Below are 42,829 nucleotides of genomic sequence, written 5' to 3'. Positions count from 1 at the left end.
TCCCTAGCCACCGCATCATTCAATATCCCGCGCTTGGCTTCAATCAATGTAAGCCAATCCCGGGCACGTGTAATCCCGGTGTAAACCAACTCGCGGGTGAGAATCGGGTTGGGCGTTTGCGGTAGCAGTAGGGCGGTGTGTTTGAACTCCGAGCCTTGAGATTTATGTACTGTCATCGCGAATACGGTTTCTACCGCGTGTAGGCGAGAGGGCAGTACCCAGTTGATGGGTTTGTCTGTATCGCTGGTGGGAAAGGCGACTCTTAATAGTGTTCTTCCAGGCGCTCCTGATGAAGAGCGGGGATCCGGCACCGCCAGGGTGATGCCGATATCGCCGTTCATTAGGCCCAGGGTGTAGTCGTTTTGGGTGATCAATACCGGGCGGCCTTCGTACCAGCCTTTTTCCAGTTCAATATCGCTTGCGCTGAGCAGCTTTTCGCTGCGCAGTACCTTGGCGATGCGCAGGTTTAAGCCTTCTACGCCCCAGGGGCCTTTGCGCAGCGCGCAGAGCAGTTGAAAGTGGCCGTAGGCGTGAAGTACTTGGCTGGCCCACTGGTGGTAGGGCTCGCGGTGTTCTTCAAAGCTTAGCGCGTTGTCCGGGCGCTGTGTGTCCAGCATCGTTAAGTAGTGCTGGTAGCCGGTGGGCGGCGCCATCGGTTGGCCTGCGTGGTCGCGGCGACCTTCGCCCTTGTTGGGAAAACGCGCCGGACTGCCGTTAACTACTAGGCGCTCCAGAGCGCTGTCTTCTTCGCTTTTGCCTTCTGTTCCCAGTATCAGGTGGTGTACGTCCGGGTAGCCGTGGCGCAGTACCTTATGTACGGCGTTCTGTTTGTCTTTTGGGGTTAGCCCATCGCTTAGTGGTTGGTTAATCGCCTGGGCTAGCTGGCCAATGCCGCTATGGGCATCAAAGCGGTGGCTGACCCGCAGCATGGTAATGGCTTGATCCAGCGGCTGGCCGTCGGGGTCGATAAGCGCCTCCGGCAGCGGCTGGCCGGTGATCTCTGCAATCCATTGGGCGGTGGTGGGCGTGTAGTGGGCGGCCTCGGCGCGGCGGCATAAATCGCCCAGTACGGCCCCGGCTTCCACGGAGGCGAGCTGGTCTTTATCCCCCAGCAGCACTAGCTTGGCGGTGGCGGGCAGGGCGCGCAGCACGGCGGTCATCATTTCGATATCCACCATTGAGGCTTCGTCGATCACCAGCACATCTAGTGCTAGGGGGTTGGCGGGGTGGTGGCGGAAGTGGCGGGTGTCGGGTCTGGCGCCTAGAAGTCTGTGAAGTGTGGTGACTTCTGTGGGAATAGTGGCTGGAAGCAGCTCTGTGGCCTGATCTTCGCGAGCTGAAGCTCCCTCCCACAATGACATTAACCCTTTGAAAGGTAACTGGCTCACCTGGCCGGCGATGGATTCATTTAGCCGTGCGGCGGCTTTGCCGGTGGGGGCGGCTAGGCGGATGCGTAGTGGGTGGGCGTTGGGTTCTGCTAGTTGCAGGGTTTGTAGCAGGGCTAGCAGGCGCACCACGGTGGTGGTTTTGCCGGTGCCGGGGCCGCCGGTGATGATGGAGAAGTGGCTGCGGGCGGCTAGGGCGCAGGCGGTTTTTTGCCAATCCAGGGTGGTGGTGGGTCGGAAGAGGGTGTGTAGGGCATCTTTGAGTATTTGGGGGTGACTATCGTCACCCTTCGCGAGCTGAAGCTCCCTCCCACAAACATCCGCATGTTCTGGAGTGGCTTCATTACTGCCGCGTTTAAGCGGCCTCCCACCAGTTTTATCAAGTTCTGTGGTAGCTAATCGGGCGGCGATTTCCTGGTGTAGGGTTTGCTCGTATTGCCAGTAGCGGCGTAGGTAGAGCCGGGTGGTAAGCGAGGAATCACTTTTCACCAGCGGCGTATTGCCGGGGCCGTCGCTGATTAGCGTGGGGTGGTGGAGCGCGGCTTGCCACTCACTTAGCGTTAGCGTTGCCAGCACCTCGCTGGGGAGTGGCGGCGGGTCGTTGAGGTCGTCGCCTTCCGGGGGTAGCGAGAGGGCAAAATCGGGGGCGGCGAGGGTGGCGGCTAAATCCAGGCAGACATGGCCTCGGCCGAGCTGGTGGCTGGCCAGCGCCGCGCCGAGCAGTAGCAGCGGCGGGGCTTCGTTTGCCTCGTTGGCGAAAAAGCGCACCAGGGCACGGTCTAAATCTCGCAGCCAGCCCCGCGCGACCCAGCGTTCACAAAGCGCCAGCAGCGCATCAATGCTGTAAAGGGCGGCGTGGGGTTCCGCTTTTTGAGCGGTGGCAGCCACCGCTGCGGTAGGTTCGGCGGGCGTGGGGGTGTCGTCGGCAAACAGGTCGTAATTAACGGGATCGTTGGTCGATCCTTTGTCGCGCTTGCTCATACCGCCGCCTCCTGGCCGGTTGCTGAATGGGCTGCCGTGCCGGTAAAGAGGGCATCCAGGGCTTCAATCAGTGCTACCGGGGCGGGCACCGCGTGAACACCCCGCGCGGCGGTGCGGCTGCCGCGTAGAAATACCGTCATCGAGCCGCCCAGGTGTTGGTGCGGGTCGTAGTCGGGCAGGCGCGCTTTTAGCAGCCGGTGCAGCGCGAGCAGGTAAAGTGCCGCCTGCAGGTCGTAGCGTTTTTCCAGCATGGCGTTGCGCAGGGCATCCGCGGTGTAGGCGCTGTCGTCGCTGCCCAGGTAGTTGGATTTCCAGTCCAGCACGTAGAAGCGGCCATCATGTTCAAAAGCCAAATCGATAAAGCCTTTGAGCATGCCGTTAAGGGTGTCGGCATCCAGCGCGGGGCGCGAGACACCGGGAAGTAAGTGATCACTTACTAGCTCGTCAAGTTTGCGCGTTCCCACCTGATGGGCGGCAAACCAGAACTCCAGTTCTACCTGGTAGCTTTCAAGTTCACATAGCGCCACTTGGCTGCCTTCGTTGGGTATCTGCGGTGACAGGGGCAGGGGCGTGGCGAGCAGCTCTTCAAACCAGCCCGCCAGGGTGTCGTGCCACGCCTGCCAGCCGCGCAGTTGCACCCGCCGCCGCAGCATATCTTCCCGGGCGGCGGGGTCTTGCAGGGCATTGTTAAAGCCAAGCTGGCCTGCCCACTCCAGCAAGCCGTGCAGAAAGGTGCCGGGGCCGGGGCCGCGTGGAAAGCGGTGTAGATGAAACGCGCCGGTGTGGGTGGCGTCATCGCGCGGCTCGTCCAGCACTTCCAGGGTGGTGGCTTCCTGGGGGGTAGTGGGTTCAGCCTGGGGCGTCGGGGGGGAGATGGCCCCGGAGGTGCGCAGCGCCGAGTAGCTGGCGATCCACCACTGCTCCCGAGCGGGGCGCAGCGGGATGCGGGCGTTGCCCAGGGCACGCTGCTCCGGCGCTGGGGTAAAGCGTAGCGCGGTGGGTTCCGGGGCATCCGTTAGCGCAATGGCGCTGCCTTCGGTGAGTGCTTCAAGGGCGGCCCGCAGCCCGCTGGGGCCAAGGGGTTTGCCGCCGTTAAGCAGGTGGCCGATGGCGCTATTTTCACTGCCTTTTAGCGTTGCCAGCCCCAGCCAGGTGGCGTGGCGGGCGCGGGTGAGCGCCACGTAGAGCTTGCGCAGGTCTTCGCCTAGGCGCTCGCGGTCGGCGGTGGCCAGCGTCGCTTCATCGGCGCTTAGGCTCAGGGTGAGGGTGCCGTCGGCGGTGTGCCAGCGCAGCGGGACATCCTCCGCTTTCACTGGCCGGTGGTTGGCGATAAAAGGCAGGAACACCAGCGGGTACTCCAGCCCCTTGGATTTGTGGATGGTCACCACCTTGACCAGGTCGGCGTCGCTCTCCAGGCGCAGTTTGTGGCTGTCGCCGTGGCTATCCGGGTCGGCAATCGCCTCGGCGAGAAAGCGAATTAGCGCGTGTTCGCCGTCCAGCTCTTGGCTGGCCTGCTGGAGCAGTTCGCCCAAATGGAGCAGGTCGGTTAGCAAGCGCTCACCGTCGGCGAAGTCTCCCAGTAGCCGTTCGGGCAGCTTGAAATCCACCATCAGGCGGCGCACCAGCGGCAGCACGCCTTGGCGCTGCCACAGGCGGTGGTAGCCGCTGAACTGCTCGACCCGTGCTTCCCAGGCCAGCTCGCTTTGGTTGAGGTGGTCGAGCTCTTCTAGGCTAAGCCCGATCACCGGGGTTGCCAGGGCGGCGCGCAGTTTGGCTTCCGCTTGGCGGGAGTTGGCCTGGGGCTCGGCGCAGGCGCGCAGCCAGGTTTCCAGCTGGGGGGCGATGGGCGAGTTGAAGACCTTGTCGTGGTCGGAAAGGTAGACACTCTTAATGCCCCGGCTGGCCAGCGCCAGGCGAATCGCCCGGGCTTCCTGCAGGCCGTTGACCAGCACGGCCATATCCGAGGGGGCCAGCGGAGTGAGTGTTTGCTCTCCACTTCTCACACTGCTATCGCCTGTCGCACTGTTATCGCCCGCTTTCGCAAAGCCCTTCGAAAACCCCGCCTGCTGTTGGCGGCCTGCTTCCAGCAGCTCGGCCATATGCGAGGCGCAGCGCTCGGCCATCTCGGTTTGGTAGGCGGTTTTGGAGAGCGGTTCGTCGCTTTCCAGGGGCCACAGGGTCATCGCGGGTAGCGGTTTGTCGTTGTGTACCAGCGTATCTTTGGTGCCTTTGGCATTGACGGGGTTGAACGGTAGCGGGTTATCGCCGTCATCGGCACGGAACAGAAAGGCACCGGCGTCATGCTGGTCGGCGTAGTGAAAGCAGTGGTTAACCGCGGCCACCATGGCGTGGCTGGAGCGAAAGTTGGTGCCCAGGGTCACGTGGCGGCCAGCGGTGTCTTGGCGGGCCTGCAGGTAGGTGAAGATATCCGCGCCGCGAAAGGCGTAGATCGCCTGCTTGGGGTCGCCAATTAGCAAAATGGCGATGTTCCGCCGGGGCTGGGCAATGGCGTACACCGCATTGAAGATGCGGTACTGGATGGGGTCGGTATCCTGAAACTCGTCGATCAGCGCCACGGGGAACTGGCGCAGGATCTGCGCGGCCAGGGCCTCTCTGTTGGGGCCTTGCAGGGCGCGGTCCAGGTGGGTGAGCAGGTCGTTGGGCCCCATTTCGGCACGGCGTTCCTGCTCCCGTTCCAGGCGGGCGCGGCACCACTGCACGGCGTGAATCAGCAGGTCGTTGCGGGGCTCGGGCAGGGCGTTAAGTTCCGCCGGTAGCTGCGTCAGTGCTTGCCACGCTGGCGGGCAGGGGGGCGCGCCCTCTTTCCAGATATCCGCCATGCCGTCCGGCGTCATGCGTTTCCAGGCGGCGTCGGTGAGCGCGGGGCGGTCGGCATCGGTTTCGCACCACTCGCGCAGTGCGCCTAGCCAATTGGCGCGACTTTTGGCATTGAAGCTTTGGCCCTTGAAGGCTTTGCGTTTGGCGGCCTCTTCCAGGGCGGGCACCAGTTCGTCGAGCCAGGCGGGCCAGGGGGCTTTGAGCGCGCGGAGCTGGGCGCTGCGTTCGGCCTGGGTGGCGGCCAGGGTCTCGTTGGGCTCGGGTTTTTCGTCGCCCAGTGCTTCACTTTCCGGCAGCAGGCGCTGGAGGATGGCGTGCAGCTCATCCGGCGATTTCCAGTGGCGGGTGACAATGCCGAGGGCGTCGCTATCCAGCGGGTAGTAGAAGCTGCGCCAGTAGTCCCGCACCACTTCCTGTTCAAGCTCCCGTTGGTCGTTCTCTAAGTTGAGGGAGAACAGGCTGCCGCTGTCGAAGGCATGTTCGCGCAGCATGCGGTAGCACCAGCTGTGGATGGTGGAGACAGCGGCTTCGTCCATCCACTCGGCGGCCAGGGCCAGGCGCCGGGCGCAGGCGGGCCAGGTGGCGTGGGCGTATTGGTCGCGGAGTTCTAACAGTAGCTCATCGCTTGCCTGCCCGTCATCGCGAAACACTTCTGCGGCCTCTACCAACCGGTTGCGGATACGTTCGCGTAGCTCTTGGGTGGCGGCGTTAGTGAAAGTAACGACTAGAATTTCCGGCGGCGTGAGCGGGCGAACAAAGGCCGTGTCGTCGTCCGTACTGTGGCCGCCGAGTACAAAGCGCACGTAGAGCAGCGCAATGGTGAAGGTTTTGCCGGTGCCCGCGCTGGCTTCAATCAGCCGGCTGCCGTGGAGCGGTAGGCGCAATGGATCGAGTGGGGCGGGCTGGCTCATAAGAAGATAGTGTCAAACTCAGTGGCGAAATCTTGGCTGGCGGGAAAAATCTTCAGTTGTTCAGCACTCCAGCCAATAAGGCGATAGGAAGTCAGTAGTAATATGTCGGCAAGCTCGTTCAACAGGTTGAAGTGTTCTGCTATGTGGGCGTAGTCGGTTGAGTAGTCATGGGCGGCGATGTTGCGGATGGCGCGGCAGCGTTGCCAGTCACTTGTCGCGTCTATGACGCCTTGCTTTTCAAATAGCGCAAGTACTTTGAGAAAACTGTCGGTGGATTCACCCGCAAGCAAGGCACTGTGCCGCATTGCCGAGGCGATGGAGTCTTGCAGCTTGGCAAATCGCTCATTGATGGCGGCAAGCGTTTCGAAATAATCCACATCTTTTTTGTGTTCGGCTAACCACTCACCGTCAATGGGCCAGGTGATTTTGTTGCGTGATTGATGGAGAAACCAGGCGCAGCGCTGGATCGCTTCAAGCAGCTGCGCAAGATAGCGCTGTTGTTCGCTGAGAACATCCTTACTCATGCTGCTTCCTCACTATCAATCGGGTGTGACTGTGCCAAGGCGATTGCTTGGAAGGGCGTGGGCTCTTCCGTGGAAACATACGTCACTATATCCACCGGCAACTGCAAGCGTTCCTCAAGGGCCATTTTGAGTTCGGCGCAAGCAAGCAGCGGTATTGCTGTAGGGGTGATCAGCAACAGATCAATATCACCGCCTCGCTTGGTATCATCAAGGCGCGAACCAAACACATGAACGCTGGCGGAGTCGCTAATGAACTCGTGTACGCTGGAAAGAATGGTGGCACGCTGTGTTTGAGTAAGACGCATTACAGCTCCTGCTTGTTAAAGACTAGCACTGACTGTACGAAACCCACCTAACAACCTAGTGCCAAGTCACGATTGGAACACTCCGTTTACGCTACCTAATCAATCGGGCACGCTTCGGCCAAGACTTTCGCTTGAGTGGGGCTTGGCTCATCAGTCGTTACATAGGTGACAATTTTCACCGGCAGTTTGAGATACGCTTCGAGTACTTCATTCAGTTCGGCACAAGCCTTTGGCGGTACCTCTTTCTGAGCAATCAGCAGTAGATCAACACCGCCGCCTCGCTTGGAATCATCTAGTCTTGAACCAAACACATGGGTTTCCACCGAATCACCAATAAACTCGTTCACGCCAGAGAGAATGATTGCGCGCTGTGTTTGGGTAATACGCATGAAGAAAGCTCCTAAACTGTATGAGAGCCTCGGCACCTGATAATCTTGTCGCCGAGCCACTTTAGGTGCAATTAGTTTACGCTACCGGCGGCTTCGGTTCACTCTAACGATGGGATCTCATGCTGACATCGCTGCTGGATAATGACTTTTACAAGATCACGATGCAGAACGCCGTGATCAAACGCTTTCCTTATGCCCACGCGCGCTACGCTTTTATCAATCGTGGCGAACACGCGTTCCCTGATGGCTTTGGCGCTGAACTTCGCCACGAAGTCGACAAGATGGCGAGGCTTCGCCTGACCGATGAGGAAAAGCGCTATCTCGAAATAACCTGCCCTTATCTCGACCCTACGTATCTCGACTTCCTTGCCGGGTTCCACTACAACCCCAGCGAGGTGATCGTTGAGCAACAGGGGGGCGACCTTTCGGTGATTATCGAAGGGCCCTGGTACCGCACCATTCTTTGGGAAGTGCCGCTGATGGCGTTGATCAGCGAGCTTTGGTATCGGTTGCGCGGCGTGACGATCACGCCTGACGCTGATGCGATGATTGAGCAGCACGCCCAGGAGAAGATTGAACTCTACCGCCGTTTAGGGCTGAAAATTGCTGAGTTTGGCACCCGTCGGCGCTTCTCTTCTGACGTTCACGACCGGGTGGTGGGTGCGCTTGGTAACTATGGTGGTGAGGCATTCAGCGGTACCAGCAATGTGCTGCTGGCCATGCGCCACGACGTTAAACCGATTGGCACTCATGCCCATGAGTGGTTTATGTTCCACGGTGCCCGTTTTGGTTTCAAAATGGCCAATAGCTTGGCCCTGGAGCATTGGGTGGATGTGTACCGCGGTGACCTGGGTATCGCCTTAACGGATACGTTCACCACGCGGGCCTTTTACGACAGTTTCGATAAGAAATTTGCCAAGCTGTTCGATGGTGTTCGCCACGACAGCGGCGACCCTATTGAGTTTGCCTCCCAGACCATCGCCCACTACGAGCGCCTGGGGATTAACCCGCTGAGCAAGACGATTATCTTCTCCGATGCGCTAACGCCCGAGAAGGTCGAGCGCATTCACGCTTTTTGTAAGGATCGCATCGGCATGGCATTCGGCATCGGCACCAACTTCACCAATGACGTGGGCGTTGAGCCGATGAACATGGTGATTAAAATGGTCGAGGCGCGCCCGGAAGGGCAGGGCTGGCTGCCGGTGATCAAGCTTTCCGATGTGGCGGAAAAGAACACCGGCGACCCGGAAATGATCTCGCTGGCGAGGCGCATACTGTCGCTTAACGGGAAGAGCGATTAGCACATTTTATGCAGCGTTAACCCTTGACCGAACGGTGAAGTGGCGCGTAGAACGCTTCGGTCAGTGAGGCAAAACGGTGGCCCAGGGTCTGCTCGTTAAACAGCCGTTCAAAGCTTGGCCATTGGTGGGCGAGGTAGGGGCTTTGGGCGACTTCGCCGGTTTGATAGCGCCCCCCTTCGTAGGCGGCTTCGGCGGCGGCGTAGGCGTCGCTCTCCTTTGCGCCATCGTCTTCTGATTCCGGGGTGCCTTGCTTGGCCAACCAGGCAAAAGCGGCTTGTGGGGCCAGCGGTAGCGGCGCTCGCATGCCATCGCACCAGGCGTTGAGCAGTGCTTCCAGCTGGAAGCGGGCATTGTCAGCTTCTAAAGGCTCCAGGCGCACGTGGCCCGCTTTCGAGAGCAGCTGGGTCGTCATGGGACGCTCAATATTGCCCGCCAAGTGGGCGACCCAGGGGCGTAGCAGATGCTGCCAGCGGTACTGACCGCGGCCGCGCCCTTGGCTGATCAAGCTGTTGCTAAGCAGCAGCAGGCGGCAGCGGTTGCCTTTACTGTCCTGGCGTAGTTCCCCCAGCCAATCCTCCAGCGTTACTTGACCGTCAAACTGAATCGCCTGAGGTGCCGTTATTGCCTGGGGCCACTCTTGTAGCGCCTCTTCGTAGGCACCAAACAGGGCTTCCATCGGTTCCGCCAGTGCTTCGCGCATCCTTTCGCCAAAGGCCCCAACGGCTAGCACGCCCTGGCCTTTAAAGCGTTCAAGTGTCGCATGCAGCGCTTCGATACGCGGCTGGCCGTTATCCACGGCGTGGCGCTGGGCGGTGATTAGCTGATCCTGCAGTTGCCAGTTTTGCAGCCCGTCTAACGTGAAGGGCTCTACATCCAGCTGGGTCAGTTCTTCCTGCTCGAAGTAAACGCCGAGGCGGGTATTGAAAAACGCCTTGGCCGGTTCGCGCAGAAAGCTGCCCAGTTGTGCCAGGGTTAGCGTGCCTTGCTGTTCCGTGTCTGCCTCAAGCGGCGTTGGTGTTGTGGTTGACGAGTTGGCCTCCCTGGGGCCGTGCAGGGCGTGCCATTCGCGGGCATAGGTAAATAGCCGCGCTTCGGCGGGGGAGTCGCTGGTTGGCTCGGTGAAGTAGCGGCGGCTGAAGGGTTGCAGCGGGTGTTCGGTGGTCAGCGCTTCCAGCAGCGGCTCATCGGTTTGGCTGCGCCAGCCCGCTTCAAGATGGTCGCGGAGCTGGCCGACCAGCACCGAGGGCGGCATGGGGTTGTTGTCGGTCTGGCTACGGCCCACCCAACTAATGTAAAGCTGCTGGCGGGCGGAGAGCAGCGCTTCCAGAAACAGGTAGCGGTCATCTTCCCGGCGCGAGCGGTCGCCGGGGCGGTAGTCGCTGCCCATCAGGTCAAAATCCAACGGCGGCTGAGAGCGCGGGTACTCGCCGTCGTTCATACCCAGCAGGCACACATGCTTAAAGGGGATGGCGCGCATGGGCATCAGCGTAGCGAAGTTGACCGCTCCCGCTAGAAAGCGCTGAGAGAGGCTATGCTCGTCGATTTGCCCCAGCCAGTGTTCGCGCACCATGGAAAGCGGCAGCGGATCAAAAAGCTCGGCTTCTTCGGTGCTGTCCAACAGCTGCTGGAGTGCGGTTTCCAGCTTGGTGAGCATGACGCTCTCTTGAGCGTCGTCGGTAAGAAAGAAGGTTTCCAGCAGCTCGAGCAGCCGCGCCACCCAGGTGGCGGCGTCGGTGGGCTGGCAGAAGGTTTCCCAGGTGCTTTCCAGCTTCTCCAGCAGGGTTGCCAGCGGCCCTGCTAGCGATGCTTCCAGGCCGCCAATGTCATCAAACGGTTCAATACCTTGCCACGCTTCGGCACTGCCGACGGCGTAGCCCAGCAGCAAGCGACGCAGGCCAAAGGCCCAGGTGTTTTGGGTCAGCCCCTCGGGTAGATCCAGCCGGGTGCGTTGCTCGGCGTTAAGCCCCCAGCGAATACCCGCCCCCTCAATCCAGCGGCTAAGGGTGGGCAGGTCGTGCTCTGCAATGCCAAAGCGGGCGCGCAGAGCGGGCACTTCCAAGAGGTCTAAAAGGTCGCTCACCGAGAGGCGCAACTCCGGCAGGCGCAGCAGCTTTTCCAGCGCGATCATCAGCGGCAGGCGGTGGCGGCTGGCCTGATCCGAAAGGGTGTAGGGTATGTAGCGTGGGTCGTCAGGGCGGGCGGTATAGCTACCGAACGCCGAGCGGTACTGGCCGAACACGGCTTCAATATGCGGCGCGTAGCGGTCGATATCCGGCACCATGACGATGATATCCCGTGGGCGTAGATCCGGATCGGCGCTGAAGGCGGCGAGCAGCTGATCGTGAAGAATCTCCACTTCCCGCTGCGGGCCGTGGGCGATATGAAACACGATAGAGTTGTCGCTGGCCGGGTCTAGCGCGGGCCAGTGATCCTGAGTTTCTGCCACTGGGCGCAACTCGCGGATATCGTCCTGCAGCTGGCTGAGCAAACAGCTGTACTCGGTGGTGCTGAACGGCTCGAACATATCGATGCGCAGCGCCTGTTGCTCAAACAGGGTTTGGTAGTTGCCCGAATCGTCATGCTCATCAAGCAGGCGAAGATAGTCGCGGCCCTGTTTGCCCCAGGCGGCGAGCAGCGGTTGGGCGTGAAGATGCAGGGCATCAGTGGCATCGCCGGTGCCCAGCACATCCAGCGCTTCGGGCATGCCCGCTTTACGTTGCTGACGGTAGCGGCTGGCGCGCAGCAGGTCTTTGTGCTCGATAATATCCGCCCAGTAGAACTGGCAGGGGTTGTGCACGCAGAGCACAATTTGGCAGCAGCGTGACAGCGCCGCCAAGGCTTCCAGAGTCTGTTGCGGCAGCGATGAAATGCCGAAAATAATCAGCCGCCGGGGCAGGCCCGGCGGGCACTCCTGGCCTTCCAACTGCTCGGCGGCTTGCAAAAAACGGCTATGCACCTGGGCGCGGCTGCTGTTAAGGCCCGCCTCGCCCAGTGTATTGGCCACATCGTCCCGCAGTGCGCGCCACAGTTCTGGCTGCCACAACTGGTGCGCTTCCAGTGGGCGCGCTTCGCCACGGGCGGTGATGAGCACGTCGTTGCCTTTCGCCCAGGCGTCCAGCCAGTCAGCGCGGTAGACCTGATACTGATCAAACAGATCCGCCAGCCGCTCGGCCAGTTGATAGTGCTTGCGCTGGTCGCGATCGACGTTTAAAAAGCGCGCTAGCGGCGCGAAAGCTTCCTGCTCGGCCAGGCTGGGCAGCAGGCGCAGTAAGCGCCATATCAAGCGCGACTTATCAAACGGCGAGGTTTCGGGCACCGCCTCTGCGTCGGCCGTCGTGTAGGTCAACACATTGCGGTAGGCCTGCCACAGAAAACGCGCGGGCAGCGTGACATTCAATGCTGCGGCTATGCCCGCTCCGCCTTGGGCCGGGTCTTCTGCCAATGCCAGCTTTAGCCACTGCCCGATACCGTTGCTCTGCACCAGAATGGTCTCATTCTCCAGCGGGCCGAGCGGGTGGCCGCGCATCCACTCCACCGCCAGGCCGCGTAAATCTTCCAGGCGATTGGCGTGCACCACCATAAAGCCCGGTATTAACGGCGTTTGTGAGAGCAGCGAGTTTGCAGACATGCAGCGGTGTTCCTTAATGGCTGAGTGGCTTAATGGATGGTTCCTTCACGGCAGAGACGGTCGGAATTTAAGCGCTATGGTGCCACAAGTTTAGTTCTGAAGCTTGAAACCCTGGCGTCCTGTTTTAGAGCTGCTATGATGAATATGTGATGCATATAAGTAGTATGCTGGCTGCGTATCAGGAGGTTGCCGATGATAATGGACACTGTGAAAGAGTCACTTAATGAGCCTTCCGGGTATCTGGTACCTGATTCGTTCGAGCGGTTTTTGGCTGATTTGAAAGGAGCCGCCCGGGAAGAACGCCACCCTTTAATTGACCCGAAGTTGTTTGCCAGCGCATTGAGCATCGATATTCAAACCCTGGCTAGCCAAGCGCATGTTCACCGCACGACGATTTCACGTGCCCAAGGGGCGGAAAAACTGCAACGTTATCTGCGTGATGCACTTCGTGTACTCGGCGCAGCGGCAGATATTAATGGCGATTTCCATGACGCCTTGTTTTGGTTTCGCAATGAACCGCTTAGTGCGTTTGATTATAAAACGCCCGAGCAGTTAGTAAGTGAAGGGCGAGCCGACGATCTGCTGCGCTATGTTCAGGCGTTACAAGCGGGTGTGGTGGGATGACATTGCTGGAGGAACTGAAAGCTCAGGTATACCGAGTACATGTTCCACGCTGGGCATTTTCGCCCACCAGTGGGGCCGGTGCGAGAGAGCATGGCGGGCGGCTGAACCGTGTTGGCATAGATGCATTATATCTTTCGCTTGAGGAGCAAACAGCGCTAGCGGAGTACAAGCAGCTTTCTGCATTGATGCCTCCTGGTCTGATTGTTAGCTATACGGTCAACGTGACTAATGTTGTCGATTTTCGAGCAGGCTATGACTCGAAATGGGATAGCCTGTGGCAAGAGCTTAACTGCGACTGGCGTAAGTATTGGTTTAATCAACGTATTGAGCCGCCTAGTTGGTTACTAGGCGATATGGCATTGGAGCAAGGTGCTAAGGGAATACTTTTTCCTTCGTTGGCACACAGCTCAGGCACCAACCTCGTTCTATATACCGAAACACTAGCAGGAAACGATGTATTAGATGTCTACGACCCCAGAAGTGATTTGCCACGTGATGCACGCTCCTGGCAGTAGTTACTTTTAATAAACTCACTTATGCGACCTCTTCCCTTGCGCGAACGCCGTGGCATCGCCAAGCTATGCGGATACCGTGAACAGAGCTGAGAGATATTTTCCATGACTGAGCCTTCCAACAATTCCCGCCGCCACTCTTCTCAAGTGGTTGATGGCCCCGGCAAAGCCGCCAGCCGTGCGATGCTGCGCGCCGTGGGCTTTAACGACGCCGATTTCCAAAAGCCTCAAGTGGGCATTGCGTCTACCTGGAGCATGGTGACGCCCTGCAATAGCCATATTAACGAGCTGGCCGAGTTTGCCCGCGACGGTGCCGATGCGGGCGGCGGTAAGGGCGTGATCTTTAACACCATTACCATTTCCGACGGCATCGCCAACGGCACCGAAGGTATGAAGTACTCGTTGGTGTCGCGGGAAGTGATTGCCGACTCTATCGAAACCGTGGCCGGCTGCGAAGGCTTTGATGGCCTGGTGGCGATTGGCGGCTGCGATAAGAACATGCCGGGCTGCCTGATGGGCCTGGCGCGCTTAAACCGCCCCAGCGTGTTTGTTTATGGTGGCACCATTATGCCCGGTAAAGGGCATACCGATATCGTTTCGGTCTTCGAGGCCATGGGCGCGCACTCCCGCGGCGATATCGATTTGATTGAACTTAAAAACATCGAAGAAACTGCCATTCCTGGCCCCGGCTCCTGTGGCGGCATGTACACCGCAAACACCATGGCATCGGCTATTGAAGCGCTGGGCATGAGCCTGCCGGGCAGTTCGGCGCAAAATGCCATTTCCCAAGAAAAGCGCGACGATTCCAAAGCGGCGGGCGAGGCGGTGCTGGCGCTGCTGGCAGACGATATCAAACCCTCCGATATCATGACCCGCGAGGCGTTTGAGAACGCGATCACCGTGGTGATTGCGCTGGGGGGGTCCACTAACGCTGTGCTGCACTTAATTGCCATGGCGCGCACCATTGACGTTGAGCTCAGCCTTACCGACTTCACCGAGATCGGTAAGCGTGTGCCAGTGCTTGCGGATTTGCGCCCCAGTGGCCATTACATGATGAGCGAGTTGGTGGCGATTGGCGGCATCCAGCCGTTGATGAAAATGCTGCTCGACGCTGGGCTGCTCAACGGCGAGTGCTTAACCGTTACAGGGAAAACGCTCGAAGAGAATCTGGCGGAAGTCGCGCCTTACCCCGTCGAGCCACCGATCATCGCGCCGCTGGGCAACCCAATTAAAGCCGAAAGCCATCTGCGTATGCTTTACGGCAACCTGGCACCGGAAGGCGCAGTGGCCAAAATTACCGGCAAGGAGGGGACCCGCTTCTCCGGTTCTGCGCGGGTGTTTGGCTCCGAGGAAGAAGCCCAGGCGCGCATTAATGACGGCACCGTGGTCGCGGGCGATGTGGTGGTGATTCGCTACGAAGGGCCGAAAGGCGGGCCCGGTATGCGCGAAATGCTCACGCCTACGTCGGCGATTATGGGCCGTGGCCTGGGTAACGACGTGGCGCTGATTACCGATGGCCGCTTCTCCGGCGGTAGCCACGGTTTTGTGGTCGGCCATGTGTCGCCGGAAGCCTTCGACGGCGGCCCGCTTGCGCTGGTGGAAGACGGCGATACCATCACCATTGATGCGGAAGCCGATACCATTGAAGTGGATCTCTCCGATGAAGAGTTGACGCGCCGTCGCGCTGCCTGGCAGCAGCCTGAACCCCGCTACACCCGTGGCGTTCTCGCCAAGTACGCGCGTTTGGTTAGCTCGGCCAGCACCGGCGCGGTAACCGACCAGGAATAATCCATGTTGTCGTTATGAGCGTAAGCTCATGAACTTGCTGTCATAACGCGTTAAAGCGCAAGGCTTACGATAAGAGCCTTGCGCTTTTTTAATGGGATTAGGTGGCTAAAATGGTAGAGCAAACACCGGCACGCGGGCGCGTAGCCGAAGTTTTTTGGGTATTTTTAGCGCTGGGATTGACCTCGTTTGGTGGCCCGGTGGCTCACCTGGGTTATTTCCGCACGGCGTTTGTGGAGCGTCGCCAGTGGCTGACCGAGCAGGCCTATGCCGATTTGGTCGCACTGTGCCAATTTTTGCCGGGGCCAGCGAGCAGCCAGGTGGGCTTTGCACTCGGCTTACTGCGCGCAGGCCCGTGGGGGGCGGCGATGGCCTGGCTGGCGTTTACGCTGCCTTCGGCGATTATCCTGGCGCTGTTTGCGTTTGGCGCGGCGGTACTGGATGGCCCTATCGCCAGCGGTATTATTCACGGTTTAAAAGTAGTCGCTGTCGCGATTGTCGCCCACGCGGTGTGGGGCATGGCGCGCAATCTCTGCCCGGATAAAACCCGAACGGGTATCGCTTTGGCCGCCGTTTTCGTAGTGGTATTAGTCAGCGGCCCGCTGGGCCAAGTGGCGGCGATTGTGCTGGGGGGCTTAGCCGGGCTGTTGCTGTGCCGGAATAGCCCTGCTGCCACAACCAGTGAGTCGCTGCATTTTCCGGTATCCCGCCGGGCAGGCATGGTGGCACTGAGTCTATTTGGCGGGCTGTTGGCTCTGCTGCCGCTGCTGGCGGGAAGCGCTGGCTGGCTGAACGTGGCGGATGCCTTTTACCGTTCGGGCGCGTTGGTGTTTGGCGGCGGGCACGTGGTGCTGCCGTTACTCGAGGCCGAAGTGGTCCAGTCAGGCTGGATCACCCCCGATGAGTTTTTGGCAGGCTATGGCGCCGCCCAGGCAGTGCCGGGCCCGCTGTTTACCTTTGCTGCTTATTTGGGCGCGTTGCTGCCCGGTATCAGTGGGTTGCTCGGGGCCTTGTTGGCGCTGCTGGCAATCTTTATTCCCGGTTTTTTGCTGCTGGTCGGCGTATTGCCGTTTTGGAATCAATTTCGTCAGTGGGGCAGTGCACAGGCGCTAATGCGCGGTGCCAATGCGGCAGTGGTGGGTGTTTTAGGCGCGGCGCTGTATCAGCCGGTGTGGACGAGCGCGATCATTGGCGCCGAGGAGTTTGCGCTGGCGCTTACCGGTTTCTTGCTATTAACCGTGTGGAAACTACCCGCCTGGGTGGTGGTGGCCCTAGTGGCGGTTGCAGGAGCATTTATTCCTCTTCAGTAGACGTCGCCGCTTCAAACCGCTGGGCACGATGGCCAATCAACCAACGCTAGGTGTCTTGTGCCCTTAAGTTTTACCTGCTCAGTGGTTATCTTCTATGCTGATAGAGTTGCCATTAATGGAAAACCAGGGGGACGTTATTATGACCGACATGGGAGTGTGTGCTTGTCCGGGCTGCGAACATAAGGCTTACAGCGAGCACGCGGCTATCAGAGAAGGGCGCGTCTATTGTTGTACCGCATGCGCCGCGGGTCACCCTGCGGGAAGGGAGTGTATTCATGAGGGGTGTGCCTGCAATGAACTTAACCGTCCCCCGGCTGGGGAAGAGGTATTGGAAGAGCCCGATAATCTGCAGTTTTAACCTACGACACCGCTTTACTGCCAAATTGACAAGGAGTCTATAATGTCTAGACAAGCTCGTATCCAACCCGTTATTGATGCCGATGATCTTAACGAGACCGTCACAGGGTGGCTGGTAATTGATGAGACAGTGCCCGAAAACGAAGTCGTCGTTTCCGAACATACCTCCAAGAAGGAGGCTGTTCAGGCTGCGGAAGCGTTAGAGCAGCGCGAAGATTAACTAATCGCTAAATATAAAACGCCTCGCTTAAGCGAGGCGTTGATTGGCTCTCGGCTATGGCGCCTCCAGCTCTAAGGTGCGACGCAGGGCGTGGAGTTCTTCAACGCCCAGGTGCTCAAGCCTTCCGGCGAGCAGGTCACTAATTTTCTGAACGGGAAGCCCAGCCCGACGGGCTATTTCTCGGCTTCCTAGGTCTGATACAGCGATCAGACGCGTAGTAATACGCATTAAACGCGTACGTTTTTCAAGTTCCCTGACATCAAGGTCAGGGCTGCTTCGCGGGGGATCAAGCTGTTCCGCAGTCGCAGTTGCGCGTGCCGTGCTCATGTAGCTCCTACAGTCTGAAGTGACAAGCATACAATGCCGCTAACGGGGGCGCTTTTCAATGCCTATTTTGATGAATATTTCGCGGCAATAGCAACGCCCGGAAAGGGGCTAGCTCTGGTAAACTACCTGCCTTCCTATTCTAATGTGTGCCGCGTTGGCGCACGCTACTTTACTGAATTTTTAGCTCGCTTTGATAGGCCGTTGGGCCGAGGAGTTTTGCATGTCGTCGAACAGCGCACCCAAGGTGGGCGTGATTATGGGATCCAAGTCTGACTGGCCGGTCATGGAGCACGCAGTCTCCATGCTGGAGCGTTTGGGGGTCGCGTATGAAACCCGCGTGGTATCGGCTCACCGCACGCCTGACCTGCTGTTCGATTACGCTAAAAGCGCTGCTGAGCGCGGATTGCAGGTGATTGTCGCGGGGGCTGGAGGCGCTGCCCATTTGCCGGGTATGGTGGCGGCGCAAACGCCGTTGCCGGTGCTCGGCGTACCGGTAGAATCCAAATCGCTGAAAGGCTTGGATTCGCTGCTCTCCATTGCGCAGATGCCGGGTGGTATTGCGGTCGGCACCCTGGCGATTGGCAAAGCGGGCGCGACTAATGCGGGCTTGCTGGCGGCGCAAATTGTCGGCCTGCAAGATACCGCCGTACGCAGTGCTGTCGAAGCGTTTCGCGCTGAGCAGACCCAGAAAGTTCTCGATAACCCGGATCCGCGCCCCGAGCCGGAAGCCGAATAAGGAGGTTCGGCCATGAATTCAGGTTTTGCAAACAGTGTCGGCATTCTAGGTGCCGGCCAGCTAGGCCGCATGCTGGCGCTGGCGGGATACCCCCTGGGTAATCGTTTTACCTTTTTGGATACCACCGGTACTCCCAGCGCGGGGATCGGCGAGGTGATCGTCGACCCTGAAAACCAGCGTTTGGCTGAATTTTTAGCCAAGGTCGATGTGGTGACTTACGAGTTTGAGCATCTGCCCGTTCAACTGGTGCGCGAGATCGAGCAGCATAAGCCCGTCTACCCTAGCAGCCGCGCCATTGAGGTATGCCAGAACCGGGTCGAAGAGAAGACGCTATTTGATCGCTTAGGCATTCCCACGCCTGCTTACCGAGTGGTCGAAAGCGCCGAGCAGCTAGAAGCCGCCGCCCGTGAGCTGGGTTGCCCGGTGGTAGCTAAATCGGTCACTGAGGGCTATGACGGCAAAGGCCAGGCAGTCTTGAAACAGCCCGAGCAGGCGGCGGATGCGTGGAGCGCTATCGGCCATACGCAGCTGGTCGTGGAGGCCTTCGTCGATTTCGTGCGTGAGGTCTCGATGATTGCCGTGCGCGGTCGCGATGGCGAGGTGGTGTTCTATCCCATGGCGGAAAACCAGCACGTCGATGGTATTTTGCGCTATTCCGTAGCGCCGCTGCCGGATTTGGATGCCAGCGTTCAACAGACCGCCGATAGCTATATTCGCGCGCTGTTGGATGAGTTGGATTACGTCGGCGTACTGGCACTGGAGCTGTTCCAAACCCGCGATGGCAGCCTGCTGGCCAACGAGATGGCGCCGCGGGTGCATAACTCCGGCCATTGGACCATGGATGGCGCGGTGACCAGCCAGTTTGAAAATCACCTGCGTGCGATACAGGGCCTACCCTTAGGCGATACCCAGGCGATTGCGCCCACCTGCATGATTAACGTGATTGGCCGCGAGGGCGATAACGCAGCAATTCTCGCGCTTGGTAATACGCACCTGCACCGCTACGACAAAGCAGAACGCGAAGGCCGCAAGCTTGCCCACGTCAACATTCTCGCGCCTAACCATGCTGAGCTTCTGGAAAAAGTTCGCGCCTGCAGCGCCTTACTGCCAGAGGCGCCACACCCGGCCTTAAGCTTTTCCATTAAACAGTAGTGACTAATGCCGCCTACCTGGCTCAGGCGGCATTTTTAAACAATGTTGGTCATCTAAACATCTTATATCGCTAAAAGTACTTAAATACGCTAAAAAGGAACCACACTAGAAACCAGCAATTATGCTGACCTTAATAGTACCTTTTAAGCGGGTAGTCAGTATGCCTCACTCTTCCGCCACTGGAACGCCGCCTAGCCAGCCCAGTGGTTCCCATCGCGATCACCATGTCACTGTAAAGCGCTTGCACAATGAAAAAGTGCGCCTCCTTTACGACAATCTTTGGCAACCGGTGCTGAGCAGCGTGTTGGCAGGCATATTATTAGTGGCAGCAATGTGGCCCGTTATAGCAAGCGGGGTGTTGCTCACTTGGCTTGCGGTATTGATCCTCGTTTCGATGGCTCGCCTTGCCTTGGCCTTCTATTTCCGACGCTTACCAACGCAGCAACAGCAGCGCCGCCGTTGGTTCTATCGGTTTAGTGCCGGTGCTATCGCAGCTGGCTGCGTATGGGGTGTCGCTGGGGTCGTTCTGTTTACTGGCGAAAACCATGGTCAGGTCGCGGCGCTCTCGATTGTGTTGGCAGGCATTACGGCTGGTGGCATCACCACGCTTTCTGCGGTCTGGTGGGTCGCTCTCGGTTTTGTGCTGCCGATTTTGGTGCCGCTGTTAGTGCAGTTTTTATTACTAGGGACGCCGCTGGCGGTTCTTATTGGCGCCATGCTTAGCTTGTTTCTGGGTCTGATTGTTATCACCAGCCGCCGTTTAAGCCGCATTATCCACGATAACATTTACCTGCGGGTGAGCATGAGCGCCCGTGAGACAATGCTACAAGAGAGTGAAAATCGCTACCGCTCCATCTTTAATTATTCGCCGCTAGGGGTGCTGCATTTCGATGAGCATGGCCAAGTCACGGACTGTAATGGCAAGCTGCTGGAAATTTTGCATGTGAGTCGTGCTCAGCTGCTCGGTTATCGGATGCTCTCACGCTCGGCGGATCCGAGTGTGGCCGCGGCAGTACGCGAAGCGTTAGCCAAAGGCACTGGTTATTACGAGGGCACTTTCTATTTGCCTAAAGCAAGCGAGGGTACACCGCTTCGCGCGTTCTTTAACGGGGTGCATAGCGCGGGGAGCGAAATGGTAGGCGGTGTCGCCATTGTGGAAGATTTCACTGAGCGCAAGCGCGCTGAAGCGATCATCTACCACCAAGCCTTCTATGACTCACTGACCGACTTGCCGAACCGCCGCCTACTTATTGAGCGCATGGCAACGCTCTGCGATGAGACGCAAACTGAACAGCAGTATGGTTTGCTGATGTTCTTGGATATGGATCGTTTTAAGTTGATTAACGATACCTTGGGGCACGCCGCGGGTGATGACCTGTTAGTGCAGGTGGCCCGCCGCCTGGAAAGCTGCCTGAGTGAGGGCGATATAGTCGCACGGCTTAGCGGTGATGAGTTTGTGCTCTTGGCGCTATTTGACGCGTGCTCCGAATCGACCGTCGACGTGCGAGCTGACACCTATATGGACCTGGTTAAGCAAACGCTTGCGCCACCCTATTGTCTTGCAAGTCGTGAGATAGCCGTTACGCCCAGCATCGGGTATACCTGTTTCACGACCGCCACCTGTGAGCATGAAGAAGTGCTTAAACAGGCGGATATTGCTATGTACCGGGCCAAGAACGAGGGACGAGCGAGACTGTGCCGTTTTGAGCCTTGGATGCGCGAAGCGATGTGCTGATGCAGCACGATTATGAGACCAGCTGACCGCTTAGCAGTAGCCACAGCGCGATTAACCCAAAGTGGCCTGGGTACCACGCCAGCCATAAACGGCGTGGCATGGCTAAATTAATGGCAGGTACTCGCTGAGCTGCCCCTGCCGCCAGGAACAGTACTATCAAACAGGTGCCTACGGTAAACGATTTGGCCATGTCAGAGGCATTCATCTGCCCGGCAATCCAGAGTGCCGGGAAGGCCGCCAAGCCTGCCCATAGGCGCGCTTGAAAATAACTTTCTGCCTGACTCAAGGCATGCATCGCGAACATTAACAGTGGAATCAACAGCAGACCGTTATGCCCGTATTCGACCCAAAAGCCGAGCAGGTACCAAGCGGTCACACCTATTGCTGCTCCTGCCAATAGCCAGGGTAAGCCTAACGTTTGCTGTTGGTAATGCTGCCAGCTCTGGCGTACCAATGTGCCCAGTACAAGGCCACTGGCAAGGGTAAAACAGACGTTCAGGATAACAGCGTCTGATAGGCGGGGCATCAGCATATAAGGTAATTGAGCGACTAAGCCGATAATCAAAATACGCCGCGAGTAGCGCAGCGGATTACGGGTATTAAACAGCCCGTGCCATGCCACCATGGCGGCAAACAACGGAAAAGCGATACGGCCAATCGAAGACCCTGCCCAGCTCAAATCCCAATCGCCGGGCAGCACATAGCGAGTGAGGTGATCCACACTCATGGTAATAAGCGCCAGCCACTGCCCCCAGCCAGTCCAGTGGGAAGATGGGCGAAGGAGAGAACCAACATGCTGACTAGTCGAGTGAGCCATAAAACCTCCGTGTTGAACACGCGCAATGATACACAGACAGAGGTCGCTTTACCTAGTTCACTGAATTAGCAGCGTTAGGCAGAAACGCATCACCCCGGCAATTGCCGGGGTGATGGTCGGGGGGATAGACATTAAGGCTTGCTTTGACGCTTACTCTTCTCCACCAAAATAACGGTTGTAGATTTCGTCGTAAGTACCGTCTTCTTGCACTTCAGCCAGGGCTTCGTTGAACTGCTCGGCTAGCGCTTCATCGCGTTGACGAAAGGCGATACCAAAGCCATCGCCGAAATATTCTTTAGGTTCGGTGAGCATCTCGCCGACAACAACGTAGTCGCCTTCTTCGCTATCCAGCAGCGTGGACTTACCGACCGGGTAGTCGAGGAACAAGATGTCCAAACGCTCGGATTCCATGTCCAGCACCATGTCATCGGCGGTAGAGTAGCGGTTGATGTCGGCGACATCGCCGTACATGTCGGTGACGTAGTTATCCTGCAGGGTACCGCGCTGAACGCCAATGGTCATGCCAGCGAGTGATTCTTCATTGGTTGCGTCAATGTCGGTGCCTTCAGGGGCAAACCAAGCGGACGGCGGAGTGATGTAGGGGTCAGAGAACAGGACTTGCTCGCGACGGTCATCATTGATGGTCATTGAGGACATAATAGCGTCGTATTTGCGCGCCATGAGACCAGGGATAATGCCGTCCCAGCCTTGTACTACCCATTCACATTCAACGCCGATACGCTCGCAGAGGGCGTTGCCCAGGTCGATATCAAAGCCGGTCAGCTCGCCATCCGGCGTGCGATATTCCATCGGCTCGTAAGGTACATCAACCCCAATACGTATTTGGTCTTCTTGCGCCTGGGCGGCGCTTGCGGCAATGGCTAAGCCCAGCAGTGAGACAGACAGCAGTTTTTTCATTATGTAGCTCCTTGGAAGCAGAGTTCATCTAAGCAACGTTCATCTAAGCAACCACCGCGTAAAGATGGCGTTGCCTATACGGCGTTGAACACGTTAATCACAGGTTGCTTTGCAATGTCCATTATTAACTTATCCTAACTCGGCGTTGACGAAAAGCGCTTGATGATGGATGAACCAACGTTTGTTTTACACTAGGAGGTCTGCGGCTGTAGATGTGCAAGCAGCTTTTTCTCTAGATAACGAAAGAAATACAGAATGGTGAAGGTTAAACACAGGTATATCGCCGCCACAAACAAGAATGCTTCAAAAGGCGCATAGTAACGGGCATACACAAAGCGCGCCGCGCCGGTCAGATCCATAATTGTCACCACGCTGGCAATAGCGCTGGCGTGTAGCATGAAAATGACTTCGTTGCCGTAGGCCGGAAGGGCGCGCCGAAAAGCGCTGGGGATAATAATGCGCCGCATGGTCTGCCGAGGCGACATACCATAGGCACGCGCCGCTTCAATTTCACCTTTCGAGGTAGACTTAATCGCGCCGCGAAAAATCTCGGTCGTATAGGCGGCGGTGTTGAGGGTAAATGCAATGAGAGCGGGAACGAACGGCTTTTCAAGTATCACCCATAGCCAAGTCTCTTGGATACCGTCCACGAACACCACGCCGTAATAAATCAGGTAGAGCTGGATGAGCAGCGGGGTGCCACGAAAGACATAGGTGTAGACAAAAATAGGCCACTTAATCCAGCCGTGTTTTGAACCACGCCCAATGGCAAGGGGAACCGCAGCGATTAAGCCGATGACCAGCGATAAAAATACCAGTTGTACCGTGGTGGTCAGCCCATCGCCATAGTAGGAAAGCGTTTGCAGCGTGAAAATACTGTTCTCGGCAAGCTGATTTTCGAGCCATGTCATGAAAGCGGTCATTAATCAGCCTCCGCATAGCCAATGTCGTAGCGTTTTTGCAGACGAGCAAAGATCCACTCCGAAACGCTGGCGATGAGCAGATAGATAAGGGCGACAATAATCATGAAAGTGAAAGGTTCACGCGTCGCTTTAGAGGCTTCTGAGGCAACGCGCACCATGTCAGAAAGCCCGATTACCGAGACCAGCGCTGTGGTTTTGAGCAATACCATCCAGTTGTTGGAAAGTCCGGGTAACGCATGGCGCATCATCTGCGGAAAGCGGATGCGCCGAAAAACCAGCCCATCGCTCATGCCGTAGGCTTTACCTGCTTCGATTTGCCCATTGTCGACCGCCATAAAAGCGCCGCGAAAGGTCTCCCCCATATAGGCCCCGAAGATCAGCCCAATGGTGACAACGCCAGCTACGAACGCATTGATATTGACAAAAATATCGATATCGAACGAGTAATAGAGCCAGTCGGTGATCATGTTGACGCCAATTTGGCCGCCGAAAAAAAACAGCATCATCAACACCAGGTCGGGCACGCCGCGAATAAGTGTGGTGTAAAGCGTGGCAAGACGATGCGCGAACCAACTCCGCGACATCTTTGCACTGGCGGTCAGTAACCCCAAAATAATCGCTAAAATCAGCGACAGCACCGCTAATTGGATGGTGACACCTGCCCCTTCGATCAGCCGGGGGCCATAACCTTGCAAATCAATCATGGTAAGCCTCGCAGATCAGTATTTGGGAGCCAGGAATTGTTGCAGGCGCGGTGATTGCGGATTACCCAGTACGTCAGCTGGGGGACCCGCTTCTTCCTCTAAGCCCTGGTGGAGATAAATCACTTGGCTGGACACATCCCGGGCAAAGCTCATTTCGTGGGTAACCACGACCATGGTACGCCCTTCTTCGGCCAGGCCGTGCATAACCTTGAGCACGTCGCCGACCAGTTCAGGGTCGAGTGCCGAGGTGGGCTCGTCAAATAGCATCACCTCTGGGTCCATCGCCAGCGCACGGGCAATAGCGCCGCGCTGCTGCTGGCCGCCCGACATTTGTGCCGGGTAGGCGTTGGCGCGGGCGGATAAGCCAACGCGATCGAGTAGCGCGTGGGCGTGTTCGAGCGCCTCTTTTTTGGGTTTTTTCAACACATGGATCGGCGCTTCGATAATGTTTTCCAGCAGCGTCATGTGGGCCCACAGGTTAAAGCTTTGGAATACCATGGAAAGCTTGGCGCGCATTTGCACTACCTGCTTCCAATCTTCCGGCTCGCGACCATGCTTAGTGGTTTTAAAGCGGACAGGCTCGCCATGAACAATGAGTTCGCCATCGTCCGGCTGCTCAAGCAGGTTCATACAGCGTAAAAAGGTACTTTTACCCGACCCAGAGGCGCCAATTAGGGTAATGACATCGCCTTTTTGGGCTGTCAGTGAAAGACCTTTCAAAACTTCCGTATCGCCAAAGCGCTTTTTGATATTACGCACTTCAAGGGGAATAGGCGTAGCGGCCATAACATTGGCTCCAGTACAGAGTTGCCGCAGCAACAGGTGGGTTGGATGCGGCTGGCGCGAAAAAGGGGCGATTCTATCAGGCTGGACGCATTATGCGCGCCTTCCTTATAACATTATGCACTCGACGTTGGTCGTATGGTCGCCAGGTGGTTTGTTTATTATCGCCTCATCGTTATTGTTGTCTTCGCTGTGAATGATCTGGCAACAGAGAAAGAGTTCGAACGGGGGGCTTATGCGACAGGCGCTACTAGTAGCGCTGCGCGGGCACCTACTTCAACGTTGGCGTTGGGAAAAACAACGTAAAGAGGCGTATCGGCCACTCGAAAATCGCCCGCTTCACCATCTTGCGCCAGCAGCGTGCCTGGCTCAAAGCGGCTGAAATTGGCGGTGTCTTCGGCAAAACACAGCTGGAAGTCAGTTGATTGACGAATTAACTCGTGTTGAACCTGAAAAAATGGCATTGGCGCGGTTGGCTGATTGGCCGGGGAGCGCCCTTCACTAAGCGCCGTGAGCAGGGCGCGCATGGGTTTGAGTGAGGCCATATTGTTGTGGCCAAAAGCCGCTACGCGGCCCAGCTCAAAGGTGAATGCCTGGGCGGCGTGATAGTGCTTGCTGTAGTGGGAGAACGTCCAACTGTGCTGGTGTTGGTGCAGCACTGCCTGCATATCGGCGGCGGCTAGCCAGCCCCATTGCGTCGCTTCGGTGGCTGTTTCGGAAAACGGCGCCACTACAAAACGTGGGTAATGGCTATCCCGAATCGCGGTATGCAGGTCGTAGTGCAATTTGGGTAGCCCTGAATGACGAGCATAAAAGTCATCCACAGTGGTCATTAATTCCCGGGCGCGATCAGGCTCTTCGCCCTTGGCGTCGAGCTCACGGTTAAACAGTCGATTTAAATTGGTGGTAATAAAACGCTGCTGAGCTTTAAGGGCCGGTAAGTTACCCAAAATCACCAGCACGGGAGCGCCTAGTGTGACAGCGCCTGCTTCCAAGCCGCTTAACCACTCGCCCAGTAATTCCACCGGTGCGGTTTCATTGCCGTGAATGGCGGCAGAAAAAATGCACGCGTGGGCATCTGGGCTTGCAGCGTTGGGCGTGAGCTCCAAAATGCCAGGTGCATGCAAATGGTAAGTACCGCTTGCGAAAGCGCCTTTACGGCAGGCGGGGAGTTGCCCGTCCAGCGACCAGTCGAGCCATTGGCCTAGCATTATCAGTTCCTTAGCAGCTGTTTTTCAGTATCGTTGTTAGTAGGTCTTGTCAGTAGGTAACTGGGCCCAGCATCGCCACGCTTGGCATGTGACACAAGCGTAGAGGTCGTTGGCGTGAAAAACCCCAGCGTATTCATGAAAAGTATCGTCATGAAAACTATCCACATGAATACGCTGGGGTACCTTGGACGTGGCTCTACCCATTGCTGGCAAAAAAAAGCGCCCATGCCGAGACATGAGCGCTTAGTTGGTAAGCTTATCAGCTTAAGCGGAACGCTGGCGCTGCATTTCTTCCTGGTATTCGCTAGCCAGGGTGGTTTTTTGCTTATCCTGGAGCCCGCGCCCCGCCAGTTGGAAAACCTCGTGCTCTTCTTCGTCAAGGTGGTGAATCACCAAGTGCTGTAGCTGCTTAGCATGGGTTAGCCAATGGGTGGCGCTGTAATCGGTATCATCCAACCGTTCGATTAGCTCGTCGATTTCATGGTGCTCGGCAATGCTATGGCGGGCCTTTTCTTGGGTAAGGTCGACATCCATCATCGGTACGTAAAGCGCGCGTTCTTCAGCGTTGGCGTGGTATTTGAGTTCGGCGCGCACTTGTTGGTAGAGGGCACTGCGCTCGTCGCTATCCCCATGGGTTTCAACTAAGCGGGCGAGAAGGTCGCGCTGAATATCGTGGTCCTTGCGAAGGGCTTCAAATATTGTCATGCCGGTCTCCTAGTGCACGTTTGAGAGAGGTTTAAGAAAGCTAGCGTTGGATGGCAGAAAGCGCAAGGCAGCGTCTATCGATGAAATCGACGCTGGCGGTCGAAAACATTCGCTTTTTTCTATCATGAGGTGCGTTATGTTATCCGCATAACCGCTTTTTTGGGCATGCGCCCATCGCATAGAAAAGGAGATAGCTATGACAAAGGTACTGGTACTTTACTATTCCATGTATGGTCATATTGATACGATGGCTCACGCCGTAGCGGAAGGGGCAAAAGGTGTTGACGGCGTCGAGGTGACGGTGAAACGTGTGCCGGAAACCATGCCGGAAGACGCGTTTAAAAACGCAGGCGGTAAGCAGGATTACGATACGCCGGAAGCGACACCGCAAGAACTTGCCGATTACGATGCAATTATTTTTGGTACGCCGACCCGCTTTGGTAATATGGCGGGTCAAATGCGTACCTTCTTCGATCAAACCGGTGGGCTATGGGCGAACGGTTCTCTGCGTGGCAAAGTGGCCAGTGTGTTTACCTCTACCGGTACCGGCGGTGGCGATGAAATGACTATTACGTCTACTTGGACCACACTGGCCCACCACGGCATGATCATTGTGCCCATTGGTTACGGCCTTGAAGAGCAGTTTGATATTTCCAAAGTTAGCGGTGGCACACCTTACGGTGCCGCCACCATTGCAGGTGGTGACGGTTCACGCCAACCCGACGAACGCGAGCTGAAAATCGCCCGCTTCCAGGGTGAGTTAGTGGCCCAAACGGCGGCCAAGCTGACCCGTTAATTTGTTCTAGCCAGCAATGCAAAAGCCTCGCCGGATAGTTCCGGCGAGGCTTTTTTGTGGCTTAACGTTAATAGCTAAAAATCAAACGATCCAGCTAATGTCATTTTGCTAGCTGCTGCGCAATGGCTCTGCCTAAACTTTCCGTTGTGCCTTGACCGCCTACATCGCGGGTAAGCACATTAGCGTCTCCTTCACTTAATACTTCTTCAATGGCCGTCACCATCGCATCACCGGCGGCTTTATAGCCGAGGTGTTCGAGCATCATCGCGCCTGACCAAATCTGACCGATGGGGTTGGCAATGCCTTTGCCCGCGATATCCGGCGCGCTGCCGTGTACCGGTTCAAACAGACTGGGGAAATGGCCTTCCGGGTTAATGTTAGCCGAAGGGGCAATGCCGATAGTGCCAGTACAGGCGGGGCCGAGATCAGAAAGAATATCGCCGAACAGGTTGCTGCCTACCACCACGTCAAACCAATCCGGGTGGAGAACGAAGTTGGCGGTGAGAATATCGATATGGAATTTATCCACCGCGATCTCAGGGTAGCCCTTCGCCATCTCGACCACGCGCTCATCCCAGTAGGGCATAGTGATGGAGATGCCGTTGGACTTGGTGGCAGAGGTAAGTTTTTTACGCGGGCGGGTTTGGGCCAGCTCGAAGGCGTACTTCAGTACCCGGTCAACGCCGGTGCGGGTCATGACCGTGTCTTGAATGACCACTTCACGGTCGGTGCCTTCAAACATCTTGCCGCCAACGCTTGAGTACTCGCCTTCGGTGTTCTCCCGCACCACGTAAAAATCGATATCGCCGGGTTCGCGACCCGCCAGCGGGCTTTTAATGCCGGGCATGAGTTTGCAGGGGCGCAGGTTGATGTATTGATCAAAGCGGCGACGAAACTGCAGCAACGAGCCCCATAGGGAAATATGGTCGGGCACTTTGTCGGGCCAGCCCACCGCGCCATAAAACAATGCATCGAACCCTTTTAACTGCTCGAACCAATCATCCGGCAGCATTTTGCCGTGCTCCAGATAGTAGTCGCAGCTACCAAACTCAAAGGTGGTGAACTCAAGGTCAATATTAAACCGCTTGGCGGTGGCCTCAAGCGCGCGGATGCCTTCGGGCATCACTTCGGTGCCGATGCCGTCACCGGCGATAATGGCGATACGGTGAGTCATATTGGTTCCTTATCTTGTTAGTTGCTTAGCTTGTTTGTGAGTCGTGAGTCGTAAATAGTAAATAGTGAATAGATTGTAACGGCTATTTTGACGGGGATAATCAGGCTACTATTCAAGTTATTGTTGCGTGAAAGTGCAGAATAGATGAGGAGAGGCATGGCGCACCTGGATGATTTGGCGTTTTTTCAGCATTTAGCGCGGGCGGGGAGTTTGACAGCCACCGCCCGTGAGCTGGGACTGTCGCTCTCAGCGGTGAGTAAGCGGCTAAAACAGTTGGAGGCACGCCTGGGAGTAGCGCTAGCGGCGCGCACCACACGGCGTTTAACGTTGACCGCGGAGGGCGAGCGCTACTTCGCACGTGGCACGTTGATTTTGGACGAGCTGGAAGAGTTGGAGAATGCGTTAGGCGAACGCGCTAATCAAGCGCTTAGCGGGCGCTTGCGCGTTAATGCTACCTTTGGTTTTGGCCGCCGTCATATTGCACCGCTGCTATCGCGCTTTTGCGCTGAACACCCTCAGGTGGAAGGGTGGTTAGAGCTAACCAATTTTCCGCTCAATCTGAGCGACCACGGCTTTGACATTGGCATTCGCGTGGGGGAGCCACCGGAATCGCGCCTCGTTGCGCGGCATATTTTGGCTAACCGACGCGTGCTGTGTGCATCACCTTCGTATGCCTCTCAAGCGCCTGACCTTCAAACACCGGCAGATTTGCAGCGGCATGAGTGTTTAGTTATTCGGGAGAACGACTCTGATTTTCCGCTATGGCGCTTTGAGCGCAGCGACCGGCCAACTCAGGCGCAGTCGGTCAAAGTTGGCGGCCGATTGGCCAGCAACGATGGCGAAGTGATTACCCGCCTGGCGTTGGATGGCCACGGCGTAATGCTGCGCTCTTGGTGGGACGTTAACGAACACCTTGCTAGCGGTGCGTTAGTTGAACTGCTGCCTGGTTGGCAGGGCGTGCGGGCAGATTTTTACGCCGTGTTTGAGCAACGCCGCCATGTGCCCGCCCGGCTACGCGCCTTTATTGACTATGTTCAGCGTGAGATGGCCGGGAGAGTGTCGGCACTGCCCGAGGGTTAATGGCTTACTGGCCGGGGCACTCCTTGCCCTGAGCGACATCGATCAACTCATCGGTAGGGAAATCCAGCTCGGCTGCCCGCTGGCGTAGGCGGTTTTCAGTGGCGCTATCCATTTCTGGTGTACGCGACAGAATCCACAGATAGTCGCGGTTTGGGCCAGCCACTAACGCCCACTGGTAGTCATCATCCAGCTCAAGCACGTTGTAGCCACCGTAAAAGGGGCCGAAAAAGCTGACTTTTAAACGCCCAACGCTCTCGTCGTCAATAAAATAGGCACGCCCTTCGGCTTCATCCCACGCTTGCTCTTCCCGGTTGTAGCCACGGTTGATAACGCGCACGCCGTCGTCATCGCGCAGGCTGTAAGTGGCCGTCACGCAATCAAGGCCGCGTTCAAAGGAGTGGTCTAGGCGGGCAATTTCGAACCACTGGCCCAGGTAGCGGTCTAGCTCAAAACCTGAGACTGGCTGCGTGCCCTCCGGAATGCCAGTGCAGCCGGTGAGTAGGGCCATGCTAACGATGCTGCTTCCTAGCAGTGTTTTCATTAACGCGTTCCTTGGCGATGAACTATGAACTATGAACTATGGGCGATGGGCTATTGTAAGTGCTATGGGTAGCTATTTGACATACAAAAAGAGCACGCTGGTGATGAAGAAGTGCCTCTGTTTATATAACAAATAAAGGAGTATTTATGTGGTGCCAACAAGAGATCCACCTGCCCGAGCTGGCGCGCGGATTTCATCTGATTACCTGTGACGTGATCCGTGCGTTGCCCTGCTTGGGCGACTGCGCCATGGGGATGCTACATTTACAGTTGATGCATACGTCCGCCTCGTTAACGCTCAACGAAAACACCGACCCAGACGTATGCCACGATTTAGATGCTTTTCTGCGTCGACTGGTGCCCGAAGATTTGGCCTATTTCCGGCACACCCTGGAAGGCCCTGATGACATGCCTGCCCATGTGGTGGCCAGCCTAATGGGTACTCAGCTTACCCTGGCGGTACGCGACGGACGCCTAGCGCTGGGAACCTGGCAGGGCATATGGTTCGGCGAGCATCGCAACCAAGCGGGGCCGCGGCGGCTGCTGGCAACGCTGAGCGGGTCTGACGCAGGCTGAGGTTAGGCCATCACTTCAATAAAGCATAACCCAGCTTAACGGTGGGATATAGGCGCTTAGTTGGCGCTATAGGTTAGTCACTGAGCCGCGCTTCAATGACCGGCCAAGCGGGGGCGCCGTCGGTGGTGGTGACATCGGCCAACATTGCTTCAATGCGCTCTGGGTGGTTATTGATCCACTGCTCGGCGACGTCATCAAGGTCTTGCTCTTCCTGACCAAACGCTTGGATCATCCAGCTCTGCTCTTCAGCCGAGAAGGTGAACTGCTCAAAGAACGTCACTACATTGGGGTGAGCGTCGGCATAGCCGCTGCGCAGTAGTGTCAGCACATCGCTTTCGCCGTTATTCTCACCGAACAGATCTTTAGAGTCTTCCAGGTAGCGCATGGGCAGTTCAAGGTTCATCCAGTGGGGCGTCCAGCCGACCCAGATAATCGGTTCCTCACGGGATATGGCATCACGCGCAGCGGAAAGCATGGCCACTTCACTGGTATCAACGACCTGCCAGTCACCTAAACCCCAGGTGTCGTTATCAATGGCATTGTGGAGAATCTCGCTAGCGGCGGAGCCTGCCCCAAAGCCATAAATTTTACCGTCGAACTGATCACGGTTTTCATCTAAATCGGCAAAGCTTTGAATGCCGCTTTCATACAGGTATTCCGGCACCGCCAGGGTCATTTGCGCGCCGTCTACGTTGTTGGCGACATCCACCAGCACACCCGACTCTTTGCGGGGATTAAACATTTCCCGCTGGGCGGGTAGCCAGGCGCCCAGGAAGGCGTCGATATCGCCGCTTTCAATACCTTGGTAGATCACCTGTAGGCCGATTGCCTGAATGCTGGTCTGGTAGCCCAGTGGATTCAATAACTGCTCGGCAATAGCGGTTTTAACCGTAATGCCGGGCCAGGCAGGCACGCCAAAATCGAGCGTTTGATCATCGGCTTGGGCCACCGAGACGAAGAGTGCGGTGGTGGCGAGGGCAATGCCTGAAGCGAGAGGTTTGAGGTGTGTCATACGATCTCCTTGCTAGATGTTATTTTCAGTCAGGGTGCTGCTATCAAGCACCGGTTTTTAACGGTGACGAGCGAGTACGCGAAGGCGTGAAGCTAGCATATCGCGGTCTAAATAAGTGCCTTGTAAATGGCGTGCACCGCTGTTGGGGTCAAACTCGCGGCGGCCGTGGAGCACCCGGCGGTTGTCAAAAGCGACCATCTGCCCGGGGCGAAGGGTGAACTCTAGCTGGTGTGCTTCGCTGTGAAATAGCTTCCAGAGTAGGGCGTAGGCGCTGTACCAAGCGTCCATCTGCTCCATGGGGATCTGTAAGGCATCGCGAATCCAGTTGTTCAACCGTGCTTCAACCAGATTGCCGTCGGCATCAAGTGAAATGACCGGCGCACGGGTGGCGATATCGTGGGTTTCGTCCTGAAAGCGAAAGTCGATAGGCGTCTCGCTAAGAATCGCCAGCGCTTCTGGGGACTGCTGGCGCAGGGCCTCAACCACCCGCGCGCCATCGGCAAATAGTGATTCACCGCCGCTGGCTTCATTCTGTAGGCAGTAGAGCAGTTGAATGTCGGGCGGATGCCGCCAGTTGGGCAAATCAATGTGTAGCGGCAAACCCACCGCGGTATAAGCGGCATTATTGGGGTTAGGTTTAGAGCGCACATCGAAGCGGGCGCCAAAATTGGTGGCACGCTGAGGGCCAATACGTTCTGCCAAGCGGCTGACTTCTTCTTCTACCAGCGGCCCATCCGTGATCAGTGCCAAACCGTCGCGTAGCATGGCGGTAAGCCAGGCTTTCTCGCCCGCGGGTGTTAAAAAGTCTGCATGGCGGACACGCTCGGGAGCGAAATTATCCTCCCAGGGTTGGGCGTTGGGGACTGGTGAGACCAGGGGCGCCTGTGGACGGCGCTGGTAAAGCCAGCCGCTATGAAAGTCACTGACGTGGTCATCCTGCCAGTGAAGGTGTAAATGCCCATCCAGCAGCGTGACGCTGGGTGGCGCAGTGATCGCTTCAAGCGGCAGGTAGAGCCTTTCGCGGGTCTGCGGATGGCGACAGGCGGGGCAGGCGCAGTGGTCACGCAGCCAAAGCAGCGGCAGGGTGGTTTGTTCGCCGTCTTGCCATTGCAGTGCCACGCCCTGGTGAGTCAGCGTCGCTTGTACGAGTGACGGGCCTGATGGGTAAGGCGTTAATTCGCCCATTTCAGGGGCATGAGCCTGAGGTGTGGTTTGTAAAGCGCTGTTCATGAAAACTCCAATTCGCTCCCCTAGAAGCTGGGGTTGTGCGTAAGTGCTATCCAGAATGGGGAGTAGCCGCGCCGGTGACAAACGATTAATCTGACCCCTAAGACATCGTTTTACTTATAGGTCACTTTTTCATGAGCCGGTTGCCGCCCCTTTTATGGCTACAAGCCTTTGAATCCGCCGCACGGACGTTAAGTTTTACCGCCGCTGGCAATGAGCTGGGTGTTACCCAAGCGGCGATTAGTCAGCGTGTCCGGCTATTGGAAGACCGTGTGGGGCAAAAACTCTTTGTGCGGCATGCGCGTAGCTTAACCCTCACCCCCGCCGGGCAAGCGTGGCTGCCTAGTATTCACGATGCGTTCGTGCGTATTAGTGAAGGTACCTTGGAAGTCTTTGGCAGCACGCTTGAGCAGCCGGTGACACTGCGTACGACGCCGGTGATTCAGCAGTCGTGGCTGGCGCCGCGTTTGATTGCCTTTCATCGTGCCCACCCACAGGTGGCGATTCGCGTGGTAAGCGCTATCTGGCCGGATGACTTTGGTCCCGAAGGGGCCGATATTGAAATTCGTTACGGCAAAGGGGAGTGGACAGGGGTCGAAATGCAGCCGCTGGGTGCCGAGCAACTGCTGCCGGTTTGTTCGCCTGCGTTGGCTGAAAAGCTGATCACACCCGCCGATCTTGCCGGGCATACCCTGCTTCACGCTGCAGGGTTTGGCGTCGGTTGGCCTGGCTGGCTGCAGGAAGCGGGCATGGCGCACCTGGAAGCGCAGTGCCGGTCACTCACCTGCGATAATCAGGTAATGACGTTGGCATTAGCCAGCCAGGGCGGCGGCATCGCGCTTACCCACCGGCGTTTGTTGGAACAGCGCATGGACCTGGTGGCACCTTTTGCGCTCAGTGCACTGAGCGATGAGCGCTTCTGGCTGGTGCGTCCCAGTCGCCGTCATGTCAGCGATGAGACGGAGCGTGTGTGGCAGTGGCTGATCGGCTCACTTTGAACAGTGGTCATTTCTGCCTTTAAGTAATTTTGCCAATTTTCTTGCCATTTTGGTGCAGCCGTGAAGAATGATGCGCCTTCAATGGTTTAAAAAGGCGTGATTTTCATGGACTTTACTCTTCCTTCGCTACTGACCTCGTTGGTGGATCGTGGCAACGATCTGCTTTGGGGTAGTGTGCTGATTTATCTGTTAATTGGCGCTGGGCTTTATTTTACGGTGATGACCCGCGGCATTCAGCTGCGTTATTTCGGCCATATGTTTAAGCTGCTGCGTAATTCGCGTGAATCGAATGGCGGCATATCGTCATTTCAGGCGCTTTCCACCAGCTTGGCGGCGCGTGTTGGCACTGGCAACCTGGCGGGCGTGGCCGTGGCGATCTATTTTGGCGGGCCCGGGGCGATTTTTTGGATGTGGATGACCGCTATCGTGGGGATGGCGACCAGCTTTGTAGAATCGACGCTGGCCCAGGCGTATAAAACCGACCATGGCGACAACACCTTTCGTGGCGGTCCGGCTCGTTACATTGAGCGTGGCCTGGGCCTACGCTGGCTGGCCGTGCTGTTTTCGATTTGTTTGATTATTGCCTTTGGGTTGGCGTTTAACAGCGTGCAGGCCAACTCCATCGCCCAGGCCATGGAGCAGGCCTTTGCCATTCCCACCTGGGCCATGGGGTTAGTCTTGATGGCCGTGGTGGCGCCGATCATCTTTGGTGGTTTGAAGTCGATTGCCAAGGTGGCCGAGCTTGTTGTACCGCTGATGGCGCTGCTTTACCTGGTGCTGGCGCTGGTCGTGGTTGGCTTAAATGTTAGCGAGTTGCCTGCCGCCATCATGACCATCGTGCGCAGTGCGTTTGGTCTTGAGCAGGCGGCCGGTGGCGCAATGGGTTACGCGGTTTCTCAGGCGATTATGAACGGCATTCAGCGCGGGCTATTTTCTAACGAAGCGGGCATGGGCTCAGCGCCGAATGCGGCGGCAACCGCCACGACGCGGCCCAACCATCCCGCTGCCCAAGGCTTTATTCAGATGCTTGGGGTGTTTCTGGACACGCTGGTGATCTGCACGGCCACGGCGGCCATCATCATTATGGCGGGGCCGGAGCTAATGGCGGGCGATGAGAACAACGGTATTCAGTTGACGCAGATGGCGCTCTCCAGCCATGTGGGCGACTGGGGCGGTATGTTTATCGCGGTGGCCATTCTGCTGTTTGCGTTTACGTCGGTGATTGCCAACTACTCCTACGGCGAGTCCAATATCGAGTACTTAGCCGGGCGCCGGGCCCCCGTGGCCGTGTTTGTTTATCGCTTAGCGGTGCTGGCGATGGTGATGGTGGGCTCGGTAGCAAGCCTGGGGGCGATATGGAGCTTTGCCGACCTCTCCATGGGCATGATGGCGATCATTAACCTGGTCGCTATTTTAATGCTGTCGCCGGTGGCATTCTCACTCTTTCGCGATTACGAAACGCAGTTGAAGGCGGGCAAAGAGCCGGTTTTCGACCCCAGCCGTTTCCCCAAGTTGGTCAACAAGGTTGATCCAAAAGCGTGGCCTGCTATTACTAATAAATAGTAATCAACAGTAATCCTGCGTATATGGAGAAACGCCGATGCCTCGGCCTGAATTACTCGAACAGATCTACACGATTGTCGATCAGATTCCGCCGGGGCGGGTGACCACCTATGGCCGCATTGCCGCCATGACCGAGGGCGCCACCCCGCGCATGGTGGGCTCAGCGATGCGCCACCTGCCGGACGGCCATCAACTGCCCTGGCATCGCTTGATTGCTGCGTCGTTGAAGCTTGCCGACCACGGTGGCGCCGAGCGCCAACAGCGCAAATTACGCGATGAGGGCGTGCTGTTTGATGCCAAAGGCCGTGTGCCCGCGCACCTCGTTTGGCCTGATTGAGCTTTTAACAGCCTCTTTGCCGCTTGCGCGTGCGTTTTCATTTTTCCTCCTTGATAACCCACCAGTGGTTTACCACACTGTTATTGCAGTTGCTCAATACATGGATTTTGACAGGAAAAGGAGGCGTTAAAGAATGAATACGCACAAGCTTTATCCTGGGAACTGGCTCAGGAACGAGGAAAGCGATAACCGCTCAGGCTCCACGCCTGTGACATCCAGCGGTGGCGAGGTGTCGCCGTTGCTGGGTATTCACCAGGAACTTGATCGCTGGATGGACAGGATGATGGGCCAGTTCGGCATGCCATCGTCTGTAGCTGGGGAAACCCCCAGTCTGTTGCGACCCAGTGTGGATATCGCTGAACGTGACAAAGAATACGTGATCAGCGTTGAAGTGCCGGGTGTCGACGAAAAAGATATCAAGCTGAACCTTGAAAACGATCAATTGATCATCGAAGGTGAAAAGCGCGAGGAAGAAAAAGAAAAATCCGAGGAAGGACGGTACAAGCGCGTCGAGCGTTTATACGGTAATTTCCGTCGGGTGCTGAATCTTCCTGCGGATGCTCAAACGGAAGATATCCAAGCGTCTTTCAACAACGGCGTGCTTACCGTGACCGTTCCCCGCGATGCCGAAGCGGCACCGAAACGTCAGGAAATACCTATTAAGCGCTGACCCTGTTTTAGGCACCTTGGCACAAGGTGCCTATCTTGTTGCAGTCGACTAGTGAAGAAGGAACTGAGCATGAACGATGAACGCAACATCAACGATACTGCCGAACAACGTGAACGCGACGTTCGTCAACAACTCGAAGATAAGGCAAAGGGCAAGAAATATAAGGATGAAGTGATGTTGGGTACTCAAATGGAAGGCACTATCGATGACCATCTAGATCGTGGTGTTATCCTTACCCCAGCCCAGCATGCTGGCATGATCATTCGAGATAATCTGAATGCCTCGGTATCTGTGGATGCAGAAACGAAAGCTGGAACCGCTGGTTTCGAAGCTGGAGAGGCAGGCCTGGATCCCGCCTATTTCGGTTCTTTTCTGGATGAAAAGCAACGCCAACGCTTTGTCGAAAAATACCTGATCGGCGAAGAAAACCGTGCGGCCGATATCCAGGGAGAACGGGAAGAAGAATAGTAGCGTCTGTACCAGTGAGAAAAGCCAGTGAGAAAAGATGGATCGCCCCTAAAAAAGTAGGCACCTTTTCATGGAGAAGGTGTTATGAGATTGAGGTAAATGCTGGGACAACTAACGCCGGGTGGTATCACACCCAGCGCCCATACCGCTTCTAATTAACGTAAGTGTCTACTCATTCAGGGGCGCTCCGGCTTTTCACCATTCACTCCTCCAGATTAGCCCCTGATTTCCACGACCAGTCGCGCCAGCGCAGGTCAAACAGGTCCTTGCGGCGGTCTTTCAGGTTGGTCACTGAGCCTTCGGCACGGACTACCGTTAGGCGGGTGAGGTCCAAATCCGAGAAGAAAATCATCTCGGTGTTGGGCGTGGTTTCCGCTAGCACCGCATCGTGGGGGAAGGCGAAGTCAGAGGGCGAGAACACCGCTGACTGAGCGTACTGGATATCCAGGTTTTCAATCGAAGGCAAGTTGCCGACGCTGCCGCAAAGCACCACGTAGCACTCGTTCTCTATCGCCCGTGCTTGGCTACAGTGGCGCACCCGCAGGTAACCGTTTTTGGTGTCGGTCCAGAAGGGCACAAACAGAATGTCCATGTCCTGGTCGGCCAGCAGGCGTCCAAGTTCCGGGAACTCCACGTCGTAGCAGATCAGAATGCCCACGCGGCCTGCGTCGGTATCAAAAACCTGCAGCTCATCGCCGCCTTCAATTACCCAGTCGCGGCGCTCTTGAGGCGTAATGTGCAGCTTGGCCTGGCGCTCAACGCTGCCATCGCGATGGAACAGGTAGGCGATATTGTAGAGTCGGTCATCTTCACCGACTTCGATCATCGAGCCGCCCACAATGTTAATGTTGTACGAAACCGCCATGCGCGACAGTTCGATTTTAAAGCGCTCGGTGAAACCCGCCAAAAAGCGGATCGCGCCCATTTGATCCTGCTGGGCGGCGCGGTCTTGTAGACCCATCAACGGCGCGTTAAACAGCTCTGGGAAAACGGCAAAGTCACTCTGATAATCGGACAGCGCATCGACGAAGTATTCGATCTGCTGAAGGGCTGCCTCGACCGAGGAAAACTCACGCATCTGCCACTGCACTGCGCCGACGCGTACTTGGGTAGGGCGGGTATCGAGTACGCTGGCGGCTGGCTCAAACAGAATGTTATTCCACTCAAGCAAGGTGGCGTAGCCGCGCGACTGCTCGTCTTCGGGCAGGTACTTGCGCAGTAGGCGCTTTACTTGGAAGTCGTTTGCCTGCTGAAACGACAGAATCGGATCGTAGATCTCTTTGCGCGAGACTTTATCAATGTATTGGGCAGGCGTGAGTTCGTCGGCGTACTGGTGATACTCGGGAATACGCCCACCGGCAAGAATGGCCCGCAGGTTCATCGAGCGGCACAGCTCTTTGCGCGCTTCGTAAAGGCGACGGCCCAAGCGATAGCCCCGGTAGTCAGGATGAATCAGCACATCCAGCCCGTACATGGCGTCGCCATCCGCATCATTGAGGATGGTTTCGCGATGGCCGATCAGGTCATCGTACTTATGCGGGTTGGAAAACTCGTCATAGTCGACCCGCACGGTGAGCGCAACGCCCACCAAAAGGCCATCGTCTTCGATGGCGATTTGACCGTCGGGAAATTCATGGATCAGCTTGTCGATCGTAAGCTTGGGCCATGACCCACCGAGATCGTGATAGACCGCGTCCATTAACGTCTTGAGCTGATCGTAGTCATCGCTCGTTAGGTTGCGCAGATTAAGGTGCAGTTCTTCCAGGGACATATAAGGGCTTCCCAGCGTCAGAAGTAAACAATTATTCTACCATTAACGGATGCTGCTCGGCTTATCTGCGCTTAAATCGCGCGTAAAAGGCCGCGTCAACGTTTGCGCCATGATCACGCCCGCGAGAATCAGCAGCCCGCCAACAAAGTGGAACCCCGCCACTTGTTCGGCTAAAAATGCCATCGCAATTAGCGCGCTAAACAGCGGCATCAAGTTGATAAAAATACTCGATTGGTTGGCGCCGATCTGCCGCACCGCGCGCATCCATAAAAAGGTAGTGATAATGGATGCCGGAATACCTGCGTAGACAATCAGCCCGATATTCTGCCCATCGATAGGTGTCATTGGCCCGATCAAATAAGGCGGCAGTAGAATCAGTACGGCAAAACAGACCTGGGCGTAGAGCATCACCCAGGGCGGTAAGTTCATCGACCAGCGCTTGAGCATCACGCCATACAGCGCGTAGCAAGTAGCGGCGACCACCATAAGCGCATCACCAAAGGCGACCTGAAGCTGTAGTAGCGAGAGCGGGTTACCGCGCCCGAGTAGCACCGTAACGCCTGCAAACGCTAGCACACCACCCAATATGCCACCTAGCGATGGCGGCTCGCGCAAAATCAGCGCGCTAAGCAGCACCGTTAGCAGCGGCACCATGGCGGCGAGAATGCCCATATTGGTAGCGGTTGTCGTCTCTGCGGCCACATAGGCCAGCCCTTGCCATAGCCCCATACCGAGCAAGCCCAACACCGCGAGCTTTGGCCATTGGCGGCGAATTTCATCGCGGTGGCGCAGCGCGGCAGGCAGCACAAAGGGCGTCATCACGGCCAACGCTAACAACCAGCGTAGAAACGCAATACTGCTAGGGGCGATGGCGCCTACGCTAAGCTGATTAATGGTCATATTGCCCGACCAGATAAGCACGGTAGCGAGCGGCGGCAAAAAATACATCAAGGGCATAGCAACGGTTCCTTATCGTTAGCCGGGTAATGTGACGCGGATTTATGCGCTGGGCAAGCGGTTGGCAAAATATTGAGGGCTATACGTGCTGCTCAGGATGTCATACGCTTGTTTGAATATGTGTTAACGCTGCTACAAATAATAGCCAGGAGACCCGTGATGACCTCTGCGCCCGCTTATCCGCATCTTTTCCGACCGCTGACCATTGGCCATTTAACGTTGCCTAACCGCGTTTTGATGGGCTCGATGCACACCAATTTGGAAGAAGCCTCCAACGGCTTTGAACGCTTAGCGGCGTTTTATGCCGAACGGGCGGCGCAGGGGGTTAGCCTGATCGTGACCGGCGGTATTGCCCCCAATGCGGAAGGCGCCGTCTTTCAGGGTGCCCATGCGCTCGTTGATGACACGCAGTTGCCCGAGCATCGCCTGGTGGTTGACGCCGTGCACGCCGAGGGCGGTCACCTGTGTATGCAGATTCTTCACGCCGGGCGTTATGCCTACTCGCCGGATTTGGTGGCGCCTTCGGCCATTCAGGCGCCGATTAATCCCTTTATGCCGCGGGCACTCGCTAGCGACGAGGTTGAGCCGCAAATTGCCGACTATGTTCGCTGTGCCAAGCTTGCTCAACAGGCGGGATATGATGGCGTAGAGATCATGGGGTCAGAAGGCTACCTGATCAATCAGTTTATCTGCCAGCGCACCAACCAGCGCGACGATGAGTGGGGCGGGGCGTTTGAGAACCGAATGCGCTTTGCGGTCGAGATTGTGCGCCGGGTTCGCGCGGCGGTGGGCGAGCGTTTTGTGATTATCTTCCGCCTCTCGATGATTGACCTGGTCGAAGAGGGCAGCACCTGGGAGGAAGTCGTCGCGCTAGGCCAGGCGATCGAAGCCGCCGGGGCGAACGTGATCAATACCGGCATCGGCTGGCACGAAGCGCGGGTGCCCACCATCGTGACCAGCGTACCCCGCGCTGCCTTTACTGAAGTAACTCACCGCATTAAATCAGCACTATCCATCCCGCTCATCACCACCAACCGCATCAATATGCCTGAGGTGGCCGAGCGCGTTCTGGCGGCGGGCCATGCGGATATGGTCTCTATGGCGCGCCCCTTTCTGGCCGACCCGGCTTGGGTGCGTAAAGCCGAAGAGGGCTTGGCGGACGAGATCAATACCTGCATCGCCTGTAACCAGGCCTGCCTGGATCACACCTTTGCTGGCAAGCTGACGTCTTGCTTGGTTAATCCCCGCGCTTGCCACGAAACTGAGCTAGTCGTAGAGCCCGCCCAAACGCCCAAATGGGTGGCCGTGGTGGGCGGCGGCCCGGCCGGGCTGGCAACCGCGGTGACTGCGGCCAGCCGAGGGCATAATGTGGTGCTGTTTGAACGGCGCAGTGAACTTGGCGGGCAGTTTAACTATGCGCGTAAGATTCCCGGCAAAGAGGAGTTCAACGAAACCCTGCGCTACTACCGGGTGATGCTGGAGAAATATGCCGTCGAGGTGCGCTTAAACACGACGGCAACCGCAGAAGCGCTCGCTGATTTCGACGAGGTGGTCATGGCCACCGGGGTAAAACCCCGCGAGCTAAGCCTGCCCGGCCACGATCACAACAAGGTGCTGAGCTACGCCGAGGCGATTGAATCCCCAGAGCGCGTTGGGCGTAACGTAGCGGTCATTGGCGCGGGGGGCATTGGCTTTGATGTGTCTGAATTGCTGGCGCACCAAGGACACCCGGCATTGGACATCGCCGATTGGTGTGATGAGTGGGGCGTTGATTTAGCCGTGGGTGAACGGGGCGGCCTAAAAGTGCCGACACCGCCCGTGGTTCCCCGCGAGATTGTCATGCTGCAGCGTAAAACCTCCAAGCCCGGCAAGTATCTGGGTAAAACCACCGGCTGGGTACATCGCGCATCGCTTAAGCAGCGCGGGGTTAAAACCCTCACCGGCTGCGAATACCTCAAAATCGACGACGAGGGGCTGCATATTCGCCGCGAGGGCGTCGACCAAATATTGGCGGTAGATAGCGTGGTGGTTTGTGCCGGGCAGGTGTCAGTGCGTGATCTGCTGGCGCCACTGGAGCACACGCGGGCGGCAGTACATATTATTGGCGGCGCCGACGAAGCCAGCGAGCTGGACGCCAAACGCGCCATTGAGCAGGGCACCCGATTGGCCGCGAGCTTGTAAAGAAAGAGTATAAGGGCAGGTGGATAAGTAAGTGCTTAAAAGCGTGGATGACGCAGGCTATCGCGCATTATTAATAGGGGGGCGAAAGGTGCTGCAAGCATCTCTTTATTCTTTATCTCAGCAGGCTTATAGCCCTTGTGGGAGCAATTGTGGGAGGCCGATTTATCGGGCGAAGGGTGCTGTAAGCACCCCTTAGTTTCATCATGCTGGTAACCTGAACATTCGCGAGCTAAAGCTCCCTCCCACAAGTGGCTATCAGCACTAGTGCAGGGTTCAGGTATAGCACCATTGTGGGAGGGCGATTTATCGTTGGTTCGACACTTCGACGAAGGGTGCCGAAGGTACCCCTTAGGTTAGGCTGGCTTGGTGCCCACATCTTCGCGAGCTAAAGCTCCCTT

At 57.1% G+C, this 42,829-nt stretch carries 39 protein-coding genes; 19 read left to right on the top strand and 20 right to left on the bottom strand.

The window, feature by feature from the left end; translation table 11 throughout:
- The 5 genes from recD to HVA01_RS16295 form a co-directional block, all read right to left on the bottom strand.
- On the bottom strand, positions 1–2,366 hold a 2,366-nt coding region (gene recD, locus HVA01_RS16315; protein WP_146876470.1), incomplete at its 3' end, for an exodeoxyribonuclease V subunit alpha.
- Positions 2,363–6,115, bottom strand: a complete 3,753-nt coding sequence (gene recB, locus HVA01_RS16310) for an exodeoxyribonuclease V subunit beta (protein WP_146876469.1) — start codon at positions 6,113–6,115, stop codon at positions 2,363–2,365. The genes recD and recB, both read right to left, overlap by 4 nt.
- Positions 6,112–6,639: a hypothetical protein gene (locus tag HVA01_RS16305; RefSeq protein ID WP_146876468.1), complete on the bottom strand. Its 528-nt coding sequence runs from the start codon at positions 6,637–6,639 to the stop codon at positions 6,112–6,114. Before HVA01_RS16305 ends, recB begins: the two co-directional genes overlap by 4 nt.
- Positions 6,636–6,944, bottom strand: a complete 309-nt coding sequence (locus HVA01_RS16300) for a nucleotidyltransferase domain-containing protein (RefSeq protein WP_146876467.1) — start codon at positions 6,942–6,944, stop codon at positions 6,636–6,638. The genes HVA01_RS16305 and HVA01_RS16300 overlap by 4 nt, the downstream gene beginning before the upstream one ends.
- Before the next feature lie 95 nt (positions 6,945–7,039).
- A complete protein-coding gene (locus HVA01_RS16295; protein WP_146876466.1) occupies positions 7,040–7,333 on the bottom strand; it encodes a nucleotidyltransferase domain-containing protein in 294 nt (97 codons plus the stop codon).
- 119 nt (positions 7,334–7,452) lie between these two features.
- Between HVA01_RS16295 and pncB the strand changes: the two genes are divergently transcribed.
- Complete coding sequence (gene pncB / locus HVA01_RS16290; protein ID WP_146876465.1) at positions 7,453–8,634, top strand: nicotinate phosphoribosyltransferase; 1,182 nt, start codon at positions 7,453–7,455, stop codon at positions 8,632–8,634.
- Between the two features lie 16 nt (positions 8,635–8,650).
- Here the strand turns inward: pncB and recC are convergent, their stop codons facing one another.
- Positions 8,651–12,262 carry an exodeoxyribonuclease V subunit gamma gene (gene recC, locus HVA01_RS16285; protein WP_146876464.1) on the bottom strand — a complete coding sequence of 1,204 codons (3,612 nt, stop codon included), beginning with the start codon at positions 12,260–12,262 and terminating at the stop codon, positions 8,651–8,653.
- A 192-nt stretch (positions 12,263–12,454) separates the two neighbouring features.
- On the opposite strand from recC, the gene HVA01_RS16280 reads away from it, so the two are divergent.
- From HVA01_RS16280 to HVA01_RS17420, 6 genes are all read left to right on the top strand, one after another.
- Positions 12,455–12,886 carry a DUF2384 domain-containing protein gene (locus HVA01_RS16280; RefSeq protein WP_146876463.1) on the top strand — a complete coding sequence of 144 codons (432 nt, stop codon included), beginning with the start codon at positions 12,455–12,457 and terminating at the stop codon, positions 12,884–12,886.
- The gene (locus HVA01_RS16275) at positions 12,883–13,401 is read left to right on the top strand and encodes an RES family NAD+ phosphorylase (protein WP_146876462.1); all 519 of its coding nucleotides are present in this window, start codon (positions 12,883–12,885) and stop codon (positions 13,399–13,401) included. The genes HVA01_RS16280 and HVA01_RS16275 overlap by 4 nt, the downstream gene beginning before the upstream one ends.
- A 102-nt stretch (positions 13,402–13,503) precedes the next feature.
- On the top strand, positions 13,504–15,186 hold the full coding sequence (ilvD, locus tag HVA01_RS16270; RefSeq protein WP_146876461.1) for a dihydroxy-acid dehydratase: 1,683 nt from the start codon (positions 13,504–13,506) through the stop codon (positions 15,184–15,186).
- A gap of 110 nt (positions 15,187–15,296) precedes the next feature.
- The gene (chrA, locus tag HVA01_RS16265) at positions 15,297–16,493 is read left to right on the top strand and encodes a chromate efflux transporter (RefSeq protein WP_174787793.1); all 1,197 of its coding nucleotides are present in this window, start codon (positions 15,297–15,299) and stop codon (positions 16,491–16,493) included.
- 94 nt (positions 16,494–16,587) lie between these two features.
- Positions 16,588–16,851 (top strand): metallothionein, encoded by a 264-nt coding sequence (locus HVA01_RS17885; RefSeq protein WP_218031566.1) that lies wholly within the window; start codon positions 16,588–16,590, stop codon positions 16,849–16,851.
- Positions 16,852–16,893: 42 nt separating this feature from the next.
- Positions 16,894–17,070, top strand: a complete 177-nt coding sequence (locus HVA01_RS17420; RefSeq protein WP_170243534.1) for a hypothetical protein — start codon at positions 16,894–16,896, stop codon at positions 17,068–17,070.
- Between the two features lie 54 nt (positions 17,071–17,124).
- Here the strand turns inward: HVA01_RS17420 and HVA01_RS16255 are convergent, their stop codons facing one another.
- Positions 17,125–17,397, bottom strand: coding sequence for a helix-turn-helix domain-containing protein (locus tag HVA01_RS16255; RefSeq protein ID WP_146876459.1), 273 nt, complete (start codon positions 17,395–17,397; stop codon positions 17,125–17,127).
- A 220-nt stretch (positions 17,398–17,617) separates the two neighbouring features.
- Between HVA01_RS16255 and purE the strand changes: the two genes are divergently transcribed.
- The 3 genes from purE (at position 17,618) to HVA01_RS16240 (ending at position 21,020) form a co-directional block, all read left to right on the top strand.
- Complete coding sequence (gene purE, locus HVA01_RS16250; RefSeq protein WP_146876458.1) at positions 17,618–18,133, top strand: 5-(carboxyamino)imidazole ribonucleotide mutase; 516 nt, start codon at positions 17,618–17,620, stop codon at positions 18,131–18,133.
- Positions 18,134–18,145: 12 nt separating this feature from the next.
- The gene (locus HVA01_RS16245; protein WP_146876457.1) at positions 18,146–19,285 is read left to right on the top strand and encodes a 5-(carboxyamino)imidazole ribonucleotide synthase; all 1,140 of its coding nucleotides are present in this window, start codon (positions 18,146–18,148) and stop codon (positions 19,283–19,285) included.
- 160 nt (positions 19,286–19,445) lie between these two features.
- A complete protein-coding gene (locus HVA01_RS16240) occupies positions 19,446–21,020 on the top strand; it encodes a diguanylate cyclase domain-containing protein (RefSeq protein WP_246129688.1) in 1,575 nt (524 codons plus the stop codon).
- A 10-nt stretch (positions 21,021–21,030) separates the two neighbouring features.
- On the opposite strand, the gene HVA01_RS16235 is transcribed toward HVA01_RS16240, so the two are convergent.
- The 7 genes from HVA01_RS16235 to HVA01_RS16205 form a co-directional block, all read right to left on the bottom strand.
- Positions 21,031–21,837, bottom strand: a complete 807-nt coding sequence (locus HVA01_RS16235) for a TraX family protein (RefSeq protein WP_146876455.1) — start codon at positions 21,835–21,837, stop codon at positions 21,031–21,033.
- A gap of 150 nt (positions 21,838–21,987) precedes the next feature.
- On the bottom strand, positions 21,988–22,755 hold the full coding sequence (locus tag HVA01_RS16230; protein ID WP_146876454.1) for a transporter substrate-binding domain-containing protein: 768 nt from the start codon (positions 22,753–22,755) through the stop codon (positions 21,988–21,990).
- Positions 22,756–22,946: 191 nt separating this feature from the next.
- On the bottom strand, positions 22,947–23,678 hold the full coding sequence (locus tag HVA01_RS16225; RefSeq protein WP_146876453.1) for an ABC transporter permease: 732 nt from the start codon (positions 23,676–23,678) through the stop codon (positions 22,947–22,949).
- The gene (locus HVA01_RS16220; RefSeq protein ID WP_146876452.1) at positions 23,678–24,382 is read right to left on the bottom strand and encodes an ABC transporter permease; all 705 of its coding nucleotides are present in this window, start codon (positions 24,380–24,382) and stop codon (positions 23,678–23,680) included. Before HVA01_RS16220 ends, HVA01_RS16225 begins: the two co-directional genes overlap by 1 nt.
- A 15-nt stretch (positions 24,383–24,397) precedes the next feature.
- Positions 24,398–25,168 carry an ABC transporter ATP-binding protein gene (locus HVA01_RS16215; protein WP_146876451.1) on the bottom strand — a complete coding sequence of 257 codons (771 nt, stop codon included), beginning with the start codon at positions 25,166–25,168 and terminating at the stop codon, positions 24,398–24,400.
- 230 nt (positions 25,169–25,398) lie between these two features.
- Complete coding sequence (locus HVA01_RS16210; protein ID WP_146876450.1) at positions 25,399–26,376, bottom strand: succinylglutamate desuccinylase; 978 nt, start codon at positions 26,374–26,376, stop codon at positions 25,399–25,401.
- A gap of 264 nt (positions 26,377–26,640) precedes the next feature.
- On the bottom strand, positions 26,641–27,081 hold the full coding sequence (locus HVA01_RS16205) for a hemerythrin domain-containing protein (RefSeq protein WP_146876449.1): 441 nt from the start codon (positions 27,079–27,081) through the stop codon (positions 26,641–26,643).
- Positions 27,082–27,277: 196 nt separating this feature from the next.
- On the opposite strand from HVA01_RS16205, the gene wrbA reads away from it, so the two are divergent.
- Positions 27,278–27,877 (top strand): NAD(P)H:quinone oxidoreductase, encoded by a 600-nt coding sequence (wrbA, locus tag HVA01_RS16200; RefSeq protein WP_146876448.1) that lies wholly within the window; start codon positions 27,278–27,280, stop codon positions 27,875–27,877.
- A gap of 100 nt (positions 27,878–27,977) precedes the next feature.
- Here wrbA and HVA01_RS16195 read toward each other — a convergent pair whose 3' ends face one another.
- The gene (locus tag HVA01_RS16195; RefSeq protein WP_146876447.1) at positions 27,978–29,051 is read right to left on the bottom strand and encodes a tartrate dehydrogenase; all 1,074 of its coding nucleotides are present in this window, start codon (positions 29,049–29,051) and stop codon (positions 27,978–27,980) included.
- A gap of 156 nt (positions 29,052–29,207) precedes the next feature.
- Between HVA01_RS16195 and HVA01_RS16190 the strand changes: the two genes are divergently transcribed.
- Positions 29,208–30,131 (top strand): LysR family transcriptional regulator, encoded by a 924-nt coding sequence (locus tag HVA01_RS16190; RefSeq protein ID WP_146876446.1) that lies wholly within the window; start codon positions 29,208–29,210, stop codon positions 30,129–30,131.
- A gap of 4 nt (positions 30,132–30,135) precedes the next feature.
- On the opposite strand, the gene HVA01_RS16185 is transcribed toward HVA01_RS16190, so the two are convergent.
- Positions 30,136–30,672, bottom strand: a complete 537-nt coding sequence (locus tag HVA01_RS16185; protein ID WP_146876445.1) for a lipocalin family protein — start codon at positions 30,670–30,672, stop codon at positions 30,136–30,138.
- Positions 30,673–30,818: 146 nt separating this feature from the next.
- On the opposite strand from HVA01_RS16185, the gene HVA01_RS16180 reads away from it, so the two are divergent.
- Complete coding sequence (locus HVA01_RS16180; protein ID WP_146876444.1) at positions 30,819–31,247, top strand: secondary thiamine-phosphate synthase enzyme YjbQ; 429 nt, start codon at positions 30,819–30,821, stop codon at positions 31,245–31,247.
- Between the two features lie 73 nt (positions 31,248–31,320).
- Here HVA01_RS16180 and HVA01_RS16175 read toward each other — a convergent pair whose 3' ends face one another.
- Together HVA01_RS16175 and HVA01_RS16170 are read right to left on the bottom strand one after the other, a co-directional pair.
- On the bottom strand, positions 31,321–32,259 hold the full coding sequence (locus HVA01_RS16175; protein ID WP_146876443.1) for an ABC transporter substrate-binding protein: 939 nt from the start codon (positions 32,257–32,259) through the stop codon (positions 31,321–31,323).
- Positions 32,260–32,316: 57 nt separating this feature from the next.
- Complete coding sequence (locus HVA01_RS16170) at positions 32,317–33,489, bottom strand: TauD/TfdA family dioxygenase (RefSeq protein ID WP_146876442.1); 1,173 nt, start codon at positions 33,487–33,489, stop codon at positions 32,317–32,319.
- Positions 33,490–33,620: 131 nt separating this feature from the next.
- Between HVA01_RS16170 and HVA01_RS16165 the strand changes: the two genes are divergently transcribed.
- The 5 genes from HVA01_RS16165 (at position 33,621) to HVA01_RS16145 (ending at position 37,522) form a co-directional block, all read left to right on the top strand.
- Positions 33,621–34,484 (top strand): LysR substrate-binding domain-containing protein, encoded by an 864-nt coding sequence (locus tag HVA01_RS16165; RefSeq protein WP_146876441.1) that lies wholly within the window; start codon positions 33,621–33,623, stop codon positions 34,482–34,484.
- A 105-nt stretch (positions 34,485–34,589) separates the two neighbouring features.
- Positions 34,590–36,047, top strand: a complete 1,458-nt coding sequence (locus HVA01_RS16160) for an alanine/glycine:cation symporter family protein (protein ID WP_146876440.1) — start codon at positions 34,590–34,592, stop codon at positions 36,045–36,047.
- Between the two features lie 37 nt (positions 36,048–36,084).
- On the top strand, positions 36,085–36,384 hold the full coding sequence (locus HVA01_RS16155) for an MGMT family protein (protein ID WP_146876439.1): 300 nt from the start codon (positions 36,085–36,087) through the stop codon (positions 36,382–36,384).
- Positions 36,385–36,517: 133 nt separating this feature from the next.
- Positions 36,518–37,054, top strand: a complete 537-nt coding sequence (locus HVA01_RS16150) for an Hsp20/alpha crystallin family protein (protein WP_146876438.1) — start codon at positions 36,518–36,520, stop codon at positions 37,052–37,054.
- 69 nt (positions 37,055–37,123) lie between these two features.
- Entirely contained in the window at positions 37,124–37,522 is a 399-nt protein-coding gene (locus HVA01_RS16145) for a hypothetical protein (protein WP_146876437.1), read from the top strand.
- Between the two features lie 202 nt (positions 37,523–37,724).
- Here HVA01_RS16145 and HVA01_RS16140 read toward each other — a convergent pair whose 3' ends face one another.
- Both HVA01_RS16140 and HVA01_RS16135 read right to left on the bottom strand, forming a co-directional pair.
- The gene (locus HVA01_RS16140; RefSeq protein WP_146876436.1) at positions 37,725–39,293 is read right to left on the bottom strand and encodes a bifunctional GNAT family N-acetyltransferase/carbon-nitrogen hydrolase family protein; all 1,569 of its coding nucleotides are present in this window, start codon (positions 39,291–39,293) and stop codon (positions 37,725–37,727) included.
- 42 nt (positions 39,294–39,335) lie between these two features.
- On the bottom strand, positions 39,336–40,250 hold the full coding sequence (locus HVA01_RS16135) for a DMT family transporter (RefSeq protein WP_146876435.1): 915 nt from the start codon (positions 40,248–40,250) through the stop codon (positions 39,336–39,338).
- Positions 40,251–40,409: 159 nt separating this feature from the next.
- On the opposite strand from HVA01_RS16135, the gene HVA01_RS16130 reads away from it, so the two are divergent.
- A complete protein-coding gene (locus HVA01_RS16130; RefSeq protein WP_146876434.1) occupies positions 40,410–42,431 on the top strand; it encodes an NADPH-dependent 2,4-dienoyl-CoA reductase in 2,022 nt (673 codons plus the stop codon).
- The last annotated feature ends 398 nt before the right edge of the window (positions 42,432–42,829 follow it).

The organism is Halovibrio variabilis (genome assembly GCF_007991175.1).
Taxonomy (GTDB): Bacteria; Pseudomonadota; Gammaproteobacteria; order Pseudomonadales; family Halomonadaceae; genus Vreelandella; species Vreelandella variabilis.
Note: the sequence above shows the minus strand (reverse complement) of the source record. Positions and strands in the feature narration are given on the sequence as shown.

Bases quoted from the DNA above. Each gene is read 5' to 3' on its own strand.
- HVA01_RS16240 (WP_246129688.1), top strand. From the start codon at position 19,446: ATGCCTCACTCTTCCGCCACTGGAACGCCGCCTAGCCAGCCCAGTGGT.
- pncB (WP_146876465.1), top strand. From the start codon at position 7,453: ATGCTGACATCGCTGCTGGATAATGACTTTTACAAGATCACGATGCAG.
- HVA01_RS16195 (WP_146876447.1), bottom strand. From the start codon at position 29,051: ATGACTCACCGTATCGCCATTATCGCCGGTGACGGCATCGGCACCGAA.
- HVA01_RS16180 (WP_146876444.1), top strand. From the start codon at position 30,819: ATGTGGTGCCAACAAGAGATCCACCTGCCCGAGCTGGCGCGCGGATTT.
- HVA01_RS16190 (WP_146876446.1), top strand. From the start codon at position 29,208: ATGGCGCACCTGGATGATTTGGCGTTTTTTCAGCATTTAGCGCGGGCG.
- HVA01_RS16220 (WP_146876452.1), bottom strand. From the start codon at position 24,382: ATGATTGATTTGCAAGGTTATGGCCCCCGGCTGATCGAAGGGGCAGGT.
- HVA01_RS16300 (WP_146876467.1), bottom strand. From the start codon at position 6,944: ATGCGTCTTACTCAAACACAGCGTGCCACCATTCTTTCCAGCGTACAC.
- HVA01_RS17885 (WP_218031566.1), top strand. From the start codon at position 16,588: ATGCTGATAGAGTTGCCATTAATGGAAAACCAGGGGGACGTTATTATG.
- HVA01_RS16295 (WP_146876466.1), bottom strand. From the start codon at position 7,333: ATGCGTATTACCCAAACACAGCGCGCAATCATTCTCTCTGGCGTGAAC.
- HVA01_RS16235 (WP_146876455.1), bottom strand. From the start codon at position 21,837: ATGGCTCACTCGACTAGTCAGCATGTTGGTTCTCTCCTTCGCCCATCT.
- HVA01_RS16185 (WP_146876445.1), bottom strand. From the start codon at position 30,672: ATGAAAACACTGCTAGGAAGCAGCATCGTTAGCATGGCCCTACTCACC.
- HVA01_RS16155 (WP_146876439.1), top strand. From the start codon at position 36,085: ATGCCTCGGCCTGAATTACTCGAACAGATCTACACGATTGTCGATCAG.
- purE (WP_146876458.1), top strand. From the start codon at position 17,618: ATGTCGTCGAACAGCGCACCCAAGGTGGGCGTGATTATGGGATCCAAG.
- wrbA (WP_146876448.1), top strand. From the start codon at position 27,278: ATGACAAAGGTACTGGTACTTTACTATTCCATGTATGGTCATATTGAT.
- HVA01_RS16245 (WP_146876457.1), top strand. From the start codon at position 18,146: ATGAATTCAGGTTTTGCAAACAGTGTCGGCATTCTAGGTGCCGGCCAG.
- recC (WP_146876464.1), bottom strand. From the start codon at position 12,262: ATGTCTGCAAACTCGCTGCTCTCACAAACGCCGTTAATACCGGGCTTT.
- HVA01_RS16145 (WP_146876437.1), top strand. From the start codon at position 37,124: ATGAACGATGAACGCAACATCAACGATACTGCCGAACAACGTGAACGC.
- recB (WP_146876469.1), bottom strand. From the start codon at position 6,115: ATGAGCCAGCCCGCCCCACTCGATCCATTGCGCCTACCGCTCCACGGC.
- HVA01_RS16230 (WP_146876454.1), bottom strand. From the start codon at position 22,755: ATGAAAAAACTGCTGTCTGTCTCACTGCTGGGCTTAGCCATTGCCGCA.
- HVA01_RS17420 (WP_170243534.1), top strand. From the start codon at position 16,894: ATGTCTAGACAAGCTCGTATCCAACCCGTTATTGATGCCGATGATCTT.
- HVA01_RS16160 (WP_146876440.1), top strand. From the start codon at position 34,590: ATGGACTTTACTCTTCCTTCGCTACTGACCTCGTTGGTGGATCGTGGC.
- HVA01_RS16165 (WP_146876441.1), top strand. From the start codon at position 33,621: ATGAGCCGGTTGCCGCCCCTTTTATGGCTACAAGCCTTTGAATCCGCC.
- HVA01_RS16305 (WP_146876468.1), bottom strand. From the start codon at position 6,639: ATGAGTAAGGATGTTCTCAGCGAACAACAGCGCTATCTTGCGCAGCTG.
- ilvD (WP_146876461.1), top strand. From the start codon at position 13,504: ATGACTGAGCCTTCCAACAATTCCCGCCGCCACTCTTCTCAAGTGGTT.
- HVA01_RS16280 (WP_146876463.1), top strand. From the start codon at position 12,455: ATGATAATGGACACTGTGAAAGAGTCACTTAATGAGCCTTCCGGGTAT.
- HVA01_RS16255 (WP_146876459.1), bottom strand. From the start codon at position 17,397: ATGAGCACGGCACGCGCAACTGCGACTGCGGAACAGCTTGATCCCCCG.
- HVA01_RS16210 (WP_146876450.1), bottom strand. From the start codon at position 26,376: ATGCTAGGCCAATGGCTCGACTGGTCGCTGGACGGGCAACTCCCCGCC.
- HVA01_RS16135 (WP_146876435.1), bottom strand. From the start codon at position 40,250: ATGCCCTTGATGTATTTTTTGCCGCCGCTCGCTACCGTGCTTATCTGG.
- HVA01_RS16275 (WP_146876462.1), top strand. From the start codon at position 12,883: ATGACATTGCTGGAGGAACTGAAAGCTCAGGTATACCGAGTACATGTT.
- HVA01_RS16130 (WP_146876434.1), top strand. From the start codon at position 40,410: ATGACCTCTGCGCCCGCTTATCCGCATCTTTTCCGACCGCTGACCATT.
- HVA01_RS16225 (WP_146876453.1), bottom strand. From the start codon at position 23,678: ATGACCGCTTTCATGACATGGCTCGAAAATCAGCTTGCCGAGAACAGT.
- HVA01_RS16205 (WP_146876449.1), bottom strand. From the start codon at position 27,081: ATGACAATATTTGAAGCCCTTCGCAAGGACCACGATATTCAGCGCGAC.
- HVA01_RS16150 (WP_146876438.1), top strand. From the start codon at position 36,518: ATGAATACGCACAAGCTTTATCCTGGGAACTGGCTCAGGAACGAGGAA.
- chrA (WP_174787793.1), top strand. From the start codon at position 15,297: ATGGTAGAGCAAACACCGGCACGCGGGCGCGTAGCCGAAGTTTTTTGG.
- HVA01_RS16175 (WP_146876443.1), bottom strand. From the start codon at position 32,259: ATGACACACCTCAAACCTCTCGCTTCAGGCATTGCCCTCGCCACCACC.
- HVA01_RS16140 (WP_146876436.1), bottom strand. From the start codon at position 39,293: ATGTCCCTGGAAGAACTGCACCTTAATCTGCGCAACCTAACGAGCGAT.
- HVA01_RS16170 (WP_146876442.1), bottom strand. From the start codon at position 33,489: ATGAACAGCGCTTTACAAACCACACCTCAGGCTCATGCCCCTGAAATG.
- HVA01_RS16215 (WP_146876451.1), bottom strand. From the start codon at position 25,168: ATGGCCGCTACGCCTATTCCCCTTGAAGTGCGTAATATCAAAAAGCGC.